The organism is Vibrio mexicanus, assembly GCF_001012815.1.
Taxonomy (GTDB): domain Bacteria; phylum Pseudomonadota; class Gammaproteobacteria; order Enterobacterales; family Vibrionaceae; genus Vibrio; species Vibrio mexicanus.
On record NZ_JYJP01000070.1, the window covers coordinates 1 to 57671 of the forward strand.

General features: G+C 44.7%; 46 protein-coding genes, 5 pseudogenes and 2 riboswitches (1 of these 53 running past the window's edge). Of the genes and pseudogenes, 29 read left to right on the top strand and 22 right to left on the bottom strand.

The genetic code is table 11. From position 1 onward, the window contains the following. Window positions 1-248 precede the first annotated feature (248 nt). A complete protein-coding gene (locus UA76_RS10360) occupies window positions 249-1169 on the bottom strand; it encodes a universal stress protein (RefSeq protein WP_047045677.1) in 921 nt (306 codons plus the stop codon). A 376-nt stretch (window positions 1170-1545) separates the two neighbouring features. Here UA76_RS10360 and UA76_RS10365 point away from each other — a divergent pair. From UA76_RS10365 to UA76_RS10380, 4 genes and pseudogenes are all read left to right on the top strand, one after another. Beyond that, a pseudogene (locus tag UA76_RS10365) lies at window positions 1546-2906 on the top strand (AlkA N-terminal domain-containing protein). After that, complete coding sequence (locus UA76_RS10370; protein WP_047045681.1) at window positions 2903-3376, top strand: methylated-DNA--[protein]-cysteine S-methyltransferase; 474 nt, start codon at window positions 2903-2905, stop codon at window positions 3374-3376. Before UA76_RS10365 ends, UA76_RS10370 begins: the two are co-directional and overlap by 4 nt. 176 nt (window positions 3377-3552) lie before the next feature. Continuing rightward, window positions 3553-3978, top strand: a complete 426-nt coding sequence (locus UA76_RS10375; protein WP_047045684.1) for a septal ring lytic transglycosylase RlpA family protein — start codon at window positions 3553-3555, stop codon at window positions 3976-3978. A gap of 114 nt (window positions 3979-4092) precedes the next feature. Further along, window positions 4093-4869, top strand: coding sequence for an SDR family NAD(P)-dependent oxidoreductase (locus UA76_RS10380; RefSeq protein WP_047045687.1), 777 nt, complete (start codon window positions 4093-4095; stop codon window positions 4867-4869). Here the strand turns inward: UA76_RS10380 and UA76_RS24635 are convergent. From UA76_RS24635 to UA76_RS10395, 5 genes are all read right to left on the bottom strand, one after another. Next, window positions 4866-5108, bottom strand: coding sequence for a MerR family transcriptional regulator (locus UA76_RS24635; RefSeq protein WP_238322251.1), 243 nt, complete (start codon window positions 5106-5108; stop codon window positions 4866-4868). The two genes, UA76_RS10380 and UA76_RS24635, sit on opposite strands and share 4 nt — an antisense overlap. A gap of 50 nt (window positions 5109-5158) precedes the next feature. Next, window positions 5159-5248 (bottom strand): MerR family DNA-binding transcriptional regulator, encoded by a 90-nt coding sequence (locus UA76_RS24640; protein ID WP_238322252.1) that lies wholly within the window; start codon window positions 5246-5248, stop codon window positions 5159-5161. Between the two features lie 679 nt (window positions 5249-5927). Beyond that, window positions 5928-6128 (bottom strand): cold-shock protein, encoded by a 201-nt coding sequence (locus tag UA76_RS10390; protein WP_047045690.1) that lies wholly within the window; start codon window positions 6126-6128, stop codon window positions 5928-5930. Window positions 6129-6412: 284 nt separating this feature from the next. Beyond that, complete coding sequence (locus UA76_RS23670) at window positions 6413-6574, bottom strand: hypothetical protein (RefSeq protein ID WP_157617616.1); 162 nt, start codon at window positions 6572-6574, stop codon at window positions 6413-6415. Between the two features lie 77 nt (window positions 6575-6651). Then, the gene (locus UA76_RS10395; protein ID WP_047045692.1) at window positions 6652-6966 is read right to left on the bottom strand and encodes a hypothetical protein; all 315 of its coding nucleotides are present in this window, start codon (window positions 6964-6966) and stop codon (window positions 6652-6654) included. A gap of 230 nt (window positions 6967-7196) precedes the next feature. Here UA76_RS10395 and UA76_RS10400 point away from each other — a divergent pair, with 230 nt between their 5' ends. After that, on the top strand, window positions 7197-8393 hold the full coding sequence (locus UA76_RS10400; protein ID WP_047045694.1) for a hypothetical protein: 1197 nt from the start codon (window positions 7197-7199) through the stop codon (window positions 8391-8393). A gap of 182 nt (window positions 8394-8575) precedes the next feature. Here UA76_RS10400 and UA76_RS10405 read toward each other — a convergent pair whose 3' ends face one another. Both UA76_RS10405 and UA76_RS10410 read right to left on the bottom strand, forming a co-directional pair. Beyond that, a complete protein-coding gene (locus UA76_RS10405; RefSeq protein ID WP_157617617.1) occupies window positions 8576-8932 on the bottom strand; it encodes a hypothetical protein in 357 nt (118 codons plus the stop codon). Window positions 8933-9146: 214 nt separating this feature from the next. After that, window positions 9147-10568 carry a serine hydrolase domain-containing protein gene (locus tag UA76_RS10410; protein ID WP_047045701.1) on the bottom strand — a complete coding sequence of 474 codons (1422 nt, stop codon included), beginning with the start codon at window positions 10566-10568 and terminating at the stop codon, window positions 9147-9149. A gap of 295 nt (window positions 10569-10863) precedes the next feature. Between UA76_RS10410 and UA76_RS10415 the strand changes: the two genes are divergently transcribed. Then, window positions 10864-11739: an AEC family transporter gene (locus tag UA76_RS10415; RefSeq protein ID WP_047045704.1), complete on the top strand. Its 876-nt coding sequence runs from the start codon at window positions 10864-10866 to the stop codon at window positions 11737-11739. Here UA76_RS10415 and UA76_RS10420 read toward each other — a convergent pair. Genes UA76_RS10420 through UA76_RS10430 form a run of 3 tightly spaced genes read right to left on the bottom strand, consistent with a single transcriptional unit; the run spans window position 11717 to window position 14419 of the window. Continuing rightward, window positions 11717-12709, bottom strand: coding sequence for a hypothetical protein (locus tag UA76_RS10420; protein WP_047045706.1), 993 nt, complete (start codon window positions 12707-12709; stop codon window positions 11717-11719). The genes UA76_RS10415 and UA76_RS10420 overlap by 23 nt on opposite strands. Then, window positions 12706-14073, bottom strand: a complete 1368-nt coding sequence (locus UA76_RS10425) for a cytochrome-c peroxidase (protein WP_084705499.1) — start codon at window positions 14071-14073, stop codon at window positions 12706-12708. Before UA76_RS10425 ends, UA76_RS10420 begins: the two co-directional genes overlap by 4 nt. Further along, window positions 14045-14419: a FixH family protein gene (locus tag UA76_RS10430; RefSeq protein WP_052772008.1), complete on the bottom strand. Its 375-nt coding sequence runs from the start codon at window positions 14417-14419 to the stop codon at window positions 14045-14047. The genes UA76_RS10425 and UA76_RS10430 overlap by 29 nt, the downstream gene beginning before the upstream one ends. A gap of 323 nt (window positions 14420-14742) precedes the next feature. Between UA76_RS10430 and UA76_RS10435 the strand changes: the two genes are divergently transcribed. The 11 genes from UA76_RS10435 to UA76_RS10465 all read left to right on the top strand — a co-directional run bounded on the left by UA76_RS10435 (window position 14743) and on the right by UA76_RS10465 (window position 31396). Continuing rightward, a complete protein-coding gene (locus UA76_RS10435; protein WP_047045709.1) occupies window positions 14743-15297 on the top strand; it encodes a retention module-containing protein in 555 nt (184 codons plus the stop codon). Continuing rightward, window positions 15290-18799 carry a T1SS-143 repeat domain-containing protein gene (locus tag UA76_RS10440; RefSeq protein WP_047045712.1) on the top strand — a complete coding sequence of 1170 codons (3510 nt, stop codon included), beginning with the start codon at window positions 15290-15292 and terminating at the stop codon, window positions 18797-18799. Before UA76_RS10435 ends, UA76_RS10440 begins: the two co-directional genes overlap by 8 nt. A 50-nt stretch (window positions 18800-18849) precedes the next feature. Further along, window positions 18850-20946: a T1SS-143 repeat domain-containing protein gene (locus UA76_RS22455; RefSeq protein ID WP_052772009.1), complete on the top strand. Its 2097-nt coding sequence runs from the start codon at window positions 18850-18852 to the stop codon at window positions 20944-20946. Between the two features lie 95 nt (window positions 20947-21041). Next, window positions 21042-22187 (top strand): hypothetical protein, encoded by a 1146-nt coding sequence (locus tag UA76_RS22460; RefSeq protein ID WP_052772010.1) that lies wholly within the window; start codon window positions 21042-21044, stop codon window positions 22185-22187. Beyond that, a complete protein-coding gene (locus UA76_RS22465; RefSeq protein WP_052772011.1) occupies window positions 22187-23041 on the top strand; it encodes a hypothetical protein in 855 nt (284 codons plus the stop codon). Before UA76_RS22460 ends, UA76_RS22465 begins: the two co-directional genes overlap by 1 nt. A 38-nt stretch (window positions 23042-23079) precedes the next feature. Next, the gene (locus UA76_RS22470) at window positions 23080-26142 is read left to right on the top strand and encodes a hypothetical protein (protein WP_052772012.1); all 3063 of its coding nucleotides are present in this window, start codon (window positions 23080-23082) and stop codon (window positions 26140-26142) included. After that, complete coding sequence (locus UA76_RS25200; protein WP_052772013.1) at window positions 26142-27689, top strand: type I secretion C-terminal target domain-containing protein; 1548 nt, start codon at window positions 26142-26144, stop codon at window positions 27687-27689. Before UA76_RS22470 ends, UA76_RS25200 begins: the two co-directional genes overlap by 1 nt. Before the next feature lie 164 nt (window positions 27690-27853). Then, window positions 27854-28261, top strand: coding sequence for a globin (locus UA76_RS10450; RefSeq protein WP_047045715.1), 408 nt, complete (start codon window positions 27854-27856; stop codon window positions 28259-28261). 404 nt (window positions 28262-28665) lie between these two features. After that, window positions 28666-29361, top strand: coding sequence for a pirin family protein (locus UA76_RS10455; RefSeq protein ID WP_047045784.1), 696 nt, complete (start codon window positions 28666-28668; stop codon window positions 29359-29361). Between the two features lie 288 nt (window positions 29362-29649). After that, on the top strand, window positions 29650-30672 hold the full coding sequence (trpS, locus tag UA76_RS10460; protein WP_047045718.1) for a tryptophan--tRNA ligase: 1023 nt from the start codon (window positions 29650-29652) through the stop codon (window positions 30670-30672). Between the two features lie 253 nt (window positions 30673-30925). Continuing rightward, window positions 30926-31396 carry a Dps family protein gene (locus UA76_RS10465; RefSeq protein ID WP_047045721.1) on the top strand — a complete coding sequence of 157 codons (471 nt, stop codon included), beginning with the start codon at window positions 30926-30928 and terminating at the stop codon, window positions 31394-31396. A 91-nt stretch (window positions 31397-31487) separates the two neighbouring features. Here UA76_RS10465 and UA76_RS10470 read toward each other — a convergent pair whose 3' ends face one another. Beyond that, window positions 31488-32969, bottom strand: a complete 1482-nt coding sequence (locus UA76_RS10470; RefSeq protein WP_047045726.1) for a carboxypeptidase M32 — start codon at window positions 32967-32969, stop codon at window positions 31488-31490. Between the two features lie 203 nt (window positions 32970-33172). Between UA76_RS10470 and UA76_RS10475 the strand changes: the two genes are divergently transcribed. After that, window positions 33173-33817: a LysE family translocator gene (locus UA76_RS10475; protein ID WP_420340916.1), complete on the top strand. Its 645-nt coding sequence runs from the start codon at window positions 33173-33175 to the stop codon at window positions 33815-33817. A 31-nt stretch (window positions 33818-33848) separates the two neighbouring features. Here the strand turns inward: UA76_RS10475 and UA76_RS10480 are convergent, their stop codons facing one another. The 4 genes from UA76_RS10480 to UA76_RS10495 all read right to left on the bottom strand — a co-directional run bounded on the left by UA76_RS10480 (window position 33849) and on the right by UA76_RS10495 (window position 38931). Continuing rightward, entirely contained in the window at window positions 33849-34598 is a 750-nt protein-coding gene (locus UA76_RS10480) for an alpha/beta fold hydrolase (protein WP_047045728.1), read from the bottom strand. Beyond that, window positions 34586-35590, bottom strand: coding sequence for a DUF2817 domain-containing protein (locus tag UA76_RS10485; RefSeq protein ID WP_047045731.1), 1005 nt, complete (start codon window positions 35588-35590; stop codon window positions 34586-34588). The genes UA76_RS10480 and UA76_RS10485 overlap by 13 nt, the downstream gene beginning before the upstream one ends. Window positions 35591-35759: 169 nt before the next feature. Beyond that, the gene (locus UA76_RS10490) at window positions 35760-37295 is read right to left on the bottom strand and encodes a DUF3369 domain-containing protein (RefSeq protein WP_047045733.1); all 1536 of its coding nucleotides are present in this window, start codon (window positions 37293-37295) and stop codon (window positions 35760-35762) included. A gap of 265 nt (window positions 37296-37560) precedes the next feature. After that, a complete protein-coding gene (locus UA76_RS10495) occupies window positions 37561-38931 on the bottom strand; it encodes an alanine/glycine:cation symporter family protein (RefSeq protein WP_047045736.1) in 1371 nt (456 codons plus the stop codon). 111 nt (window positions 38932-39042) lie between these two features. After that, window positions 39043-39152, bottom strand: a riboswitch (glycine riboswitch). A 2-nt stretch (window positions 39153-39154) separates the two neighbouring features. Then, window positions 39155-39257: riboswitch (glycine riboswitch) on the bottom strand. Between the two features lie 303 nt (window positions 39258-39560). Here UA76_RS10495 and UA76_RS24085 point away from each other — a divergent pair. The 3 genes from UA76_RS24085 (at window position 39561) to UA76_RS10510 (ending at window position 42491) form a co-directional block, all read left to right on the top strand. Next, window positions 39561-39719 carry a hypothetical protein gene (locus UA76_RS24085; protein ID WP_047045739.1) on the top strand — a complete coding sequence of 53 codons (159 nt, stop codon included), beginning with the start codon at window positions 39561-39563 and terminating at the stop codon, window positions 39717-39719. Window positions 39720-39744: 25 nt separating this feature from the next. Next, window positions 39745-40482, top strand: coding sequence for a chromosome partitioning protein ParA (locus UA76_RS10505; RefSeq protein WP_047045742.1), 738 nt, complete (start codon window positions 39745-39747; stop codon window positions 40480-40482). Between the two features lie 239 nt (window positions 40483-40721). Further along, on the top strand, window positions 40722-42491 hold the full coding sequence (locus UA76_RS10510) for a putative bifunctional diguanylate cyclase/phosphodiesterase (protein ID WP_238322253.1): 1770 nt from the start codon (window positions 40722-40724) through the stop codon (window positions 42489-42491). An 86-nt stretch (window positions 42492-42577) separates the two neighbouring features. Here UA76_RS10510 and UA76_RS24655 read toward each other — a convergent pair whose 3' ends face one another. Further along, window positions 42578-42994, bottom strand: a complete 417-nt coding sequence (locus UA76_RS24655; protein WP_337588529.1) for a response regulator — start codon at window positions 42992-42994, stop codon at window positions 42578-42580. Beyond that, window positions 42904-44556: an ATP-binding protein gene (locus UA76_RS10515; RefSeq protein ID WP_238322254.1), complete on the bottom strand. Its 1653-nt coding sequence runs from the start codon at window positions 44554-44556 to the stop codon at window positions 42904-42906. The genes UA76_RS24655 and UA76_RS10515 overlap by 91 nt, the downstream gene beginning before the upstream one ends. Before the next feature lie 56 nt (window positions 44557-44612). On the opposite strand from UA76_RS10515, the gene UA76_RS10520 reads away from it, so the two are divergent. Continuing rightward, entirely contained in the window at window positions 44613-45368 is a 756-nt protein-coding gene (locus UA76_RS10520) for a substrate-binding periplasmic protein (protein ID WP_047045745.1), read from the top strand. Between the two features lie 93 nt (window positions 45369-45461). Here UA76_RS10520 and ribA read toward each other — a convergent pair. Next, window positions 45462-46513, bottom strand: a pseudogene (gene ribA / locus UA76_RS23005) (GTP cyclohydrolase II). Window positions 46514-46733: 220 nt separating this feature from the next. Then, window positions 46734-47838 (bottom strand): annotated as a pseudogene (locus UA76_RS10530) (M20/M25/M40 family metallo-hydrolase). Between the two features lie 397 nt (window positions 47839-48235). Here UA76_RS10530 and hppD point away from each other — a divergent pair. The 4 genes and pseudogenes from hppD to maiA all read left to right on the top strand — a co-directional run. Further along, window positions 48236-49324 carry a 4-hydroxyphenylpyruvate dioxygenase gene (gene hppD, locus UA76_RS10535; RefSeq protein WP_047045795.1) on the top strand — a complete coding sequence of 363 codons (1089 nt, stop codon included), beginning with the start codon at window positions 48236-48238 and terminating at the stop codon, window positions 49322-49324. Between the two features lie 9 nt (window positions 49325-49333). Then, the gene (locus UA76_RS10540; RefSeq protein WP_047045747.1) at window positions 49334-50482 is read left to right on the top strand and encodes a homogentisate 1,2-dioxygenase; all 1149 of its coding nucleotides are present in this window, start codon (window positions 49334-49336) and stop codon (window positions 50480-50482) included. Window positions 50483-50534: 52 nt separating this feature from the next. Continuing rightward, a pseudogene (locus tag UA76_RS24090) lies at window positions 50535-51542 on the top strand (fumarylacetoacetate hydrolase family protein); the annotation flags it as partial. Between the two features lie 45 nt (window positions 51543-51587). Next, window positions 51588-52220 (top strand): annotated as a pseudogene (gene maiA / locus UA76_RS24660) (maleylacetoacetate isomerase); the annotation flags it as partial. A 38-nt stretch (window positions 52221-52258) separates the two neighbouring features. Here maiA and UA76_RS10550 read toward each other — a convergent pair. Next, window positions 52259-52981, bottom strand: coding sequence for a glycerophosphodiester phosphodiesterase family protein (locus tag UA76_RS10550; protein ID WP_047045750.1), 723 nt, complete (start codon window positions 52979-52981; stop codon window positions 52259-52261). 191 nt (window positions 52982-53172) lie between these two features. Here UA76_RS10550 and UA76_RS10555 point away from each other — a divergent pair, with 191 nt between their 5' ends. Continuing rightward, window positions 53173-54066 carry a DMT family transporter gene (locus UA76_RS10555; RefSeq protein ID WP_047045752.1) on the top strand — a complete coding sequence of 298 codons (894 nt, stop codon included), beginning with the start codon at window positions 53173-53175 and terminating at the stop codon, window positions 54064-54066. Between the two features lie 133 nt (window positions 54067-54199). Next, window positions 54200-55153, top strand: coding sequence for a lactate/malate family dehydrogenase (locus UA76_RS10560; protein WP_047045755.1), 954 nt, complete (start codon window positions 54200-54202; stop codon window positions 55151-55153). Between the two features lie 74 nt (window positions 55154-55227). Here the strand turns inward: UA76_RS10560 and UA76_RS10565 are convergent, their stop codons facing one another. After that, window positions 55228-55755: a lipocalin family protein gene (locus tag UA76_RS10565; RefSeq protein ID WP_047045757.1), complete on the bottom strand. Its 528-nt coding sequence runs from the start codon at window positions 55753-55755 to the stop codon at window positions 55228-55230. A gap of 658 nt (window positions 55756-56413) precedes the next feature. On the opposite strand from UA76_RS10565, the gene nirB reads away from it, so the two are divergent. Further along, window positions 56414-57671, top strand: partial view of a nitrite reductase large subunit NirB gene (nirB, locus tag UA76_RS10570; RefSeq protein ID WP_047045760.1) — the start only. Its footprint extends 1316 nt past the window's final position; only the first 1258 of its 2574 coding nucleotides appear in the window; it begins with the start codon at window positions 56414-56416; its stop codon lies off the right edge, out of view.

Consider the following 57671-nt stretch of genomic DNA (forward strand, 5'->3'; position numbering starts at 1 on the left):
TTGCCGAAATCGAATGAACTAAATCAAAATTTTACGATCAGATCAGGGACATTCATTTACTGACTTTGATTTCATGCCGAAGCCTCGCTATAAAACCAGCAACCGGCGCAAGTACAACAACGCACAAGTGGGTGAGACTTACGCATGATCAAAGCACTCAACAAGCTAACTGGGCTAGGTATGTCTGAAACTCAGTAAAAAGCAGCGAACTCGCTGCTTTTTACTATTGGATAGTGTCGCTACCTAGGTTAGAAATCACGAGGCTTGAACGCGACGAGCGAGCAGTGAATATGCTGCAGGATATTCTCGGCGGTGTTACCGATCACGACGCCTGATAGGCCGGTTCGCGCACTGGTGCCCATCACAAGTACGTCAATATCAATATTCGCCACACAACGAGGTATTTCATTGTCGGCCTCACCATGTAGGTGATGGATAACATTTTCCCCTTCAATACCAGATTCTTCAATTAAGCGGTTTAACTCGGCCAAGTGCTCGATTCGCGCCAATTCAATATTACGATTGAGTTCCTTTTCTGGCACTTTGATCCAAGCTTGGGTGCTGAGGTAGCTTTCTAGTTGGTATACCCAACAGCCTATGATGTGTAGGCGGCTGTCGCTTGAATCGGCAATCGCTCTTGCATGGCGTAGCAGATCAAGAGCCATGACTTTTTTCTCGTCATCGAATGGGTCGACATCAATGGCAACAGCCACTCGGCGTTTTTCGATTGGCTTGTTGTTGGGTTTATGAAGCCAAACAGGGCATGGGCACTCGCGTAGGAGTTGCATGTCTAGCGCTTTAAAACCGTCTTCACCTTCTGGTATCTCTTCTGTATCTTTGATGATGATATCGAACCCATGCTCGACAACGTGCTTAGAAATGCGTGCCGCAGGTTTGTCGCCAGCGGAAATGTGGATTGGAAACTCGATTGGCGTTTGAATGGCCGGATTGTTACTTACCGTGTCATCGAAGCTGGTTTTAATCGTATTGATAAGTGAGTTTTCGTAGGTTTCGCGGTAGTCCGACATGTGCTCCGGTAGAGGAGGGCATGCAATCAAACCTTCTAAGTTCGCTTGGTTTCGCAGCGTCAGCATGATGGATTGGCCTAATGAATCTTGGTGGGCAGTTAGGCCCTGACTCACGAAAAGGATGTCGTTGAACTGTTTCATAATAACCTCCATGCATCCAGCCAAGTAGTGTGGAAGACTGACTATCTTAGACACTCAAGCATAATTGAACTTCTTGCTTAATCAGCCACTTAGCCCTTGCTAAGTCAATGAATACCCTTTGATATTAATAGATTGTTAACAGCCAAAATCTGACCTTAATCAAAACTCAATCCGGGTTTTACGAATTTGGTGGGTTTTATGATCTGGCTCTACTGCCGGATCTTTGAACCTAGTTAATCGGTTGTGGCGGAGGGCTTTGGGCGATGTATCTTTAGCCTTCTCAATATTAGTTCCGAAAATGGCGTATTGTTTTGTACACTCTCGCTATAGTGAAGGGAAATGATAGACCTCTTATACGGAATTAATGGCGCATTACATGATTGACTCATTCTCAAATCTCACTTTCGAGCAGTGCCAGCAAGCACGCTTGTCAAGAGATCCCCGATTCGACGGCCGGTTCTTTATCGCGGTCAAATCAACAGGGATTTTTTGCCGAACGATTTGCCCTGCGCGAATGTCAAAAGAAGAAAATGTTGAATACTTCGGTGATAAGACGATTGCGCTCGAGGCGGGATACCGCCCATGTTTGCGGTGCCGCCCAGACAGTGCCCCCATTCTTGGGCTTGGAAGGGCGTCGAAACTACGTTCAGTCGAGCCGTCAAGCTGATTGACGAAGGCGCATTGAATAACCAATCCTTGCAAGTGCTGTCAGAGCGTTTAGGGGTGAGCGACCGTTACTTACGAAAGTTATTTAGTCAGTACCTTGGTATGTCCCCCAAACAGTATGCGCTCTATCAGCAACTTCTGTTCGCTAAACAGTTACTGCATACCAGTACATTGAGTATTACCGATATCGGCTTTGCGGTTGGTTTTCAAAGTACAAGACGTTTTAACGACGCATTTCGTAAACAACTGAAAATGAGCCCATCGGATATTCGAAGAAAACGCATGGCAGGCGAACGGACTCAGATCATTCTTAACTATCAAGGCGAGCTGAATTGGTCGCATTTAATGAGCTTCTATGAGTTGAGGGCCATTGAAGGGTTAGAGTCGGTAGAAGAGGGTTGTTACAGTCGCTCAGTTGTTATTCAAGGCAAGCAGGCTTGGTTTAAAGCAAGCCCAAAAGCCAAAGGACAAATTCTACTAGAGCTTGAAGTTGAAGATATTTCTATTCTTAAAGCTTTGATTAGTACCGTGCGTCGTATGCTGGATCTCGATGCCAATGTCGATGTGATAGAGCAACATTTGGAGAGTGTGGCTTCTGGGATCGTTAAATCAAGCGGCATTCGAATTCCTGGCGTATGGAGCGCTTGGGAGGCAGGTGTTAGGGCCATCCTCGGCCAGCAGGTGTCGGTGAAAGCGGCGATTGGTCAACTTAACTTGCTCGTTAAAGAGTTATCGGGCGGTGAGATACGTACTTTCCCAACACCTCAGCAAATAGCGCAGGCGGATTTGAGCTTTCTTCGCATGCCACAAAGCCGAAAGGACACCTTAGCGCGATTTGCCCAGTTCAATATCGAAAACCCAGAAGCGACACCTGATGAGTGGCTATCAATCAAGGGCATTGGGCCTTGGACGGTCAATTACGCGCTATTGCGTGGGCTTTCATTACCGAATCACTACTTAGACTCTGATCTTGTGGTTAAAAAATGGCAGCAGCAGTACCCGAACTTAAACAAAGCGTCCGCTTCACCGTGGGGCAGTTACGCGACTTTTCATTTATGGAATCACGCATGAAATACTACAGCATAATCCCAAGTGAACTGGGAGAGATCACCATTCAAGCCAGTGACAAGGGTGTGACCGGAATATGGTTCGAAACCTTTACCACCAAGCCGGAGGAATTAGGCACGCGAAAGGATGACCATCATGTTCTGGTGGAAGCGTCGAATCAGCTTAATGCCTATTTTGCCAAAGAGCGTCAGAAGTTTGATTTGCCTCTGGATCTGAAGGGTACAGAGTTCCAAAAGCAAGTATGGCAAGCGTTAACCCGCATCCCTTACGGCGAAACGTGGAGTTATAAAGAACTGGCTGAGCTGATCAATCGCCCACAAGCGGTGAGAGCTGTAGGAACAGCAAATGGTAAAAACCCGATTTCTATCGTTGTCCCTTGTCACCGCGTAATCGGTGCAAACGGAAAGTTGACCGGGTATGCAGGTGGTGTTGAGCGCAAAGAAGTGTTGTTGAGGTTGGAGAAGGGTAAGTAAACCAAAGAACTTTGGCAGTATGCAATTTTTACCTAAGTGTACGAATACTAATCATTATCTTGTCGTTGCGATGACTTGATTGGTCTTGGTTCATGGACAATCTTTGGGGTGTGTCGGACAGGCATTAGCTTCGTCTGATGATTAAACCCGATTTATTGAACAGAGTACCAAAATAAATGAGAATTCAAACCCTAGCGATTGCTGTTTGCTGCGCAATGCTTCTTGTTGGCTGTGCTTCTAGCACAGCAATTGATTCTGGAAAAACGAGGGCCTATGCCAGTTCGCATGAACTTGCTGGTCAAGCTTCTTGGTATGGCAGCAAGTATCATGGCAGGCTAACCGCAAGTGGCGAACGTTACAATATGAGAGCCTATACTGCCGCCCATAAAACCCTTCCTTTCGGCACGGTAGTACGTGTTACCAATACTCGAAATAACAAATCGGTCGATGTGAAAATCAACGACCGAGGGCCATTTGTCAAAGGGCGAGTGATTGATTTATCGCGAAAGTCGTTTGACAAGATTGGCGACATTAAAGGCGGCCTAGTACCTGTGAAGATAGACGTTATCGATGATAGCAATACGTTTAGGTATAAACACTAAAGCGTAACGTCGAAAAGGACGACCACTGAAATTTTTTGAAATAAGGGCGTTGACTCTCCTATACGGGAGGGTTTAAGGTAGTACCTCATTCAAGAGTCAATGAGGACAAATATTATGAAAACAGCTTTCATCAGTGGTGCTACATCGGGTATTGGTTATGAGTTTGCTAAACAGTTAGCAGGGCAAGGATATGCGCTCGTTCTTCACGGTCGTAACCAAGATGTACTGGCGCAACTTGAGCAAGATTTACCAAACGTTAAGCAAACCTTACAAGCAGATTTGAGCGACCCAGATCAGCTCGAAACGTTAATTAGCCAACTCGATGACTTGGAAACAAAAATTGATGTTGCGGTGAACAATGCAGGTTTTGGTTTGTATGGCGATCATTTGTCGCTCAGTGAGGTCGATATCAACGCCATGATTCATCTCAACATCGTTGCAACCACGCGCTTGAGTCGTTACTTTGCGCAAAGAATGGTAGAACAAAAATCGGGTCATATTTTAAATGTGGCATCGACTGCCGCCTACCAACCGCCGCCTTATTTGGCCGCTTATGCTGCGAGTAAGGCGTATGTGGCTAACTTTACCGAAGCGCTGAAAATGGAGTTAAAACCCTCTAATGTGTCTGTGACTTGTTTGTCGCCAGGTCGAACTGATACGGGATTCTTTCATTTTGAAGGAGGGGAAGATCAAGCATCCGAAGAGGGCGTATTCTCGAAAAAGTATCGAGCTAGCCCTGCCAAGGTGGCAAACAAAGGACTGAAAGCGCTGTTTAGCGGAAAAAATCGCGAAATTCCATTTCTAGAAAACAAAATGTACGTGTTTCTCAACCGCATATTGTCTCGAACGAGTGTCGTTAACTTCTACTATAAAGCGATGAAAAGCGCTTAGTCTGTAGGCTCTAACGATTCCAGCAAGCAGGCGTTGTAATGGGCAACGCTTTGCTCTAGCTCGGTTAATCCTTTAAGTTTTTCTTTGATGGTCTTTTGCTGCGCGAGCAACACGGTGCGTTTCTTTTCTATTTCTTGGACTAACAGGTCCATCGGCACTACGCCTTTTTCAGTTTTGGCTTTAGCGATGGCTTTGAGTTCAGCGAGGCTAAACCCAAGACGTTTGGCTAGCTGGATCATGTTCAGAACATCGACAAAACTGTTGTCGTAGATCCGGTATTTCTCTTTTCTTAAGGGGGCTTAATCAGCCCAATTTCTTCGTAATGGCGAATGGCTTTCACGCTCACACCCGTTATTTTGGATAGTTCGCCGATGTACATAATTATCTCCAATAAAACAGGACTTTATTGTTAGCCAGAATGAGCGCTAAACATAGTGTCAATTATTGGAATTGGGGCAATTGGGCATGATTAGTAGATAAACTACAGGGAACACTTGGAAAGAAAAATGGAGAGGTGTGGCTATAAATCCCATAGCTTTTTGGTTTCTTGTTCAATCAAGATTTGTTCGATTCGTTTTCTTACCGAATGAATGTTGTTGTTCTTCACATCAGTTTTACAAGGAGCTTGTGACTTTAGGGTATTTGAGTTGTTGCGTATAGATTTTTTCAATGTTTATTATTCTCTATCACTTTAGATAAAAACTACCTAAAATCGCTCCTGTCGAACTAATTATTTTTCCTGAAGCTGTCGACTCACAAAATGAAAAATTAAGAGAAAGGCAGCCAGTGCTTATTTTAGGGAGTATATGACGTTGCAATACGTCTGAATTTAACTGACTAATTTCGGCGGACCAAGAGGTGTTGCTATGTTTGAGGTGGTAATTAATTGAGTACAATTATTGTTTATCTCGCTGTGACTTTTGTTCACGTAAAACATAATACCAGTATGTTTTTCTATTACTTTTTCTATTCATATTGCTCTTTGATTGGTTATAAAAGTTGAGAGCTCGCTATAACTAGGAAGTAGGCAAACTCTCAGAACATTGATTAAGCGACTGTTACATCAGTTGCTTGGGGCCTTTGCCACCTTGCTCAACGTTGAAGGACACTTTCTGGCCATCGGCCAGAGTTTTGAAACCTTCACTCACAATTGATCTGAAATGAACGAACAGGTCAGAGCCGCCATTATCAGGAGTGATAAAGCCAAAGCCTTTCGTTTCGTTGAACCATTTTACTGAGCCAGTTATTTTACTAGACATAGGTATCTCTATATTAGATTGAATTTAAAGAGAGCTACTAAATAAGGAATGAAGAAAAAGGTATCGCAGAGAAAAATGATGTGTCAAATCGAAAAGAAACTGAGAAGGTCTTGAACTAAATAAGTTATCAATAGCTCGCTTGTGGAGCTTTTATTTACTATACACACTAATTTTTAAATAGATACACTTTTATCAGATTATTTTTACTGATATTACTTTAGCTGTAGAAAATAGATCGTTTACAGGCCATTTTAGGGTTACAGAAAAGTTATCAATAGCCCCGCTTACTTTAACGATTTCATGATTTTATCAAGCTCGCTACGCTTCTTAGCGCTAAGGCCAACTTCTTTAGCAAATTGTTCGGCTAACTTATCAGAAAGCTTCGCATAGGCTTTGGCGCGATCTTCTTTTGACATTGCGCGATAGGATTTTATGAATTGCAGCATTTGTAACGACTTCACCGTTTGATTTTTCTAACGATATCATGAAAAAGGATTAAATTGAGCAACGGTTCGTTTTGTTCTCAGTCATCTTTATGCCGAACGGACTTGACGATCATTTTACCGTCGATGTTGGTCACAACGATGGTTTTGTCCTTTAACTGCTCAATGGTAAGCCCTTCGACTCGAATGAAATCACCCAGTTCAACACCTTCACCCACACTAACACTGCCTAATACAACAGGATGCTTGGTCTCATAGCCACCAAACCATTTATTGGCGAATAGTTGATCGAACTCTACCTTTCCCGACTCGCCTTCATTGGGCATAACACTGTCTGAGCAACCAGCAAGAGTCAAAGCTAACAGAGTTGCTAACATTAGCGTTTTTAAATACATCGCTTATTTCCTTTTAGTCGCAGACTTTAAGCATAATTGGCACAAATGAAGGGCTATTATGCCTCAAAATTTGTGACAAAAGACGCTCGGCGGCTATAAGTATGATCTTTGGGATTGATGTGATTGGAAGAAACTCAAGTTTTATTGTTAATTCTATTGTTATAAATAGGTTAAAATATGAAAATAATATAGACTAAATTATCAGTATCAGATAATTAAGGATAATTGTCATGCCTCTCTCCTCACAAAATGTGCTTGAAATCGCAGGCGACCCAGTCGATGACAAGCAGCTTTTTTTCTTAAGGTTTTTTAGCGAAGTCAGCATTGATGACAAAGTGAAAACGCCTGAGCAAATTAGAAAAAACCGAAAGGTGATGAACAAAGTTCGCAAAATCGGTGATGAAATAAAAGATCTTAATAGCTCCCAAGATAACAAAGAAGCGGTCGGTGAAACGTCTAACGGAATCTACGACCAAATGAACAGTGTGGTGAAAGGGGTTCCGGGCATCGAGCTGTTGCCATCCAACGCGCTAACCGACATGAAACCTTTAATATTCGATTTAGTGAGCGACGTGTGGGAAGAGTTCGCGCCTTTTATTAAGGACACGAAAGGTATAGTGAAGGGCGCTTATAAAGGCATTAAAGGCGTTTCACTATACAAAAAGGCGACTAAGGTGATATCCGTCGCTGACAGCGAAGGCCAAAAGACACTGCGTGTGGTTAGACGAAAAATCAAAGCTGCGGCATTGGAAGATGGCCTACTCGAGTTCTCAGTCAACTCTGCAACCTTGGTGGTTAACATTATTTCACTGGGTGCTGCCGCTCCTGCAACGGCGATAGCGAGAGCCGCTAAGTCGATTTGCCAATGGTGTATCAACTATATCTATCGTTTGATTACGATTGCCCGCTATAAGAAGTTCCAGAAAGAGTGTCTTCAAATGTATTTCCGTAAAGGCAGTCTTTCAGGTTATGAAGTAGCGAAATTCTTCAATAAGAATATTCAAGATATCCCTGTTGTGGCGATGATGTGGATTCTTCACCCGCTTGTGAGCTCAAAAGAAGAGGTGCTGGTGGGCGTACTTGATTTACCTGCTTATAAGAAACGTTCATTTATGAAAAAGCATATGCGTAAGGTGAAGTACAAGTTTAAGAAAGAGAACGATAAATTTGCTACGTATGCACCCGGTAGCGAATTGGCGGGTAAGATCTATAAGTCTTATGAGAAGACGCGTAAGTTTGCCAGAAAGTACATTAAGAAGTCATGTATTGAGTTCGTCACCATGGATGTAATTTATAAGGCGTACTTGTCGCAGATCGTCGATGGTGTCAGTTACCTGAATGTGTCGAAAGATGAATTTGATAAAGCCTTAAGCACTAAAGATAAGTTAAAGGTTAAGTTCAAAGAAGCGAAAGAGTACGTTTCCTAATACTGGGTAAACAAGTGTTCAGATTTAAGTCAGTACGAAAATGCCCTAATGGTTGACTGTCCATTAGGGCATTTTATTTCACAGTAAACGCTGTGATGTTAAAGCGCTTAATCTTACGTTAAATCGAACTTATAAGGGCTCTCGGACCGTTTGCATAGCAAACTGGAGGGAGAAGAAGTTTTCTACCAAAACATCAATTTTTGGGTTGTCCCCATGTGGGTTTGTGAATAGGTATCGAGTTGTTGAGTTAACGCGTTGTCGGTGCACTTTTCATAGATTTGAAGTAGCTTACCATTGGTTAAGCAGACCGAAGTCATGTAGAGCAAGGTGGATTCAAGCTCTTCATTGGTCAGCGCATCAAGTTTGGTTTCTAAATTTAAGGTTGGAATTGCAAGTGGGGCAGATTCTTTGAGTGGAATGTATGACAGCTCGTTCATCAGCTTCATTACCACACGTTGCTCGTTGTCAGAGAGTGTTCCTTTCATATCGTTTTGAAACTGGTCTAATACCGCTTCGGTATAGCTCTGTTGTGCGCGCATAGCAAAGCTGCTACTGGCAAATAAGAGACTTATAATAACTAGAACAATTCTCATCCCTTTAATCCTCCTAGATTCGTCCTTTCGGCATCTATCTTTTAGTCTAGAACACCGTGGTTGAGCTTAGTGCCTTGCCTTCGACAAATGTGACAGGCAAGGCTTTATTAGTGGGCGTTTTTTGACCATATCTTACTTGTCGGGCAGATAAAGGTTTTCTTTAGTGAGTCAGTTGGTTCTCATCTTGTCTAAAGTGTTCTTCGCTGTGAGGTGAAGTGAACGCCATAACAATGAGCCTAATGGATTCAAGAATCACTGAGCTGGCTAGAAGTAACGTGAGGTTCGGGGCCATGTTGAAAAGTTCGTGATACCCCATTCCTCGACCTAATATGATGCCAATTATCCACGGCATCGCCAGTAATGAAGCGATCTTAACGGATGTTTGTAGCAGTACCTGTCGCTTTTGTTTTTCCGACAGTTGACCTTTCCCTTGCCGTACTTTAACGATTCCGCGCACGCTAGAGAAAAGATCTGCAACGATGAGAAGAGGTAAAAGTATGGATAGCCATTTGATAATGGGATTAGGTGAATGATCTTCACCAATCACTTCTGCAATCATAGCTTGAGTCAGATCTCGTATGGCAAACAGGCTTTGAGGCAGGTTATAGCTATTGGAAAGTATCACAACGGAAAGATCGGCTTCTGGTATATATACCGCTTTTGCTAGGTATCCATCCACATCACCGTCGTGACCAATTCCCTTCATACCAAAGTAGGTGTCATGCGACCAGCCATAGGAATAGGCTTGAGGGATTGAAGCGGCATCGTGCATCAGCTTAAGTGCAGACATGGAAAGAATGGCCTGGCCATCGTTGCCAAGACCATCACGCTGAAATCTCAAAAAACGGTTATAGTCATCAGCGCTGCTTAACAGGTATCCTGATGGAATATCAGCTTCCGCTGGGTGTGACCTAACCGGTATCGATACTCGCATTAAAGAGATGTGGCCTGTCGTTTCAATTGGAAGGTGCTGCGGCGTGCCGCTTGAGTCCATTCCAAGTGGGGTAAAAAGCGAGTCTTTTAAAAATTGAGCAAATGATTGACCACTTACACGTTCAACTAAAAGCCCTAAGAGATCATAACCTAGATTACTGTAGTACCAGTTTTCATCGGGCTCCGCATACAAGCTAGCTTGGGCCATCAAATCTATTAAAGATTCAAGTGAGTCATTAGGTTGGTATTGATAGCGAAAGTTTTGTGATGAAAGGCCCGAGGTGTGGCTCATTAATCGGCGAATAGTCAGATCATTTTCGCGGCCGTCTGCCAGTTTCAAATCAGGAATATAGGTGGTGATTGGTTGACTAATGTCGATTTTCCCTTGTTGCTCAAGAATTATTACAGCAGTGGCTGTAATGGGTTTTGAAAGCGAAGCAATAAGGGTTGTTGTATCTGGGTTCCAAAGCGGGTCTGACCCCGCCGAGCCTGAGAAGATGACGTCATCGCCATGAGAAATTACGGTCGTAATATTTTCTGCACCATACAATGTAATGTAATCATCAAGAAGTGTATTTATTCGCTCTGAATTAGCGGAAGCGAAGGAGCTAAAGAGTGTGAAAAGGGCTAACCAAGGCAAAAACTTCATCGTGGTCCTCTTGAAGAAAGGCTCTGTAAATTGTGGCTGCATATAAGTGTACGGAATCACTCTAACTGATTGAAAAAATGCCACAATCTACAAATGATCAATGAACCAGCTTTGCGATGCGGGGTAAGGTTTATTGAAACAGATGTTTAAGTCGTCTCAATTTATCAATGAAATGTCTGTTTAAGCTGATCAAGCCCGAAGTAAAGTGCTTACCAGAAAGCCTGAGAGTAAGACTGTTTAATTTTCGTTAAATCAGTTACTTTGGTGACAGGGAATAAATAGTTCTAGGTGGACCATGTTTGAACAAGTCATAGGGATTCTTTTTCCTGTCTTTGCACTGGTTACGGTCGGTTTTTCGGTTGGGCGTTGGTTGAAGCCCGATTTTAAGCCAATCAATCGCATCAACATGGATACTTTTACGCCCGCTTTAGTTTTTTCATCGCTGGTGGCGATGCCGCTTGATACTCAACAAGTCCCGCTTTTGAGTGCATCAGTCGTTGCTGTGTTGGTTCCCGGTTTGGTTATGATCCCTCTGTGCCGTCTTTTCAAGCTGCGCTATAAGGCTTGGGCACCACCCCATATGTTTCGCAACAGTGGAAATCTGGCTATTCCACTATTTACTTATACGTTTGGTGATACGGCCTTAGCGTCCGCAGTGCTTCTTTTTGTTGTTTCTGCATGTATCCATATCAGCTTGGGCCTAGCATTATTGAGTGAAGGAAATCCATTCAAACAGATCATCAAAATGCCGATATTCCTCGCGGCAATGAGCGCCCTCATACTGAACTTATCAGGTATTGGCATGTGGTCGCCACTTTATGAAGCGACAGTGCTTTTGGGCCAAGCGGCGGTGCCCGTTATGCTGCTCTCGCTAGGCGCACAAATGTGTAATATGCGGTTGAGTGGATTGAAAGTCGGCGTATTTTGTACGCTTCAATCGCTCTTTACAGGAGCAATTGCTTTCGCTGTGATCTATTTTTTCATTCCTCTTCCGACTATGCAGCTTCAGATGATGGTGCTGTTTACCATGTTACCTCCCGCAGTTATGAATTATCTGTTCGCAGAACGTTTTCAAATTGAATCCACCAAGGTGGCTTCAATGGTGCTATTTGGTAACTTCTTCAGCCTGCTAACGTTACCACTATTGCTTACTTTCGCGCTCTCCTTATAGTTGGGGTTTCGCTTATAACTCGCGTTTGATCATCGAGGGGATTGCAGCACTCTGAAAATAAAATGAGTGCAATAGCAAAGATTGGCAGATGACCTATCACCTCATGAGCGCCAGAGACCGTTGTAGTGATAGTGAAGACGACGATGAGAAATGTCACGACGATTCGATTGGCGATGCCCACCATAAGCATTCCGCCCAGTAAAATCTCACAAAGCCCAGCGAACCAAACAAAATGTAGATGGGAGAACTGCTCCCAGCCTAACAGTGCAAATACATTGTAATGTGGGTATTGTTCTAGAAAAGCCAGCGAGAGCCCTGGGCTCAGTAGCTTGTTATGGAACCCTAATACCAGTAATTGTAAGCCGAGCATCACTCGCAATATGATGGTGGCGATTTGCCTCAAGTTCAACATGAGCGAAAGTGGGTATAGGTTCTGCTGATCGGCAAGGCTCAGGTTTGGGCCAATCAGTACAAGCGCAATACCGATTCCCAGTAGTTCAAACAGATAGTCGATGGTCAAAGTAAAAGGCAGGATAAAGAGTGTAACGATGGTGAGAACAATGACGAACACACCACTGAGGGATACTGACACAACCATGGCTAAAGCAATGGCGATTTGCAGCACCACGCCCAACATCTGATGTTGCGTATCCAATTGTAAATTGGGCGCAATAAAGATTCCTGTTAATGAGTTAACAATAAAAAAAGCTACGATGGCCACGCAATAGAGGCGCCAGAAAACGAGGGAGCGTTTAAAGAACGGAGCAGATGTTACATGCCTTAACCATCCCGATTGCGTGATCCAATAAGCCAATGCAGCAAAGGCGATACAGACAAAGAATATTGTTATCGCCAGAGCATCGAGAGGCAGGGAAGCTTCCCGATAGTTTTGTCCATCCACAAACCAGCGAACATGGGCTAAACAAGGCACGCAAAACAAAGATAGAGTGATCAGGCTTAATGTTCTCATGGTGTGTTCTCCAGTTTTGATGGTGGGTGAAGCGAGCTGTTTTTACCTTGAGAGTTGTGCCGAATTTGAACTCCACTTTCCAGCGTTTTTAAAAAAGCGACGAGCTGTTTTCTTTGATAAGGAAGTAAAAAAAGATGTTCTAATTCGGTATGTGCGAGCTGATTGGTCGGCGCTCGATTGTAGTAGTCAATTACTGCATCTAATGAGGGAAAAGCGCCATTATGCATGTAGGGTGAAGTCAAAGTGACATTTCGTAACGAAGGGACTTTAAAAGCATGCATTAAACCGTCGCCTTCGCGTTTCATATAGATGAGCTCGTTACAATCACGCTTTATCTTCGTATTGAATTTACCAAGACAATTGAATGGACTGTTCAGTACTTCCTCAATGCCTTTAAGTCGCCCAGCGTCGGTTTGGCTGCTAGGCGCGGCGGTGACGGAAAAATGATGGTTAGTAAACATAGGTCCGTTATGGCAGCGAATACATTGCGACTTCTCGCTTAGGAAAAGCTTCAACCCTTGCTCTTCGGTTTTTGTGAGGATCTGATTGGCTAACGTTAGGTCACCATTCGATAGCGCTTGAACATACTCATCAAAACGAGACGGGGCAGGCATGAGTTGAGATTGATAGGCCGCGATGGCTGTCCCTATCGTCGCGAACAACTGGTTGATTTTAGTTTGTTGGTCAAATGTGAGCGTATTCCAATGCCTATTGGCATTTAAATCAGTCTCTAGATTGGGTGAAGCGCGTTTGGGAAGTGAGCTTTGATTTTCAAGAAACCAAACAGCTAAACGATGAATGCTTGCCCTCGAATCTTCATTGCTTTGACGGGTCAAATCTGAGGGATGAATGCTTTGAAAGAAACGTTCTGTGTGATTTAGCAGCACTAAACGTACAATCTCAAGTCGGGTTAGACCGTGTTCAGCTTTTGTTTCAAAAGGAACAAGTGCCTGAGACCACAGGCTATCAGCTCTCCCATCCCAGAACTGCCACGTTGATGTTGCACTTCCAACGACGGTAGGCGTATTGCGACTGCCATCGGTCTTGTTTCCAGAAGTGAAATAGCGCTTTGGATCGTGACAACTGGCACAAGAAGTACGCTTGTCTTTGCTGAGTGACTGATCGAAAAAGAGGGCTTGGCCAAGCTGAATGGCAGAGTCAATATCTGAAAAAACATTGTCGCTATTGTTCACTAACTGGGCGCGAGATATATGCATAGACGTTAAAAGAGTCAGATCATCGTCGGACCAATGATGGCGAATCATATTGGGTTCGTTACAGCCGGTGAGCCCTAGGCTGATGAGCAATACGCCAAGTAACGTGAATATTTGATGTCTAAATATCGAACGTAATGGTGAAGTCATGCTTATTACGCTCGTTATCCTCACAATTAAGCACAAGCTGCCAAGTGCCAGGCATGTGAAATTTAATGCCCTCTAAAACGTAGCGCCCTTTGTTTGTCGCTGGTGTTATCGCGGGTTCAGTTGGGAGCCCATGATTATGGCTTGGCATCCCGCCATTAATAGTTAGCTGTGCGCAAGGTTGTGTAGCGCCATCTCCGTTGATGAATTCGAACTCCCAGCTGTGAAACTGATTGATCGAAATCTCAACGGGGGAATAGGCGACAGATGTCCAACCCGAGTCATCCGCCGTTACTATTTCTTGGCTTGAGATAATCGTCAGTAATGTGGTTGCAACGACAAGGCTCATTGTCTGCACTCTCTTTGTTTCAGTGATATATCCAAGTATTACTGCTGTTATCTTCGGCGATGAATTAATTGTTTGATGTTATTCGCATAATTGCATATGGGCTATAATTTGGTTATCCAACTGTGGTAGCTGAGCGATGTTTGCTGTGTAAAGAGAGCTTTTTTCAAAACGAGACCCAGTAAAACAGCTGAAATGTAAAACGAGACGTGTTATTGACTTGCGTCAAAAAGGTGACATGCGTCGTATCATTTGTTATTTTTATTGATATAAAAATAATTTGTTACATTTTGAATTTTGCCTTATTTGGGCCGCTTGGGGTGACTATGGAAGTAGAAGTTGTACGCCACAGTGTTGTCGTAGAAGAGGTATCGGGAGACGTTGTTGCTGTCGATACTAAGGGGAATGCGACTTCAGTAAAACAGGGTGATGTGATTCCAGCTGATCACATTTTGATTGTTGCCGATAAAGCAAACGTCATGTTAGTTGATGGTGGTAAACAATTTCAGCTCGAAGATAATTGTGTTGCTTGCCAGCTAGATGAAGGTGGGTGGGGCATTGCTGAGGTGGCTGGCGAGGTTTCAATTGATGAGTCATTGATTGATGAAGCTAGCTTTAGCGAATCAGACCTTGCGGCTATACAAGATGCGATCTTAGAGGGTGCTGACCCGACTGAAATTCTAGAAGCTACTGCCGCTGGAGGCGCAGGTGGCTCCGCAAATGCTGGTTTTGTCACCGTTGAATTTAATAACCCACAAACGGAAGTCGGTACCTTTTTTGAAACTCAAGGCATCTTCCAAACGTTTGATGAGCTGCCCGACGATGAGTTCAGAGCCTTAGAATTGCTGCGGGGGAGAGTCACTCAACGAATCCTTGTCTGAGGGTTCACTGTCATTGGCGAGTTATTCTCAAACAACTACAAACTCAATTACGATAGTTGCCGCCGATTTAGCATTAGACCCTAGCACCTTTACTCCAACCGCCGAGTCATTGAGCTTGTTACTCGCTGAGCTGAATAGCGATATTACATCCTCCGGTGAGGCCGTGAGCTTTAGCTACAGCAGTGAAGATAATGCGATTGTCGGAGTGAATGGTTCAGGTGACGTGTTACGTATCGATATTGTTGCGGCGACTGATGGCGAAAATGTCACCCTCGAACTCACGACAACCGTGCTTCAACCCGTGGATCATGTTCCATCAGTGGGTGGCGGTTTGGTTTCGTACATTGACGATCAAATAAACATCGCATTTGAAATCCAAGGGCAAGATACTGCAGGGAACTTATTGCAAAGCCCTGTTGAAATAGAAGTGGTGCTGCTTGATGGTGCAGACCCAACGATCCTAGAAGCCACGTTTCAGAGTGGTGATGACAATCTTGCATCTGTAGAGGGACAGCTTGTCCAATTAGGCAGTGATAATCTCCAATCGGTTATCTTGAGTGACGGCGTCACATCTCAGTTTGAAGATTTGTTTAGTGACAACCAGTCGCTGAAAGCGACGCTATCCGCTGATCAAACCCAATTAGTCGTTACACAAGCAGAGAGTGGCGAACAGGTCATGACTCTGTCTGTGAATGTGGACGGAAGCTACCAGTTCCAACAGTTTAGATCAGTTGAACAAAATGGAGTGGAAGAGGTGACACTTTCATTCCCCACCATCATTACTGACTATGATTTCGATGTTGTAAACAACACGATTCAAGTGACAATTGAAGATGGTGCCATTCCTATCATCACCCAAGTAGATTCTCTGAATCTTGATGAAACGGGGCTCACAGGCGGCACGGAAGAGGGCGTGGCCGTAGTGAGTGATACCGGCAGTATCACTGCGCAGCAAGGCAGTGACATTATCGACCACTTCGAGTTAGAGCCTAACGAGTTCAACCAAGATGGTACGCTACTATCGAGTGACCAAATCGTCCAGTTAGAGCTGGTTTCAGACACGGGCGGCGTGCTCCGCTATCAAGGTTTTATTGAAGTCGACGGCAGTAAGCAAACGGTGTTTAACGTCGCGTTAGATACACCAACGCTGGGTGAGTATGAGTTTACGTTACTTAAGCCACTTGAACATAAGGGCTTAGAAGATGAGCAGCTTACCATTAGTTTACCTGTATATGCGGTGGATTCAGATGGAGACCGCTCAACCATTACGGGAGAGCAAGATGCGACTGCCGTGCAAATTAATATTGTGGTGCAAGATGATGATCACCAGTTGGCTGGCGAGTCTTTCTCACTGACCGAACCTACCGTGGTAGGCACCGAGACGGTATCCCACAACATTTTCACAAGCCAAGGTGCCGACGGTTCCAACATTACTTCGTTTACTTATGGTGGAGTGAGCTTCACACTAAATACAAATCTGGATGCGGACGCGGCTCAGAGTTTTGAGTTTGATGAGGGCGTGTTAACCATTTCCCGTGATGGGGCATTTGGATTTGATGTCGCGCGCGATATTGACCACAGCGTGAGTGAAACCATCACCAAAGATATCGTGTTCACGGCAGTTGATGGTGATGATGACACAGACACGGTTCAAATCTCATTAGCGATTACCGACGGAGACAGACCAAGCATTACCACCATTACGAGCGTGGAGTTTGATGAGGCGAACTTAGCTAACGGCTCAGACCTGGATCTCACCGTTACGAGTTTAACCAAGTCCATCGTGTACCAAGAAGGCAGCGATGATATTCACTTTTTCGCGGTTGATGTGACTGAATTTAACACCGATGGAACGTTAAAAGCGGATGGTCTCGCCGTTGAAATGCGCGAAGACCCAAGTGACTCCGGTCGTTATGTGGGTTTCACCACAGATGGTGACATTGCCGATAATGACAGCGAAACCACTATCTTCACCTTTGTATTTAATCAATTTGGGGTGGAAGACAGCACAGACAAAGGCAATTACACCTTCACTTTGTTGAAACCGTTTGATCATCCGGAAGGGCTGGAAACGAACGACGTCACCTTTAGTTTGCTGATTTATGCGCAAGATACCGATAGAGATCCAACGCTACTCACTCCCCTTAATGTCACGGTAACCGACGATATCCCAACTATCGGCGACTTGACTGACCAAAGTGATGTCGATGTACAAGAGAGCGATATAGGGATGACTGGCGCAGAAGCCACAGGTGCCTTCGTCACCACCGAAGGTGCAGATGGCGTGGTGAAATATGAGCTCGCCAATGATGACACCGCCACCGATGGTTTCTTAGCTGGCGGGTTCCCAATTACAATTTCGGAAGTGATGAACGTCTCGGGTGCCACTCAATATCAAGGCTTAAGTAATGGCCAAGTGGTGTTCACCTTAACGCTTTCCGACAATGGTCAGTACACCTTTAATTTGAGCCAACCGATTGATCATATTAATGATGTTGATTCGCTCAGTATTCCATTTGAAGTGATTGCGATTGATGCTGACGGCGATCCATCGGATAATTTCGATTTAGCGATTGAGATAGTCGACGACAAACCAACTCTGACAAATTACCAAGGCGACACCTTGGTGGATGAGCATAACCTTGATGGTCAGGGTTCAGAACAGACAGAGGATACCGCTGTTGATGGCACATTCGTCCTAGAAGAAGGTGCGGATGGTGTTGTTCAGTACACCTTAGCCAATGAAGCGACCGTACTGCAAAATCTCAGGAGTGGCGGGGAAACGCTAAGTTGGGGGACACCATCGGTTAATGGCGAGGTTATCACGTATACGGCTCAAACTGCTTCCGGCTCAACTGTGTTTACCCTAACACTCAATGCATCGAACAATACTTACGACTTCACTCTGCTTGGCGTGTTGGATCATCCTGTTGCAAATTCGGGTGCTGACGGCGAAGACGATATTCAAATCAACTTCTCTATTACAGCAACGGATTACGATGGCGACGAAACGCTGCCAATGACTTTGCCAATTAAGGTTCGTGATGATGTTCCAATGTTAACAGAGCGAAATATTTCCCGTGTCGAAGGCGATGGATTCAGCACGCAAATATCGATGTTCGATGTCACCACCGACCAAGGTGCTGATGGAGCAAAAGTCACCCTGATTGAGGGGACAACCGAGGGAAGTTCGACCATTTTGTTTGGTGGTGCTAATGCTACCTATGTAGCAAGTACCGCTATTCAAGAAGGCAGCCAAGACGTTCTTGTTTTCGAAGAAATAGATCTAGGCAATGGAGCGAAAGAGGTTCGGGAACTGGGCACTCTGCGCATTGACAGTAATGGTGACGTACAATTCAACGCCAATGCGAACTTAGCTCATGGTAACAGTGACATCACTTTCGCGATCAATGTGACCGCGACCGATGGCGATCTTGATACCTCGACTAAGCCTTTAAACTTCGCGATTAGCACGGTGCCATTCCTATCATCACCCAAGTAGATTCTCTGAATCTTGATGAGGCAGGGCTCACTGGCGGTACGGAAGATGGCGTGGCTGTAGTGAGTGATACCGGCAGTATTACTGCTCAGCAAGGCAGTGACATCATAGACCACTTTGAGTTAGAGCCTAATGAGTTCAACCAAGATGGTACGCTGCTGTCGAGCGATCAAGTCGTTCAGTTAGAACTGGTATCAGACACAGGAGGCGTGTTCCGCTATCAAGGCTTTATAGAAATCGATGGCGCGAAGCAAACGGTATTTAACGTCGCGTTAGATTCGCCAACGCTGGGTGAGTATGAGTTTACATTGCTTAAACCGTTTGAACATAAAGACGCGGAAGATACCCAATTAACCATTAGCTTACCAGTGTACGCGGTGGATTCAGATGGAGACCGCTCAACCATTACGGGAGAGCGAGATGCGACGGCTGCGCAAATTAATATTGTGGTGCAAGATGATGAACATCAGTTAGCTAGCGAATCGTTCTCACTGACCGAACCAACAGTGGCAGGCACCGAGATGGTATCCCATGATATTTTCACAAGCCAAGGTGCCGACGGTTCCAACATTACTTCGTTTACCTATGGTGGGGTAAGCTTCACATTAAACACGAATCAGGATGCGGATGCGCCTCAAACCTTTGAGTTTGATGAAGGCGTGTTAACCATTTCCCGTGATGGCTCATTTGGATTTGATGTGGCGCGCGATATTGACCACAGCGTGAATGAAACCATTACCAAAGACATCGTGTTCACGGCTGTCGATGGTGATGATGACACAGACACGGTTCAAATCTCATTAGCGATTACCGACGGAGACAGACCAAGCATTACAACCATTCCGAGGGTCGAGTTTGATGAGGCGAACTTGGCCAACGGCTCAGATTTGGACCTTACCGTTACGAGTTTAACCAAGTCCATCGTGTATCAAGAAGGCAGTGATGATATTCACTTTTTCGCGGTTGATGTGGATTCGTTCAATTCTGGTGGGACACTTAAATCCGGTGAATTGGTGGTCGAGATGCGCGAAGACCCCAATAATCCCGGCAGCTACTTGGGTTTCACCACAGATGATGACGACAATGAAACGACCATTTTCACCTTCGTATTCAATCAATTTGGAGTCGAAGAAAGCACAGACAAAGGCAATTACACATTCACTTTGTTGAAACCATTTGATCATCAGGAAGGGCTAGACACCAATAACGTTACCTTTAGTTTACCGATTTATGCGCAAGATACCGATAGAGATCCAACGCCACTCACTCCACTTATTGTCACGTTAACTGATGATGTCCCGACCATCGACGACTTGACTGACCAAAGTGATGTCGATCTACAAGAAGACAATATAGGATCTACTGGCGCAGAAGCAACGGGTGCCTTCGTCACCACCGAAGGTGCGGATGGCGTTGTGAAATATGAGCTCGCCAATGATGATACCGCCACCGATGGTTTCTTGGCTGGCGGGTTCCCAATTACGATTTCTGAAGTGATGAACGTCTCGGGTTCTACTCAATACCAAGGCTTGAGTAATGGCCAAGTGGTGTTCACCTTAACGCTATCTGACAATGGCCAGTACACCTTTAATTTGAGTAAACCGATTGATCATATTAATGACGTTGATTCGCTCAGTATTCCATTTGAAGTGATTGCCATTGATGCTGACGGCGATCCATCGGAGAATTTCGATTTCGCGATTGAGATAGTCGATGACAAACCAACTCTGACAAATTATCAAGGTGACACCTTGGCGGATGAGCACAACCTTGATGGTCAGGGTTCAGAACAGACAGAGGATACCTCTGTTGAAGGCAGATTCGTTCTAGAAGAAGGTGCAGATGGTGTTGTCGAGTACACCTTAGCAAATCAGGACGATGTGTTAGACAACCTAAGAAGTGGCGGGGAAACGCTAAGCTGGGCTACTCCGTCGGTTAATGGCGAGGCTATCACGTATACGGCTCAAACTGCTTCTGGCTCGTCTGTGTTCACTCTAACTCTCAATGCTCTAAACAATACATACGACTTCACTCTGCTTGGTGTGTTGGATCATCCCGTTGCTAATTCGGCACTAACGGCGAAGACGATATTCAAATCAACTTTGCTATTGCAGCAACGGATTACGATGGAGACGAGACGCTACCAATAACTCTGCCAATTACGGTTCGTGATGATGTTCCAACCCTGACTGAACAAAGTTTTGAGCGTTATGAAGGCCAGAACTTCAATAACAGCAAAGTTAATATGTTTGCAACAGATACAGCTGAAGGTGCGGATGGGGCAAGTTTAACGCGAATTGAAGGGACGACGGATGGCAACTCATCGATCGTGTTTGGTGGCCCTCGTGGCACTTATATCGACAGTGTAGATCTTCGCTCCGGCCGACAAAATATTCGAGTCTATGAAGAGATTGATGATGGCAATGGAACGCCTGAGGTTCGTCAGCTTGGTGTGCTTAGAATAAACAGCAATGGCGAGGCTGAGTTCAGAGCCAGTGCTGATTTAGAGCACAACGGGCAAGATATTGAGTTCTCGATTAATGTTACTGCCACTGATGGCGATTTAGATACGTCGACAATGCCATTGAATGTCAGCATCAGTGATAGAGATGCAGCGCCTATATCCCTTAAGGTGGTCACCTTTGAGGATTCCGGTCGTTCCCCGCTGATCAACTATGAAGCGGGAGATGCGCCAGAGTTAGAGAATCAACAAGACAATCAGGATGGTTTGTCTGATTCACCAGCACAAGTCTCACTTCAGGTTAACCTGTTCGACTATGACAACAACGAGTCCATTGGTGGGTTAACTATTAAAGCAGGTAACCATCGTGGCGATTTTTACTATCAAGATGAAAGTGGTATATATCATCGTCTCGAAGCCGATGCCACCAGCAATGAGATTACATTTGAATCACCGTTATTGCAGCAAGATATCTCTGTAGTGGATGGACGCGCGACTGCGACGATAGAGAACCTCTACTTTGTACCTGATAGACATTATTCAACGGGTAATGGCGGCGTCCGGATAAACTACCAGCTGCAGATTCATAATGATGGTAGCCCCGATCATACGGTTGATTCTAGCTTCCGAATTGAAATAGAAAGCGTAGCGGACCAAGCGGTTTGGGATGATAGCCGCAGCACGTACTATTACGAAACCGACGAAGACGGCAGTGATGTTAGGTTACAGCTAAGAGCGACCTCTCAAGACACGAGTTCGCGTGAAACGCTTACCTATGAGTTAACCGTTACAGAAGGCGCGGGATCGTTTGAGATGACAGGCCGAAATGGTCAGGTATTCACACCAGACGCCAATGGTATTTACACGATTCCATCTAATCAAATAAACAGAATTACTATCAACCCCAAAGACAATTATGCAGGCAGATAGTGTTCTCTGCAGTTGCAGTAACTGATGAGCGCAGTAACCATTACGATGATGGTGTGATTAATAAAGATATCATGCGTTCTGACCCTCAGACGATCGTGATTGATGTAACGCCAGATGCAGATTTGGGCAGTTTTAGAGTGTCTCGTGTTCAAATAAACGAAGACAACATCGATAATCCAGATTACTACGGTGATGACCCTAACTACAAAGCGTTGACGTTGGATAAGATTGTCACGATGAATCCATCCGTAGATACCGACGGCTCGGAGTCGCTTTTTGTAAGGATCTCTAACTTGCCTCAAGGCGCGAGTCTAGACTGGATTGGCACTGGTGATGAGGCAATTACTGAACTTGAAATAGAGGGCGTCACTTTTTATGAGATTGCTTACGATGATCTTGTGAAAGTCGATCTTGTGCCTAAGCAAAACAGCAATGAAGACTTCACCATTACCGTTAATGGTGTCATTAAAGACATCGTTACCCTGTCTGGTGGCGAGGTTGTCGATGAAGAAGTTCTCGACACGAAAATTGCTCATGTTGAAGTAACTGGTGTTGCGGATATTCCAACTGGACAGACTTTGGGCTCACACTGGACACCTATTGAAGGTGAAGCCGTTGGTGGTGTAGAAACAACGATAATCGAGAGCCAAGATGGTTCCAGTTCAGCAGTCCTAGATTTTTCGATTATCAGTGGTGAAGCGCTTCCGTATCCCTTAGACGACTCGGAATCCATCACTGTTCTACTATCAGAGATCCCCGAAGGAGTCGTGATAGAAGATAGCGACGGTACGCAAGTTGACTTGAACTTCGTGGGTTACGATGCTCGGGCCAACCGATTTACGAAGCGAACATAACGGGGTTAAACAACCAATCGGGTATCGTCATTCGCCCTGTGGATTCGTCGACACAAAATATCCATATCAAAGCCAACATCATTGTTACGGAAAACGATGGGCATGTTGTTAACTTTGAACAACTGGTTCGAGTGAATGTTGAGCCTGTCATTGAAACGACTGCGGTTTACCAAAACAGTTCGATTGGTAATGAAGACCGTCGAATTAACATCAATTGGCATCCCGACAGTGATGACTATTTCGATGCTGATGAACATTTTACCAAGATTACAATCGAGGATATCCCACTCGATACGCAGATCATTGTGAATAACTCAGATGTCTCCGTGAGCGTCACTGATTCGGCCGATGGCATGAGTCAAGTATTGGTGATTGAACCAAACAGTTTGTCGCATGGGGACTTTACTCAGGCGTCGTTAGTCTCCAACTTTATACAGATGATACCACCCGCGGATTCTAGTAAGGACTTCACGCTAACCACGGTAGTTGAAATAGAAGAACGCGACCATGAATACACTGCGGACAACATTGTTGGTGAAGGAGGTCGTGTAACTGCCACCTTAACGGGCACGGTTAATGTGGTTGTTCGTGCCATTGTAGAAGACGACCTAGACGGCAATAGCCCTGATAACCGTTTGGCCGTGTTTAATGAGGGTGGAACGGCAGAACAAAGCACTATTCTTGCTGACGATAATGGCGTCATTCGATTTACGACCAACAGCAATAATGTCGACACAGACAATGACGGGAATGAGATTTGGGACGGTGAGTATGTCTTGCGGTATCTCGAAACCGATGCGTCGTCAGATGAAGTTATTACTGACCTAATTATTGAGCTTACAGACATCAATGATAATCCACTGCCGGATAATGTGATTAGTCAACTTGTTGTGACAGGTGCGGCCTATGAAGGTGATGGACGTTGGATTATCTTGGATAAAAATGCCTTTAGTGTCAGTGCGCCTGAGGGTTTAGACCTCACGCCACTTGATAACAATGATGCTAACGCGACCAATCAAATCAAAATGCACATGGACACACTGGTCGCTGATGAAGGGGAAGACAACAATGAGCGGTCACCAGAAGCTGAGCGCTTTGGCTCTATCACACTAGAGTTTAAGGAGTTTATCGAAGCGGGTGATGAAGTAGCGGCTGCCATTACAATTACTCCGGATAGCGTTATTAGTGTTGACGAAGATAGTACGTTTGATCTTGGCAAAGAGCTTGATGACATCATTCAGTTTAATCTCGCCGACGATTCTGCTGATGAAGTCACTATTGTACTCAACAGCACTGTGGCGATTGACAACGTTGACTACTCTATTTCACTGACGGGCGGTGAAGTGGACTTCATTAACGACCAATATGTTTTTCAAGCAGGCATATCTGACGCCGGCGTGGTTGATTCGCTCTCTGGCCTATTTGTCACTTTACCGAATGACTACTCTGGTGACTTTAGGCTGCCATTTACTGTGATTACCAAAGACACAACTTCAGGTCATGAACAAACCCGGAATGGCGATGTTGTGATTGAAGTGTCTCCGCTTGTTGATGTGGGTGCCAATACGCCAAATATCACGTTGGACATTGTTGAGTCACTCGATGCCGATTTAAATACGATTGCGCAAGACGGCAGCGATCCCCTTGGTTTCGAAGACACCTTTATCGTGCTTAACCTTGCCTATCAGTTAGGTGACAGGGTGAATGGGGCTGAAGGGGGTGATGAACGACTCAACTCACTGACGCTGACGCTAGATGGTGATGTTGGCGACTTCTATACAAATGAAGGAATTATCATTGGTCCTTCAATTCCCTTCACAGAAGCGGACATCGCCGCAGGGGCATTGGACAGAATACTGTTCAAACCTGATGAAAACTACCCAGATTTCTCGAATCAAAATAGAGTGTCGATGACGATTTCCGGTTCGATAATGGATTCAGCAGAGTTTAATGATCCTATCACCAACCCAACATCTAATGGTTCTGCCAGTGATAGCGCGACGTTTACCAGTTCTACCAGTTTCGCTGTGACCCCCGTGGTCGATGACGTGAGGGTAACGGATGCTGATGGCGACACCTTAACGGTTCTTGAAGTCACTACTGACGAAGATGACGCTGTGCGATTAGGAGAGGCGAGCGGAGCGACGATTTCACTTACGGATCTGGATGGCTCTGAAAGCTTTGTTTCTTTGAAGCTGACGGGAGTCCCGGAAGGCTTCTCCTTCACTGCTGATTCTGGTTATAACATTAAGAACAATGGCGATGGTGTCTGGAGTATTCAACTGCCGCCAAATGCTGGGGCTAACTTAGACTTGAGTGCCATCAGCGTGTTGCCGCCAAAGAACTTCAGTGGTGAAGCAACATTTGGGATGACGGCATTTACACAAGAAGCCTTGCTAGGCGTACCAACTGAAGCCGCAACACTCCCCAATTTTGTGCTAACGGTATTGCCGGTTGGTGACAGTCTCGATATTGATGCGACAGACCAAATAAGCGGTTTAGAAGGTGAAAATATCGATATAGATATCAAGGCTTCGGTTATCGATCGAGTTAATACGGGGATGGGCGCAGGCATTCAATCTGAAAATGGGGCGGAAATTATCCGTGTGAGAGTGGAAGATGTACCTGAAGACGCCCGTATCTATTACCCAGATGGCGTGACGTTGGCTGACTATAACTCAATCACGGGTGTTTGGACACTGACCATTGAAGGACAAGAGTTAGACAAAATTGTTTTCAACTCTGGGCAGCATAATAGTGATGACGACAATGCCAAGGGTATTGATAGTCCACTCAAAATATCGGTGCTATCTGTTGATCGTGACGCTGATGACAATGAGTATCTGGGTCCTGCTATCACTTTCGATGTGGATTTGGTTATTGACCCCGAAAATGACCAACCTACGTTTGTTGATGTAACCGACATTCAAGCAGTAGAAGACATCGCGATTGCCATAGACACGTTTACGATCGCAGATATTGACGCTAGTTTCGATGATCCGGATGCAGATTACACGCTTACACTGAGTGTTGATAAAGTAACACTTCAATACACGGATTACATTGGAGTTGAATTTGCCTTGATGATTCGGGAAATTTGATGATGACTGGCTCTGTGACTGACATTAATGGCGCATTGGTGTCAGGGAATGTCATGTTCCATCCAGATCTCAATAGCAATGATGAAAACTCGGGAGGCGCAGTCACCGTCACTGCTCTAGTGAATGATGGTGGTAATAATGGCGCCGTTGATCCTACGGATACAACAACGTCATCAACCAATCAAACGAGCTTCCAAATTAGTGTTGAGGCGATAAGTGAGTCACCCGTTATTGATGCCGCCGATGTTACAGAAACAGTTTCGGAAGCCACTCAGCAGCTAATCAGCGGTATAAATGTAGATGACCCAGACTACGTCGGCAGTTTTGTTGGCGAGCTTCTAACCGTCACGCTGGCGGTAGATGAAGGGTTATTAAACGTAGCAGCACCATTGGGAACAAACATAGCGGTGTCAGGAAATGGAACGAGCGCAGTTACGGCAACAGGAACACTAAGTGATCTCAATGCGCTGCTTGATACGCCTGCCGATCCAGCGGGTTTGTACCTCGATGCATCGACTGTTTCTAGCAGTATGGTGAGCCTCACCGTCAGTGCGAAAGATAGTGGTAACCCTTCGGGTATTGTAATCGAAACGACGCCAGTTCAGTACGATATTGCAGTTACGCCCGTTGCCGATGCACCAATACTTGAGATTGAGTCAGAGCATAGTTATATCCGCAATATTACCGCAAGCCAAACTGCCAGCTCAAATGGCGTGGTCTTGGTCGGTTTGGTTGCTGCTTTAACTGATGCAAGAGAGACACTATCCTTAGAAGTCACTGGTTTGCCGACGGGCAGCGTCTTAAGTTCAGATGCAGGAACAGTAACTGAAGAGTCAGGTGTCTGGACTGTTTCAAGTGAAGCAATCAGCACGCTAACAGTTGCTAATATGCCAATTGGTGAACATTCGCTTGATGTAGTTGCGGTATCGACGGAATCTAATGGTGACAGTGCTGATTCATTACCAATTACGATCAGCCTCAAAGTCGTTGCTGATTCTAGTGAGACTGAAACTGGTGATTCTTTAGAGCCCCAGTATGTACTTGGTGATGACCAAGGCAATACCTTAAATACGAGTCGCGGAAATGATCGTATAGATGCAGGTGGTGGTGTTGATGAACTTAATGGTGGCGCAGGGAATGACACTCTGGATGGAGGCGAGGGTGATGATGTACTTAATGGCGGCTTAGGCTATGACATTTTGCGCGGTGGAGAAGGCATGGATATCTTCATTTGGCATGAGGTCGATGGCGGCACGACGGATGTAATTACTGATTTCCAAATCAATGAAGGAGACAAAATTGACCTTCGAGATTTATTACCGGAACTGCAATCTGACACCGTTAATATGGCCACTTTACTGCAGCACATAGACGCGAGTGTTGAAGGTCACAATATCGAAATTCATGTTCATCCTGGCGGTAAGGGGACGGCAGAACAAACCATTTTAGTTGAAGACCTTGCTCCGCAACTGACCTTAGTCGGTACCGAGTCATCCGATATTGTTGGTGCATTGATTGATCAGCAAGTGATATTGCATGAGCTGTAATGGTAATTAGTTAATGGTTAAGAAATACGCCATCTGAGTATCTGCTAGATGGCGTTTTTGTTGATGTAGTCAGAGAAAACAGAGAACTTTGAAGTTTGCTCACGCGCATAAATCGCAATAGAGGCTAATATAAACTCTGAGGTAAATTGAATATGGTTTGAGTAATGGAAGACTACCAAGACACCTTTCACGAAAGTTATCGACGAATCGATATAGACCAAGAGTTTCTAGGTTTCTTTTTAGAGGACTTCTGCGCTTCTAATCCACGATTTGCAGAGCGATTTAGTGAAGTCGATAAAGCTAAGCAGAGTAAGATGCTCAAAGCATCCATCATCTTGATTTTTAACTCAGCGGACAATCCTTTTATTCGGAATAACGTCGCCATGTTAGGACAAAATCATAAAAAGTTAGGTCTTAACATTGAACAACATGAGTTGGATGAATGGACTGAGAGCTTGCTACGAACTGTCGGAAAATTTGACCCCTACTTTGACGAAAACGTAGAACAAGCTTGGCGAAAAACACTCGAGAGAGGATTGAATATTATGTCGGATGAGTGTGTGGTTGATTAGAACTAAAGGTTAAACCCTTTTAAAATAGAGGGTTACGTTTCATCGTTTTGAAGCTTGCTTGTAATATTTCTGTCTTGGAATCTCCGTAGTCTTTACTCCGATACAAACGAGATTGTTCGTTTTGCATTATTTGTCCAGTTACTACCCTATATTTAGATGGATTCACGTACTTACATCCAGCTTAGCCGCTCCTACGAGCGGCTTTTTTTTACAGTGAATTGGATGTTTGTGCTCAATGACCAAATCAAGTTCAAATATTTTGAAGAAGAGATTCGATCTAAAGTGGTTTTATCCGTTAGTTATCGCTTTAAGCTAAATGTCATTGAGACAATTCACAGTGAAGCAGGTGCAACTTAGTTGGCTTGCTTCTTGTACATGTTTGGCCAGAAAAAGGACAGCAAATGATGATTTCAGTAAGACATTCTCAAGATCGCGGCCGTGCAAACTTCGGTTGGTTAGACAGCAAACACACATTCTCTTTTGGTAGTTACTACGATCCTGAACAAATGGGCTTCTCAACGCTTCGAGTGATTAACGATGACATTGTTGAGCCGGGCGCTGGTTTTGATACCCACGGTCACCGCGACATGGAAATCATCAGCTTTGTGCTAGAAGGCAAAATTGCGCACAAGGACAGTGAAGGCAATGTCCAAGTTTTACCTGCTGGCGAGTTTCAGTTGATGTCAGCAGGATCGGGCATCTACCACAGTGAATACAATGCATCGGATTCAGATAAACTTCGTTTTCTACAAATTTGGATCCAACCAAACAGCTTTGGTAACAAGCCGGGTTATCAGCAGAAAGATTTCGGCAAAGAAGTGGGGTTAACCACTATTGCCACACCAACTGGCGAGAATGGAACGCTGCATATCAAGCAGGACGCCAAGTTGCATCAGTTGATTCTAGATCCCGGAACATCGCTAGAGCTGGATGTTGAACAAGGCCGAAAAGTGTATGTTCATCAGGTAGAAGGTGAACTATCGGTTAACGATACCGTGTTGGACGGTGGTGATGGTGCCAAAGTTGAAGATGCTGCAAAGGTGATTCTCAAGAATGCTGGAAACACCCAAACCACAGCCTTGGTGTTTGAGTTGCCTTAATCAAACAGCATTTAGTTTCTTGTAAATGAAATGCCAGCCGGTGATGCAGACTGGTATTTTTAAGTTTGTGCGAGGTTGTGTTCGGTATCTATCTGCTTGAGTTTTCAAATGAAGATTGTTACGTTGTTTTTATGAACAGAATTTCCCTGACCACTTCACTTTTATTCTGGTGGCGCTCTATTTAGAGCGGCGCGGAATTCTTACATTCTTTGGCTGCTGGTAGGTAGCTAAGTTTGTAATCTTTTTAGTATCTCCAGTAGCGATCTATTCTAACTAGGAGACACTATCATGAGCACAAAAATTCAATCTGACAAACCAGAAGTAATTCTTACTGGAGACCGAGCCACTGGCCCTTTGCATCTGGGGCATTACGTCGGGTCTCTAAAGCCGCGTGTGGCTTTACAGTCTGTTCACGAGCAAACGATTCTGGTTGCGGATATGCAAGGGCTTACCGACAACGCACACAACCCTTCCAAGGTGTCGTCCAATATTCTCAATGTGGTGGCCGATTATTTGGCTGTCGGCATAGACCCTTCCAAAACGACGATTTGTTTACAGTCGCAGATCCCCACGCTGGCTGAGCTAACCATGTACTACAGTAACCTTGTCACCATCGCACGGTTAGAGCGAAACCCAACCGTGAAAAGTGAGATTCAAAGTAAAGGTTTCGAACGTTCCATTCCTGCAGGTTTTCTGACTTATCCAATCTCTCAAGCCGCAGATATCACGGCATTTAACGCCACCTTAATTCCTGTGGGCGATGACCAATTGCCAATGCTAGAGCAAACCAATGAGATAGTGAGAAAGATAAATTCTCTAGCAGGGGAAACGATCCTAAATGAATGTAAGCCACTGCTGAGTCGAGCTTCTCGCCTTCCTAGCACTGATGGTAAAAACAAGATGTCCAAGACGATGGGGAACACGATAAACCTAGGTGCCACAGAAAAAGAGATACGTGCTGCGGTGAAATCCATGTACACCGATCCTAATCATTTAAGAGTTGAAGACCCAGGTAAGATTGAGGGGAACGTAGTGTTTACCTATCTTGATGCGTTTCATCCAGATGAAGCTTATGTTAGCGATCTAAAAGAACACTATCAGCGTGGCGGCCTTGGCGATGGAACCACCAAAAAGATATTGGAGGAGTGCTTGCAGGAGTTGCTTGCGCCAATACGCAAACAAAGAGCCGAATATCTAAATGACAAGGAACAGCTACTCGATATTTTAAGAAAGGGTAGTGAGGTGTCTCGAGCGAAAGCAGAGCGCGTACTTCATGAGGTGAAAGGGGTGTTTGGTTTGAATCTGTTCTGAAAGAATGACGTACAACTCTATTCGCTTGCATTAGAGAGCCCCACGAACGCCATGAGAAACGAAATTGGTGTCAGTGGGGCTTGCTTGTTGCCGCTCAGTCATGGCCGTTTTTTTAAACCACTCGCGCATCTATACTTTGTAATAGTCAATTCCTATTGAATGAATAGGAAAGGCCCATTTCACGCCGGCATTTGATAGGCATAGACTATCTTTAACGAAACAGACTTGCCTAACAAGATGAAAGGGGCTGGATATGACTAAGAACTTTATCGGACTTGACCAACAACAATCAGAGCAACTTGCGTATGAGTTGAACTCGCTTTTGGCGCACTACCAAGTGCTGTATATGAATGCTCGTGGTTACCACTGGAACATTAAAGGTGAGGCGTTTTTCGAACTACATGTGAAGTTTGAAGAGATCTACACTGATCTACAAACCAAAATTGATGAAATTGCAGAACGTATTCTAACGTTAGGTCATACGCCTGATCATGCGTTTAGCCGCTACCTAGAAGTCAGTGCAATCGCTGAACATCAAAATGCGACTCAAGGAAAAGAGTGTGTTGCTGGGTTGGTGGATGGCTTTAGCCAGTTGCTCGTAAAACAGCGTGGAATTCTAGAACAAGCGGGTGAAGCTGCAGACGAAGGCACGGCGGCGCTGATGGGTGACTACATCCGTGAGCAAGAAAAACTACTTTGGATGCTAAACGCATATCTTCAGTAAAAGCGACTGAGCCGTTAACACCTTAGTGTATATATAAAAAAGAGCTTAAAGCATTGGCTTTAAGCTCTTTAGTTTTTGTTGTGGCAGAAAATTAGAGGTAACGATTCTCTAAGTGTGCTTGGAAGAATTTTGCATTCAGGGTTTCGCCAGTTGCTTGTTCAACCAACTTGTCAGTCGTTAGCAAACAACCTTTCGTCCAAATTTTATCACCCAACCAAGTGAAGATAGGGCTTAAGTCTCCGCTTTGAATGGCGCCATCCACATCGACGGTTTGCTTCATCGCGGCCATAAACTGCGCCCCATACATCGCACCTAGTGTATAGCTTGGGAAGTAACCAAATGCGCCGTCGGTCCAATGAATGTCTTGCATGCAGCCATTTTTGAAGTTGCCTTCAGTAGATAGGCCAAGATACTGCTGCATTTTCTGGTTCCACAACTCAGGCACATCGGTGTGTTTGATCTTGCCGTTCATCAAGTCACGTTCAATTTCATAACGTAAGATGACGTGAGCCGGGTAGGTAAGCTCATCAGCATCAACGCGAATAAAGTCTTTCTTAACTCGCGTGTACAACTTCTGGAAATTGTCTTGCGAGAACAAACGAGCGTCGTGGTCGTTGAAATGTTTACCTGCTAAGCGCGAAAGGTGAGCGATGAATGCATCACTACGGCCCACTTGCATCTCAAAGAACAGAGATTGAGACTCATGAATACCCATAGAGCGAGCTTCACCGGATGCTAATCCAGACAATTCTTTTGGTAATCCTTGTTCATAACGAGCATGGCCAGTTTCGTGCACGATCCCCATAAGCGATTGTACGAACTCGTTTTCATCGTATCGAGTTGTGATTCTCACATCTGTTGGTACGCCGCCACAGAATGGATGCACACTTTCATCGAGCCGCCCGTGGTCGAAGTCGAACTGTAAAAGCTTCATCACTTCCAGACCTAGCGCTTTTTGCTTCTCGGTTGCAAATCTACCACTTGGCTCGATGAACTTTTCTGAGGATTGCTTTTCGATGACTTGGTCAATCAAGCCTGGTAGCCATGTTTTTACGTCGCCAAACAGTTTGTCTAGAGACTCAGAATGTGTACCCGGCTCAAAGATATCTAACATCGCGTCGTAAGGCGATAAGCCAGTGGCTTCCGCTCGGATTTGCGCTTCTTCTTGAGACAGTGACACCACTTCAGCCCAGTTCCTTTCAAAACCTTGCCAGTCATTCTCACCGCGCTGCGTACGCCAAGCATGCTCACATTTAGAGCCTGCTAGTGACTTAGCTTGGACAAGCTTTTCTGGCAGCACATTGGCTTGTTGCCACTGGCGTTTTAACTCGCGAAGCGTTGCTGACTGTTCACCCGACAGAGATTCATTGCTGGCTTTATCAAACCATTCTGCCAATTGTGGCTGAGTCATTAAGTTGTGAATATGGACAGACAGTTCAGCCATGGCTTCTGAACGTGCTTGGCTACCGCCTGAAGGCATCATTGAAGCGGCATCCCACCCGCATATTGCAGAAAGGTGATGATAGTGGGCGATTTTCTTAGAGTGTTGGATTAGTTTTTCGAAGGCGCTCATTGCAAGCCATCCATGACAAATTAAGGTAACGTCATTCTAACAAGCCGCTTTTGATAAACAAGCTGACTTTGGTAAACCTGTTGAGCTAAATCGTGAACGATATGAGTAATTAGGGGAGATTGTTCTATGGGAGTGTTTTGAGTTGGCGTTTTTCACTGGTTGGCGTTATTGTGTCGGTTCATGCAGAGACAAGGAGAGTCGTTGTGATTGATAACTTTGAAGCCTTTTTAATTGCGATAACCGTTCTAACACTAACGCCAGGGCTAGATACGGCAGTTGTGATTCGCAATACCACGCGTTCTGGCGTTAAAGATGGTGCCATCACCAGTTTGGGTATTTGCAGTGGCTTGTTCGTTCACGCAACTTTCTCGGCTATCGGAATCTCCGCACTTCTGGCTCAATCGGCAAGCTTGTTCCAAGGTGTCAAGATGGTAGGTGCAGCTTACTTACTGTGGTTGGGCTACAGTTCGATTAAAGCGAGTTGGAAAACGCAATCAGGCATGAACATCGAAGAGCATTTGGGCCTTGCTCCCCAAGTATCGGTGAAACGTTCTTTGCGTGAAGGTTTCCTGTCTAATGTGCTTAACCCCAAAACCGCCGTATTCTACTTGGCGTTCTTGCCCCAGTTTATTAATCCAGAAAGCTCACCATTTGTTCAGTCTATGTTGATGGCAGCTATTCACTTTGTGATTGCGATGATTTGGCAGTGCGGGCTTGCAAGTGTTGTAGGCTCTGCAAAACGTATACTGTCTAACGCCAAATTTACCCAGTGGATGGAAGGCATGACCGGTGCAGTGTTAGTGGTTTTGGGGGTAAAACTGCTGCTCGAAAAGCCAGTGGCAAATTGATCTATTTATTCGCACTTTGAGTCGTTCTATCTCAGTAGCGACGATTGTCTTCAGTCCAGTGAGACAGATGGTTTGCCAAGTCAAAAGGTTTAGACAATGGTAGGTCGTGAGACTGACTGTTGAACTCTACCAGCTCTACCTTCCAAGCATTGGCGATTGCTCTTCCACATTCACTGCTGACTAGTTGATCGTCGCTGCTCACAATGATCTGCACTTGGGTATTGGGTGCCTCTGCAAAGCCCTTGAATCGAGCTGCCGCCAACAATTGCCTTATAGCGTTACCAAAACTGACTGGATGTTTGGTGGCAAGCGCTACGTGACGATCTAAAGTGGCAGGAGATTTTAGCGCCTTTTGGCAAGTGTAATACAAAATGGTGGCTTCAAAATCTCGTCGACCTTTCAGTTTTGAAGCGAGGATTGCCGTGAGTGCTTTGATGTTAATTCGTTGCCAAAAAGGGCTAAAGCGCGAAAAGCTTGGGTTAATCATCGTAAGTGTCGCTACCTGGTGTGGATGCGCCTTCGCCCACACACTGGCGAGCATTGAGCCCATAGAGATCGCTACCACATGAAACGTTTCATATTCTTCGGGCAATTGTTCTAGGAGCGCGGGGAGCATTTTTTCAATTTGGCTCGGGCTTTGGCGAAAATAGAGAGAGCCGTTTCCTGCCACATTGGGTGTGAGTATGATTTGGTTTGGCATCCTCGCTTGAAGCGCTTCAACCAAGGGTTTCCAGTGGCCGCTTTCTCTTAACAAGCCACGAATGAGGACTATGGGTACCATAGTTTCAGCGCCTTCTCAGTGAGTTCTTTTTCGTTATCTATTTTAGGAAACAAATCATTATCAAGCACTTGAATCAGATAGTTAAGCAGTGGATTGTGACGTCGCTGCACTCTTTTGACTCGATGGGGTTTGGTTGGATGAAAAAGCTCGCTAAAACGCATCAGCTGCCATGGGTTTTTCTTAACCCAAAGCCACGATCCTAGCTCAAGCGTAATGGGGAGAAAATGCGTTGAAGATTGAGCGAAGTGCTGTTGGTACATCCAATCCCAAAAGTCGCCATGGGTTGTGTATTGGTGCCATTGGGGTTCAAACTGATACAGCTCGTATTGCGGGTAGCTTTTTCTGAATAAACGGTAGAGTAAATAGTATTCGTGAAGATTATCTGGCGGTTGTGATGAGTGGGCAAATGGAAACCAAAGCCGATCTCGTGAACCAAATCCACTGTGCAAATCCAAAACAATTGAGCTGCGAGCGTTCTTTGAACGTTCTAATATAAAGTTGGACACGGCTATCAACTCGTCTTCCATTTGGTTTGGATTGCCTCTAAACCATGGCAGTTTGTTGCTAAAGGCGTGTCCTGCATAAAGTTGATATTTTGGATTGTTTGCTTGGATAGGGGCGTTTCTCATCAGGTCCACGCCATTACCATTTGATCGCGTTTTTAAATGCACACCCCACGGATTAATGACAGGAATACTGACGATGTTCATACGGCTTAGCCTGTCGTTAAGATAGACATCCCAAGCGGTTCGCTTTAATAGATTCTCTAAGAAAGCCAATATAATTTGGCTGCCGATACGCTCGACACCATGAATGCTGCCTGTCAAAAAGAGCGTAGGGGCATTAGGGTCTTGAGTACCCACGTGTAATGCATATACCGGAAATGATTGGGATTTATGTTTGATATTAGCGAGTGTGGTCAATTCGATATCTGCGTAACGATTTGCCAGATGTTCGATGTGTTCTAGTTCTCTTATGATATGCTTTGTCATAAAAAACCTCATGTTTTTTTTATGATAAAGCGTTCAGGAGGCACGTGGGTTAAGTTTATGTTTCAGTGCATAGGTATCTAGTTATACCTAGTCGTGTGATAGAAAAAAAGCCTGGTACCGAATAGAAAAGGGCACCAAGCTCTTTAATTTCACTGTCTATGATAGGCCCTTAGTGGGTAGAGCCTGCTTGAAAGTTTTCATTTATTGCGAGCGCAACATCTAGATTATCGAGCAGCGTATCCACAACGCGTTCGTCTAAATGGGTACCTTTGGAGCTTTTCAAAACTTCAATGACATCTTCAATTGGCCAGGCGGGTTTGTAACATCGTTCATGGGTAAGAGCATCGAACACGTCGGCCACAGCAATAATTCTGGCTTCAATGCTGATTTCATCCCCTTTAAGACCTTGAGGGTAGCCATTACCATCCACTCGCTCATGATGTTCATGGGCAATGGTCGCCGCGGTTTGCAATATACTGCGCTTCGAGCCCGCCAAAATATTATGACCAATTTCAGAGTGAGTCTTCATCACTTCCCATTCTTCTGCGTCCAGTTTGCCCGGTTTAAGCAGTACGCTATCGGGAATTGCGATCTTGCCAATATCATGCATTGGGGCGGCGAGTCTTAGTAGAGTTGCTTTGTCTTCTGGGTAGCCCATGAGTTTACAGAGTTGATAACTCAGTTCCGAGAGTCTTCTTACGTGAAAGCCAGCTTCTTCAGAACGAGACTCAACCACATCGCCCAGTCGATAAATTAGCTCTCCTTGCGTGTCTATGATCTCTTGGCTGAGGTATAAATTTTCAAACGCTAGGCTAACGCTGTGGGAGAAAATGGTGAGAAGCTGCGATTCTAACTCGGTAATTTTTCGAGCGCCTTTTAAATACAGTAAGCTAACGGCACCAGAACTGGTGGCAAAGTAGCCGACGAATATATCGCCTTCAATGATGCTTTTCTTGGCGTCGATGGCTTTTTGCAATGACGCTTTAGCTTCAGGGTCGATTTCATCCCGTGCGTCGCTTTGCCCGATTTGCGCGAGTACTTGGTAGTCGCTGTGGGGCTCACAAATGGTGGCAAGTCCTCGAATACTCACCAGCATACTTTGCTCGTTCATGCCTAATAAAGAGAGCACCTGTTGAAGAATTCCATCGGAGAAAGCTTGCAGTGTGTTCTTTTGAAAAATAACGGAAGTAGACTGAATGACACGCTCTAAACCTTGTCGATAGTTGGTTTCACGTTCGCGTACCTGTTCAATCTTCATAATATCGCGATAAGAGCGAATGGAGCTGTAAAGAGTTGTGAAGAGCTTGGCGCTGCTCAGTTCCGTTTTTTCTTTGTAATCGTTAATGTCGTAGTTAATGATCACATCTTGTTCTGGCGCTTGGCCAGGTTGACCAGTCCTTAAAATGATTCGAGTGAGATGATTACACAGTTCTTCCCGTGTCCACTTTGCGACGATTAAACCTGCGTCGTCAGTTTCCATTACGACATCAAGTAAGATTACGGCAATGTCATCAATAGTGGACAGCTTTTCCTTTGCCTCTGCGCCGGAATAGGCGTCAATGAATTCAAGTCGTCTCCCATCGAGTTCAAAACGTCGTAGAGCGAGCTTTGTGACCTGATGTACATCGGGCTCATCGTCGACAATAAGAACTTTCCATGGCGGTAGAGTTGGTTCGTCTAGCTCTCTTAAAAGCTGCAATGGCATAGTCTCTCCAAAACATGTCATTCATAAACACTGTGCCCCCAATGAGAAGGGGCGATAAAACTTGCTTCTTAAACATGAACAATAAAATTATTTATTAATATTTTTATAGGTAATAGATGACGGTTTAACAAGTTTTTAAGCAAACTCTAATCTACAAATTTTGAAGTCAAGTACAGCTAAAAAGTCGCGGGGACATTTAGCGACACTGAGGCGTTTTGGCAGGAAGCCAGAGTAGAAAAAGGCGCTCGATTGAGCGCCTTTAATGCTAAGCCGTTGCTGGCTTTGATGATTTAGTCATTGAAGAGAAATACAGTTTGGTCTCTTCAACCACAACATGCCTTAATGCAATCAAACCAATTAAGTTTGGAATTGCCATGAGTCCGTTAACAATGTCGGCGATTACCCAGATCATGTCGAGGTGCAAGAAGGCGCCTGAAGCCACTAAGCCAATGAAGATGACTTTGTATGGCAATACGGCTTTTGTACCCAGTAAGAAAACAACGCAGCGTTCACCGTAATAGTTCCAGCCCAAAATCGTGGTGAACGCGAAGAAGATCAGGCCAACCGAAACTAGAAGTGGACCAATCGTGTCTGAACTCAAGCCAATCGCGAAGGCTTGAGTTGTCATTGCAGCGCCTGCGTAGTCGCTTTGCCAAACACCTGTGAGGATGAGTGCAAGACCAGTCATCGTACAGATGATAATGGTATCAAAGAACGTACCTGTCATTGAGATCAGGCCTTGCTTAACGCACGAGTCCGTTTTGGCTGCAGCAGCGGCGATAGGCGCGCTACCTAAACCGGCTTCGTTAGAGAACACACCACGAGCAATACCAGATTGGATGGCTAACATGATGCTGGCACCCAAGAAACCACCAGTAGCTGCCGTTGGAGTAAACGCAGACACAAGTACAAGCTCAATAGCAGCCAACAGTTGATCGGCATTCATGATAATCACGCTTAAACATGCGGTGATGTATAGAATGGCCATGAAAGGAACAACTTTTCCAGCGACTTTCGCTATAGACTGAATACCACCCAACGTGACAAACGCAACGAGTAAAGTTAGTACAGCGGCTGCGATTTCACGCGATACACCAAATGAAATTTCGCTCGCGTCTAGAATCGCGTTTACTTGTGGGAAAGTACCAATACCGAAGCAAGCAACGCCGAGTGCAAAGATAGCAAAGACAATAGCCAGTGCTTTTGAGCCTACACCGTATTGCAGGTAGTACATTGGTCCGCCGACCATCTGACCTTTATCGTCAACTTGGCGGTATTTCACAGCCAGTAAACATTCAGCATACTTGGTTGCCATGCCAAACAGAGCTGCTAGCCACATCCAAAATAGCGCTCCTGGGCCGCCGAGCTTAATCGCAGTGGCAACACCCACGATGTTACCTGTGCCAATCGTCGCTGACAGTGCAGTACACAGAGCAGCAAAGCTTGAAACATCGCCCTTAGCATTTGAAGAGCCACTGCGGCTGAACACTAAACGAAGCGCAGTAGGTAAGTGTCGGAACTGTAGAAGCCCAAGCTTAAAAGTAAAGTAGATGCCTGTACCAACAAGCAGAATAAGAAGTGGTGGTCCCCAAACAAAGCTATTGGCTGTTTGAAGTAGAGTTTGGATATCGTTCATGAATTCCCCTTAAATAAACAACTATAAGGAGAAGAGAGAAAGGTGGGGCGATCAGAGATCATCCCAAAATGGGCAGGCGTAAGACTGCTTTCAATGTGGTTGCTTTTCTCTCCTCTGTCCTTTTGCCTGAGAGTTTCACCTACCTAGTAGGCTTGCTCCTTCGGCGGCCGATTGCTACTACATTGCTTTTTGCGACACAGCAGTACGGCTCTCTCCAGAGGTTCCTCCAACAACAGTCCTTTTGCCTGAAATAATTAAATCTTCGGCGGGTAATAGTAACTGATTAAAAAATACCAGTTAGATTACCTCTCTCCTGCAGTCTTCATCGGAACAATCATCCATATTGGATGATTTGAGCGGCGATAATATCGGAAAGAAAATGTGATGTCACTAGCAAGAATTGAGTTTGCACAAACAATGAACAATTAGAAACAAAATCTACGGATTTCTGACCTAAATAGAGGGGAGAAGTGGTATAAGATATAAAGATCACTGAACCAAACAACTTGATGTTATTTAGATATAGAATCAAGGCGTTAAATTTACATGGCTCAACGTTTACTTTGAACAGAAAGCCTTGAACAAAAAGTTCAAAGTAAAAAATACGTTGTTAGAACATGGAGTAGACTATGACACGATTGATTGCGATAGCTTTTTTAGTTGTGCTTGCGTTTTTATTGATTCGATATCGTTCGAACGAAAAAGTGCAGAAAGTGGTCGTTGTTGCAGGGATCGGTGGCTTTTTGATTTACGCGGCAACGTTAATGGTAACGGAACTGATTCGTTAGATGATATTTATTGGGAGCAATTTAGGTGAATAACAAAACCAATGCAAATGAACAAGATGACGATGTAGTAGTGATAGAGCAGCGTGACTCCAAAGCTGTCATTTATATCACCCTCGCTGCTGCATTGGGTCTCGCATTAGGTGCCTTAGTTGGCTCGTCAGTGACCGCCAGTAAATGGGAAAAAACCTACCATCAACTGGAAAAGAAATACGCAACTATTCAACAAGATAAAACAGCACTTGTTGAACAGGTCGAGATAAAGGTGGCGACGGTTGAAGATCAGGTCGAAGAAAAGCTCGCCGCTGCCATTGAAGAACACAAACAAGAACAGAAGCAGCAGTTAGATGCTCTTGAAGAGCAGGTTTCAGAGCTTGAGAAAGTGAACATGTCACTTGAAGCGCAATTGGCAGAGCGCAAAGAGAAGCTTGAAGAAGCCGATTCGCAAAACAATCAATTAGTTCGTCAAGCGGACATGCAAGCGCTGATGTTTGAACGCTCGCGAGAGCTTTTCCAACGTGAGTTGCTTGTTAAGCAAGAACTCGCGAAGTTAGAGGAAGAGCGTGAAAAACTCTATCCGACACTTGCACCGTTGAAAGAAGCGTGTGACCTCTATTTAGCTGGTACGTCTTGGGATGTGAAGTCTGACTCCTGTGACCGTCAAGATGCGGCAAACTCACGCATCAGTGAAATAGACCAGATGATTCAGGTTCACAAACTGGATTTGCGCCAGATCCAAGAGCTTGCTGACGGAGTTGGTCTCTAAGCAACGGTCTTTTAGCGTTACTCTCTAAGCGTTGGCCTCTTAGCTCTGCTTTATTAACAGCAAAAGTAATCTCACTTTTAATAAAAGCCTCTACAACAGAGGCTTTTTTTGTGGTCTCTCTCTAGGATTAGTGAGTAAGTTCTTAGTAGTAACCGTACGAAATGTAGTAATGTCTATAATTATTGACTTAGCATCTATTCGAAAATGTTGTATCTATTCAGAAAAAGAGAGGTCGCTTAGTGCAAATAACGGTTGGCAAGGTAGCTAAAACTCTCAATATCAAATCTCTCATCTACATCATGTATGTGCTTGGTGTGCTCATCGTTTCGGACACGCTAATATCAGAACACCAGCAAGCGGCATTTATTTATTTTATCTACCCAGTTTTGATGCTGTTTGCGTTGTTCACAACTTCTCACAAGCTTAAGCGTATTACTTCAATTGCTGCCATGACGCTTATTGTGGTTGGAGGAGTAGTTGAGCCTCTAGAGCTGGATGCGATCGAAGAAAGTTTTATCGTGATTCCACTGCTTTATATTATTCTTTTCCCCGGATCTTTATGGCCTATTTCTACCGCAGTTATTCTGGTATTGAGTTACCTTCACAATCTACCCGCCGAGGACTTTGACGAGTTCGTCGAAGACGCGATTGAAGTCCTAGCGATATCCGCGTTTGCTTCCGTGATGGCTTATTACCAAACTCAATCCCGAAATCAAATGCGAATGTACCAGGACCTCAGTAATACAGACGCAATTACAGAGATACCTAATCGACGCGCATTTTTTAATCGCTTGGAAAAAGTAAAAAAGAACAAAACGGACAAGTTTGCTCTGCTGCAGATGGATTTAACTCGGTTTAAGTATGTGAACGACAGTTTGGGCCACCAATATGGCGATTCACTTCTTCGAGCCTTTTCAAATCGAGTGTTAGGCTTGCTCTCGAACGAAGAGCTATTCTATCGAATTGGTGGCAACGAGTTTGCCATAATCGTTCAAGCAGGGGACGATCTAGGCGATCGAATCAGTGAGCTGGAATACAAGCTAAAGCATACCTACCAGCCTCTGTTTCACTTGGAAGAATCTTCATACAGCTTACAGTTTAGTACCGGCATTGCGTTGTTAGATGACGCGATGGGTGATGTGGAGTTGTGGTGTAAAAATTGTGACTTGGCCACCAATAAGGCCAAGCGCAAGGGGAATGATTCCATCCAATGGTATGACGATGAGCTATTAGAAGAAACGATTCGCTCTCACCAGATCCAACATGAGCTGAAGCTTGCGATTGAACAATCGCAGTTTGATCTCGCGTACCAACCTAAAGTGGACATTAAAACGGGTGAGCTCCAAGGAGCGGAAGGGTTAATTCGTTGGATACATCCTGAATTGGGCTTTATCTCTCCCGCAGAATTTATCGCAATTGCAGAGAGGACGACTCAGATTATCCCAATCGGTCGTTGGGTTGTGGATGAAGCTTGCGCCCAGATTAAACATTGGCGAGATAAAGGGTGGGAGCTGAGTATTTCTGTGAATGTATCCACCGTTCAGTTTATGCATGACGATATCTTCAAAGTGGTGAAAGAGAGTATTGAAAAGCACGGTATTCCGGCTGAACTACTGGAGTTAGAAGTCACGGAAACCACTTTAATGTCAGATCCTGAAAGCGTGGCTTTAACGTGCGAAAAGTTACGTAAACTCGGTTTAACTATTTCCATTGATGACTTTGGTGTTGCTTACTCTTCGCTTAACTACTTGAAACAATTGCCAATCGATGTATTGAAGATCGACAAGTCTTTTGTCGACGATTGTGTCACCAACCACAATGACCATATGCTGATTCGTACTATCATTCAAATGGGTCAAAACATGGGTAAGAAAGTGGTTGCTGAAGGGGTCGAAACCAGTGGCCAACTTGCCTTATTGAAGGGGGAGGGCTGCGATCTCTATCAGGGGTATTATTTCTCTAAGCCGCTATTTTCTGAAGAGTTCGAACAAAAATTCAAACCCGTATAGGTTCGGCATCTTGCTTGCGTAGATTCTGTAAGTTGAAAGCATAGTTGAAGACAGATTACATAACTACAGTTTGGCGCTAACACCCACTAGGCGTTAGAGTCTTTGTTTTTTAAGACTGGCTCCTCATCTTCAGTAGAGTCTGATTTAATTAAGTTAGGCAGATACTGACTTAATGTTTGGTGCAGTTGGTTTGGTGTGACAGGCTTTGAAAGGAATTCGGTCATACCGACATCAAAACAGCGCTGCTTGTCTTCACTCACCACGTTGGCCGTAAGAGCAATAATTGGCGTTTGTTTTGCCCAAGTGTATAGGGCGCGTATTGATCGAGTCGCTTCATAACCGTCCATTTTAGGCATGTGACAATCCATCAAAATTAGGTCATATTCGTTCTTGCTGCAAAGCTCTACGGCTTCTAAGCATGATTGGCAATATCCACTTGCAAGCCCAGCTTGGTTAGCATGATGCGAACGACTTTCTGGTTCACTAGGGTATCTTCGACCAATAACACATGATAAAGCGTCTCTTCGGCTGAAAGTTTCTCTTCTGAGTTAATAAAAACATCGGAACTAGGCTTTTCAAACTGAATAAGGTTAACGGGTTCTTCAACGGGTTGTGGAACGGCCGGTGTTTCTGCATGTTGAAGCTCTAGAGTGAAGTAGAAGTTACTGCCCAATCGCTCGCGACTCACAACTTGAAGGTTACCGCCCATTAAACTAACTATCTGTTTTGAAATCGCTAACCCTAAACCCGTGCCACCGAACTGCCTTGTTGTGCTGCCGTCAGCTTGTGAAAACTTATCGAAAATGGTTTCTAGCTTATCGCTTGGTATGCCGATGCCGGTATCTTTGATCGAGAACGTGACTGTACTTTGTTGTTCATTTGCTTCAATTAGGGTCACATCAAGTTTAATTGAACCCGTCTTGGTAAACTTAATCGCGTTACCCAACAGATTGTTGAGAACCTGTTTTAGTCGAACGGAATCACCTGTAAATGCAGTGGTTATATCTGGGTCCATGTTGCATTCAAAAATCAGGTTTTTGTCTTTAGCACGTAAGTTGAATACGTTGGATTGGCTTTGGATTAATTGGCGAAGATCAAAAGGGGCCGACTCGAGATCAAAACGTCCAGCTTCAATTTTAGAAAAGTCGAGGATATCGTTAATGATGTCTAGCAAGTTATGAGAAGAGGTTGTTAGTACGTCGATGTACTCTTTTTGCTGAGGCGTAGCATCCAAATCTTCAAGCAGCGCGGCTATACCGATGATGCCATTCATTGGTGTGCGAATCTCATGGCTCATATTAGCCAAAAATTCACTTTTCTTTTTCGTCGCGATTTCAGCTTTTTCCTTTGCCGTGACAAGCTCATCGTAATTTGCCGTCAATTTATCGATGGCACGATTGTAGCGGCCATTAAGTTGAGATATTTCGTCATGGAAAAGCCTCGGCTGTGGTTCTACCTTACTTGGTACCGAGTGACCATGAAAATCATCCATGGAATTTGAAATTCGAGTGATTGGGTGAATAATAAGTTTTAGAGTGATGTAAAGTAAGGTCGCGACGATGAAGAAAATCTCGACCATCTTAACTCCGAACTCGACTAAGAATGCCTCCCATAAGTTACTAAATACTTGAGAGAGATCAGTTTGAATGGTGAGTTGAGCTAAGCTAAAGGTTTTGGACCCAAGCGAGTGTTTTAAACTCCATGTATGTTCAAGGTTGTTAACAGGGACATATGCGCCTTTCTCTAAGATAGTTTCACTGTTGTCGGCCAGTCTTAAGTAGCTGACTTGAGGGGATTGAAGCATGCTGTCGGCAATAATGTTGAGTTGAGTTCTATCTTCAACCCACAAGGCTTCCGTCATGCTTGATTTGAAGCTGGTTTCTAGTTGGGCGATTTCGATATTGAGTTCTTCTTGCTTGTTTTTGTATTCGAGGTAGAAACCCAAGGCAGAGCTGATAAGCGTAAACACCAAACTGATGACAGCTGTGATGAGGACAAGCTGTTTGTCGATACCTAATTTGCGATGGCTGTAATAATTTATTGTCATATGCAAGCGGTTTTTCATGTAGGTGCTACCTTTAAAGATAGTCGCTTTAAGCGTTTAGTAAATATGGAGCCGCTATGAAAAAAGGAATTTTGGCAATTTCATCGCTGATGGCAGCGTCGTTATCCGCAAGCAGTTGGGCTGAAGAGATCAATTACTATGTGATTGGACAGCAAGCACAACCTTTTCAGATAGAGGAGAACGGGGCAAACCATTCGGGCATTGTTACCGACATCGTGGAAGAAATATTCACGGGCAGCAGCTATGAGCTTGTGTATCACACGTTTCCTTTTAACCGAATGATCTCGCAACTTGAAGCGGGCGGTGAAAAAAACTGGGTTACTTATGGCAGCCCTAATTGGGGAGGCGTCCAAGCGGATAATCTATCTTCCGAGCCCATCTATATGGTGGAGCACGTTTTGGTTACAGGTGCGAATGGTGAGTTTGAGTACACGGACATAGACTCATTAAAAGGCAAGGGCGTGATATTGCTTCATGGCTTTGATTACCCAGAGCTAGAACCCTATATCGAAAGTGGCGATATTGAAGAAATCAGAGTCAAAGATTACCAAGCAGCTTTTCGAGTCGCTTCAAGAATGGCTGGAGAGGCCGCATTCGTTGAAATGGCTTCGCGTATTAACTACAACCTCGATAAGTTAGGCTTAGATAAGTCTAAATTTGAAATTCTGTCTTTTAGCAATGTCATTGCAGAATATCCTATCCATCTTGCGCTACAACCAGACATGCCAACAGAAATTCAGGACTACATTAATAACCGCTTAGCGGATATTAAGGCCAATGGTAAACTCGCTCAAATCGTAGAACAGTATTAGTAGTTGCCTTCTTCTAGTCGATAAAGAACCGTAAAAACAAGCCCTCTTACATTACTAAGAGGGCTTCTTCTTTTTAACGGGATTAAGAAAACTCTATTTAATGAAAGCAGGGTCCAGCATATGCCAAGTTTGGACGCCTTGGTTTTTAGGTAATTTTCGTTATGAGGATTCTTACCTTCTTGCAGGGATACTCTGTCGATAACGTTAATGCCTGCTTTTTCAAGCGCCTTTACTTTTCTTGGGTTGTTCGTCATCAAGCGCACTTGTTTGACACCCAAGTAGCCTAACATCCCCTGGCAGAACTCGTATCGACGCATATCTGCAGGAAAACCTAGGCGCTCGTTAGCCTGAACCGTGTCTGCACCGTCGTCTTGAAGGTGATAGGCTCGAACTTTGTTTAGCAGACCAATCCCTCGACCTTCTTGTCTGAGATAGAGCAGAATACCTGCGCCTTCATTGACGATGTTTTGCAGTGCCCGTGCCAATTGATATCCACAGTCGCAGCGGTCGCTAAACAGAGCATCGCCAGTCAAGCATTCGGAATGCAGGCGAATCAGAGGCGTATCAACCTGACTAATATCGCCGTAGACAAGGGCCAGATGTTCTTTGTCGTGTTCAAGTTCGACGAAAGCGTTCATTTGAAACTCACCCCATTGAGTGGGAAGTTTAGCGACATCGACAAATCGGGTTAGGTTGTATGGGGAAGTCGTGCATAGCTCAGCCCGAATTGTCATGAGGATTCTGCCTAAGTGATTTTCACCCGTGCCGTCTCCGCCGTCTCCCCAATACGAATCCTTGTGGGAATGTTCTTTGATTTCCTCACTACCAGTATTGACGAGCCAAAACGCAAGTTGCGAATTCTGGGAAAACTTCTCTCGAACGATAAAGTCCATGGTTTGCCACTTGATCTCCTCCCAATTGGCGCGCACTTCGTCTTGATACGTTCGGCTTAGCTCAAAGGCTTTTTCTGGTGTTGGAGCTGAATAGATTGCATTGATAATTTGTGGAGAGGTGAACTTTTTGGCTTGGTAATAATGCTCACTCGTGGGCCATACTTTGCTTTCTAAGAGAATATTTGAAGGGTAGAAGTTGGAAAGAAAACCGTGTTCGTCGAAGGGTTCATAAAATAAGATTGGGTCTGCCATCATAATGCTCCATTGTGCATGGTTTGTTGTGCAGTGTTGCAATGCAACCGGATGCTTTGGTCGAACAACTTAAATTTAGTTCTTATCAATAAAATCGTCAATTAATGAGCAGAAGATCTCGTAACATCGAGAAAGGGCTATAGTGGGCAGCATAAAAAAGTCCTCTTAACTGGAGAACAGTTAAGAGGGCTTAATTTAAACTCAGCGGATTCAGGCTAATTTAGTGTGTTAGGTAGTGCTTAACAAATTCTGTCACTTTAACAATGTCATCAACAGTGATGAACTCTTCAGTCGTATGAACTTTCGCCATACCAGTAGAGATGTTGACTGTCGTTAGGCCTTTCTCGTTAAAGTTGTTTGCATCGCTACCGCCGCCAGTACCTTTTGTGAAAGGTTCTGCACCGATCGCTTCGAACGACGCTTTTACTGATGCGATGTGCGGATGATCGTCAGCAATAACAAATGCATTGTATGCACGTGTTGAATTGATTTCTAGCTCAGCACCGTGTTTGTCTGCAGCCGCTTGGAATGTGCTTACCATATGGTCAACTTGTGCTGCCAACTTGTCAGCGTTTAAAGAGCGCGCTTCCGCAACGATCTTGATTTCTGGCATTACGATGTTAGTCGCTTGACCACCTTCAACAACACCAATGTTTGCTGTGGTTTCTTCGTCAATACGAAGTAGGTTCATTTGAGAGATCGCATCTGCAGCAACACCAATCGCACTGATACCTTCTTCAGGGCAAGACCTGCGTGTGCAGGGCGGCCTTTGATGATGGCTGTCATAGACTGTTGGCCTGGCGCCGCGTTAACGATAGTGCCAATTGGGCCGCCTGTGTCTAGAACCACACATTTTTCAGATTGAATTTCAGACATGTCGAAGTGAAGTGAACCTTGTAGGCCGCCTTCTTCATGAACAGTGAATGCAATTTCGATTGTCTTGTGGTCTAGGTTTTCTGCTTGGATGCAGCGAACGGCTTCCATGATTGCTGCGATGCCAGATTTGTCATCGCCACCAAGAATAGTGTCGCCTTTAGAACGGATGACGCCATCTTCCAGAATAGGCTCGATGCTGTTACCAGGGGCTACGGTATCCATGTGGCAGCTTAATACAACGCTGTCTTCGATCTTGCCTTCTAGCGAGCATAAATGTTGTGGCCGTTAGATACTTCTGCAGGAACTGGTAGCTTCTTTACTGTAAAGCCCATGTCACCAAGCTGTTCAGCAATCGCTTCAGAAATCGCTTTCTCGTTGCCAGACTCGCTGTCAATTTTGATTAAGTCAAAGAAATGGTTAATCAGACGTTCTTGGTTGATAGTTGTCATTGTTTTACCTCTTGGGGGAACAGAAGCACGAGTTTACCAACATTTTTCTCTGTAGATCTGAGCTAGGTCAATGGAAGTACCTGTAAATGGGTGTGAATGATGAAACTAAATTCGATAATTTAACCTTGGTATAGATAAGGTTATAAGGGGGAATACATCGTAGGTTTACAAAATGATCTAGATTGTAATTCACTGATGGACTCTATTTGGTCCAAAAATCAATCAATTAAGTAGCAATCTTTTATTGTTGTGCTTTTGTAAATAAAAAGTTACAACAAATGCGATGTAACGGATTTTGGTTCACATCTTCCCAAATATCGCTCCTTACTTCACCTTTATATGAGTGCAATGAAATGTTTAACAGGAGTGAACAATGTCTACAGCTGTATCGAAACCTATGCAAGCATTTAACTCGGTGAACCCTCTAGGTACCGACGGTTTTGAGTTTGTTGAATATACCGCCGCTGACGCAAAGGGTATTAATGATCTCAAAGCACTCTTCTCCTCACTTGGATTTGCAGAAATCGCCAAGCACCGTTCTAAGGAGGCGTGGTTATATCGACAAGGTGACATCAATTTTATTGTGAATGCGCAGCCGCATAGTCAAGCTGAAAGGTTCGCTAAGGAACATGGCCCGTCTGTTTGTGGTATGGCTTTTAGAGTCGAGGATGCCAGTGTTGCCCTTAACCATGCATTAAGTGAAGGCTCGACGGAGTACAAAACCGAAATTGGCCCAATGGAGCTAAGCATTCCAGCGATTTATGGGATTGGCGAAAGCTTGCTTTACTTTGTTGATCGTTATGGTAGTCAAAGCATCTACGATGTGGATTTTAAATTCTATGATGACTTTGAGCAGCGTTTATCGCGCAAAGATGTTGGTTTGTACGAGATTGACCATCTCACGCATAACGTCAGACAGGGTCAAATGGATGTATGGTCGGGTTTTTATGAAAGGCTCGGCAACTTCAGAGAGATTCGCTACTTCGACATCGAAGGAAAGCTCACGGGGCTGGTCAGTCGTGCAATGACTGCGCCGTGCGGAAAAATTCGTATCCCAATCAATGAATCTTCTGACGATAAATCGCAAATCGAAGAGTTTATTCGCGAATACAACGGTGAAGGCATCCAGCACATCGCACTGACGACAGATGATATCTACACTACAGTGAGAACGCTGCGTGAACGAGGCATGGATTTCATGCCTACACCAGATACCTATTATGAAAAAGTCGATCAAAGGGTAGAAGGCCACGGTGAAGATGTCAGCGAGTTAAAAGAACTGGAGATCTTGATAGATGGAGCGCCAATGAAAGATGGCATATTGCTCCAAATCTTTACCCAAACAGTCATAGGGCCGGTGTTCTTTGAGATCATTCAGCGCAAAGGCAATGAAGGCTTTGGTGAAGGTAACTTCAAAGCACTGTTCGAGTCGATTGAAGAGGATCAGATTCGACGCGGTGTTCTTGATGCAGGAACAAAGGGATAGGAGCATTAAATGAGTCGTAAATGGATAAGTTTTCCTCACAAAGAAGGGACATGCTCAAAGCAAGCCCATGCAGACTTCCCGAAAGACGCGCTTTATGAGCGAGAAGCGGGCCGCGAGGGATTCTTCGGTCCGGCGAGTCACTTTCACCATCGACATGCGCCTACCGGTTGGCGTGAATGGCAAGGCGAGCATAGGCCAAGAGCGTTTAATTTCAATCATGTTGAGGGCACGACGCAAGATTCACCTTGGGATGTCCCTTCGTTGCTACACAATAAAGAGTGTTCGGTTCGAATCTGGAAGTTGGCTGAGCCGATGCCTAATCTAGTTCGCAATGCTGATGGTGATGATCTGCTCTTCATACATCGAGGCAGCGCTGAGTTCTATTGCGATTATGGCCATATGAGCGTAAAGGAGGGGGATTATGTGATGATCCCACGTTCTACCAATTGGCGTCTTGAACCCAAACAGCCGATGTTTGTATTGCTGATTGAAAACAGTGGCTCTTCGTACGCATTGCCTGAGCGGGGCAGCGTTGGTAATCATGCGGTCTTTGACCCAGCTGTGCTTGATGTGCCGAAAATCAATGACGAGTTCAAAGCACAGTATTCTGAGAACGAAACGCGAGTCTTGATGAAGCGGCATGATAGCGTGAACACCATTACTTATCCTTTTAATCCGTTAGATGCCATTGGTTGGCATGGGGATTTGTCTGTGGTGAGACTGAACTGGCGCGATATCCGTCCGCTTATGTCTCATCGCTATCATCTGCCACCCTCGGCACATACCACATTTGTGGGCGCAGGTTTTGTGGTGTGTACGTTTGTACCAAGACCGATTGAAAGTGACCCAGATGCGTTGAAAGTGCCTTTCTATCACAACAATGACGATTATGACGAAGTACTTTTCTACCATGCAGGAGACTTTTTTAGTCGAGACAATATTGAAGCAGGCATGGTGACATTCCACCCTGCAGGGTTTACTCATGGCCCACACCCCAAAGCCTTTCAAGCAGGGTTGGAGTACAAGAAGAAGTTTACTGATGAAGTCGCAGTCATGATTGATACCAGAAATCCTCTGGAATTTAGCGATCAGGCGACTCAAGTCGAAAACTCTGAGTATGTATACAGCTGGAAAAACCAACCAGAGAGCAGTGATTAGGGTCTGTTGATCTTTCATCAGTGATGAATGAGCATGTGAATAAGGAGTCAATATGAAGTTAGCGACGCTCAAAAATGGGACTAGAGATGGTGCTTTGGTGGTTGTGAGTAAGGATTTATCGCAGTGCATCGTCGTTGACGACGTTGCACCAACCATGCAGTACGCGTTAGATAATTGGTCGCGTGTGAGTCCACTCCTTGAAGAAATCTACCTTGGGTTAAATCAAGGCATCTTGCTCCAAGCTCACACATTTGTTCAAAACCAATGTGAATCGCCATTACCCAGAGCTTATCAATGGGCCGATGGCTCGGCGTATGTCAATCACGTGGAGTTGGTTAGAAAAGCACGTGGCGCGGAGATGCCCGATAGTTTTTGGACTGATCCTTTAATGTATCAAGGTGGCTCTGACTCGTTTATTGGCCCTCGCGATCCCATTGCAATGGAAAGTGAAGAGTGGGGTATCGACTTCGAGGGGGAAGTCGCTGTAGTTACAGGTGACGTGCCTATGGGTTGCAGCTTAAAACAGGCGCAGGAAAGCATTAGGTTACTCATGCTGGTGAATGATGTCTCACTCAGAGGCCTTATTCCCGATGAGTTGGCTAAAGGGTTTGGCTTTTTCCAATCCAAACCCTCTTCAGCATTCTCGCCGGTTGCGGTTACGCCCGATGAGCTAGGTGATGACTGGCAAGGCAGTAAGGTGAAGTTGCCATTACGCTCAACCTTCAATCATAAGCCGTTTGGTCACCCCAACGCTGGAACGGACATGACCTTTAACTTTTCAGAGTTGATTCGACATGCGGCAAAGAGCCGCCCTCTATCTGCGGGCGCAATCATCGGCTCTGGTACCGTATCCAATAAGCAAGGGACCGACTTTGGCACATCCGTTGCTGAAGGTGGCGTGGGTTATTCTTGTATCGCCGAGGTTCGTATGATCGAAACCATACGCGATGGCCAGCCAAGCACTTCGTTTATGCGATTTGGCGACACAATCAAAATGGAAATGCTCGATCATCAAGGTAACTCGATTTTCGGCTATATTGAACAGGAAGTGATTCAATATGTCCACCAAGACAGCAATGATGGTTTAGGCCACCCGATTCAACTTTTTGGGTATTGGCGCTCATCTGCGACGTATCGAGTACGCATCGCGTTAGCACTAAAAGGTATCGAGTATGAGCTAGTGCCAGTGCACATGCTAAAAAATGGGGGAGAGCAGCATTCGGATAGCTTTCATCAGCTCAATCCGAATGAGCTAGTTCCGGTGCTAAAGCAGGGAAGTGTCGAGATTAATCAGTCTTTGGTTATCATAGATTATTTAGATGACCACTTTTCTTCGCCACGTCTTACGCCCGAGAAGGGACAAAAGAAATACCTGATTCAGTCTTTGGCACAAGACATTGCCATTGATATCCATCCTATCAACAATCTACGAGTGGGTGAGTATCTTGTGTCGAGTTACGGCGTCACTGGAGAGCAAAAGGTTCAGTGGATGCAGAACTGGATAGAGCGAGGTTTTAATGCTCTGGAAGAACGCATTGTAAAATGCCGAGGCCGGTTCTGTGTAGGTGACTCCGTGTCGCTGGTGGATGTTTGCTTGGTTCCACAAGTCTACAACGCGAAGCGGTTCGGTGTTGATATGACTCAGTTTCCGAATCTGAATGAGATTGACCTTTACTGCAATACTCTAGACGCCTTTGTTGATGCTCATCCAAGCAACCAACCTGATGCTGAACCCTAGTGTGAGTATCCGGTAGGTCTACTATTAGTGACTGGTTGCTAAAGAAACCGCTCTGGTGCATCAGAGAACACGCCGTTTAGATTTTTCAGGTGTCGTAGCTTGTTTGGATTATTGACGGTGTAACACCATACTTGATAGCCATGTTGATGTAGCGTGTCGACAGTCTTCTTTGAGGTAAGTTCAATATTGAGGTTACAGCCTGTCGCTTCAACTTCTGCGAGCAGTGGTAATAGGCGAGGGGAAAAGCGTTCGCTTAAAACTGAACGTTTAAAAGACGGCAACTCACGATGCAGTAATCGCATCACATGGTGGTTAAAACTCGAAAAGTGGATTCGATCAGAGGGAAATGTACCCAACGGGGCTGTTGCCGACTCTAACGTAGTTTTAAGCAGTGCAACAACGTTAGCAACGTCGTGGCGATCCACTTTCACTTCTAGATTTACGCTCAGATCATGAGGTTCGATAAGCGTGAGCAATTCTTCCAAGGTCATTAGCTTTTCGCCGACAAACTGACTATCGAACCAACCGCCAAAGTCCAGCTTCTTCAATTGGTCTAAAGTGCATTCATCTAGTCGCCCTGAGCCATTACTACATCTGTCGAGGGTATGGTCGTGACATACGACCAATACACCATCTCGGGTTGGTTGAATATCGACTTCAATCCATTTTAGGCCAAGATCGATGGCTGCCAATATGCTCGAGCGAGTGTTTTCTGGATAGTGGAGGGCAACGCCTCGATGGCCAATTACAGTGAGCGTCATATTACTTAGTGTCTTTCTTTTTTGATGGGTGTTAGTTTATCACTAAGTCAGCAAAGCAGAAGGTTAAACGAAAGGGAGAACAGTGGGATTTTACACAGCTCTGTCTTTTAGTTGATGAAACCCTGTCACAATCATGCTGTTGAGGTCAACAGGCCCTAGTCTTCTAACAAAATCTACTATAAGAGCTAACTGTGAATTCTGATCGCAAAGCCACCATCATACTTGTCATCGCGACATTACTTGCTGCATTAGGTTGGGTGTTTTCAAAAGAGTCGATTCAAGGCCTTCCACCATTCGGGTTTATTGGCTCGCGCTTTTTGATTGCGTCGATATGCCTACTTCCATTTTGTTACTCGTCACTTAAAAAGGCGAAATGGAAAGATCTCGCCTCATCGTCGTTGGTCGGCGTGTTATTAGCTGGTGCGATTCTGAACTGGATCTATGCGATTTCCATCAGTGAAACACTAGGTGAAGGGGCGTTCATTGTAAGCCTCTCTATGCTTATTGTGCCGTTGGTGGGGTGGGCGCTGTATCGAGTACGACCAACTCGCGCCTTTTGGATCTCTCTACCTTTTGCGGTAATAGGCTTGGCGCTATTGTCGCTGTCTGGTGGTTGGCAAGTGTCCGTCAGCCAATTAGCATTCTTAGGCTGTGCAACCATGCTCGCGATTCATTTCAACGTAAACAGTCTCTACTCACAGAAGCTACCAACCTTGCTATTAACCTGTGTTCAGCTTTTTACTGTCGGCTGCATCGCGTTACTTGTCTCTTGGCTGTTTGAAGAAGTGCCTTCGCAAATTGATTCATCGATTTGGGTTTGGTTTGCAATGAGTGTGCTTTTAGCTACAACCTTGCGCTACGTTATGCAGACCCTTGGACAAAAATACACATCATCAGCTAATGCAGCACTTGTGATGATATTAGAGCCCGTTTGGACAGTGGTTTTGAGTGTCCTTTGGTATGGTGAGCAACTTTCGACATTGAAAATGGTGGGGTGCGTACTGATATTGTTTTCACTGGTGGTGTATCGAACTCAAGGACGTTTCAAGCTATTCAATAATGGGCGTACAAATAATCACCAGTAACAAGTTTTATGTCCTAATAAAGTCTATTTTCGTGGTTTCATTTCCTGTTTTTGGTTTTAAAGGCGATATTAAATTTGTCGATTTAACGCCTTGTGCTTAAACTATCCCTAAAGCTACAAATCAGGGATTGTATATGAAAATTGGTGTAATCGGCGCAGGTGCAGTCGGCGTAGGTATCTGTAATTACTTGCTAACCATTGGCAGTATTAGCGAACTTGTTCTGCTTGACCAGAATCTTGAGAGAGCAGAAGGCGAAGTGTTCGATTTTCGCCACACTTCGGCATTAACGTTCTCCAAGAACACGCACATTGTTCCCACAGATGATTATCTATCTTTAATTGGCGCCGACATTGTTGTCATCACAGCGGGTGCTCAAATTAAGCAAGGCCAAACACGAATGGACCTAGCTGAGATTAATGCCAAGATCGGCTTAGATATCGCGAAAAATGTTGAGCGTGTGGCACCAAAAGCGACATTGATTGTCGTGACCAATCCTTGCGATTTGGTTGCGCACTTTATTGTAAAAAATACCGACTTTCCGGCTTCTCGAGTGATCAGTAGTGGGTGTGTAATTGATACTGCGCGTCTGATGACCATTGTGGCTAACCGAGTGAATCTCGATCCGAAAAACGTGTTTGGGTATGTGCTTGGTGAACACGGCGCGAACTGTTTCACGCCAAAGAGTTTGATAAGCATTGCAGGGCAGCCAGCAGACTACTTCTGCGATACCCATAACCTAGACCGTATTGATGCTGATGAACTATTGGAATCAGTGAAACAAGCAGGTTATGAGATCTTTAAGCGCAAGCAAAATACCACTCATGGTATTGCCGCCAGTGTCTTCCGTATCATTCAGGCCATCATGATTGATGAGCGCTCAGTATTGCCCGTTGCAACAATGATGGAAGGTCAGTATGGGTTTAATAATGTCATGTTGAGCATGCCAACAATCGTTGGTAAGAATGGCGCAGAGTCTGTACTGATTCACCCATTCACAGAAGCCGAGCTAGGTGAACTGAATCAGATTGTCGAAAAGATTGCTGAGGATGTTAAAGCTGTGGCTCAGGCGACAGGTTTGAAGGCTTAACGAAGCCAGTGCATCTGATAAATGAAAGAGGGCTCTTATGAGCCTCTTGACGTATTTTATATGGGTAAACTCGGTTATTTATCTTGATAAGGGAAAATCAGTTCGTCAGTGTTGATGCCAGCTTGCTTAGCAATGCGTAAGTACTTTTTCATTTTATAATCGGGTAGGGTTTGAGCACGAGACAAGATCCAGAAATAGTCAGTGTTGTAACCGGTAACCAGTGCCGCTGAGTAATCTTCTTCTAGGTAGAACACAACATAACTGCTGTAGAACGGCCCCCAGAACGAGACTTTTAAGTGGCCAATGTCAGTTTGCTCAACAAACTTAGCGTTGCCGACGGCTTCTTGCCATGCTTGCTCTTCTTCATCCCAACCTCGGTTAATAACCTGAACACTGCCATCATCCAGCTCTGAATATTCTGCAGTAACGTGAGTTAAACCACGTTCAAAACTATGGTCTAAACGAGCCACTTCATACCACTTGCCAAGGTAAGCGGGGAGATAAAAGTCGTCTACAGGACGGACGGTTTCCGGTGTGCCTATACAGCCAGAAAGAGCAACTAGGGCTAGTAAGCAAATAAATAAGCGCTGAACTTTTCTCATAGTATTGATACCGCTTCACTTGATGAGTTGTTAATTGATACCTAGCACTAAGCATAGCTGAAAGTTAGATATCTAGTTGGATTCTAAAAGAAAATATTCGACATTGTCGACAGTTCTATTAATAACCTATTGTAGGTCTTATTAAACGTTTTTGGTTTCTCGGTGAGGTTTATGACAATATGTGAAAAAATACTCGCAAGAACATAGGCTTCAAGATGGCCGAAATCTTATTTGTCACACAAATAATTTGCAAAGCTAATTAACATGCAAACGTTTGTATCGGTAAATTTGAATGTTCTTCCCTTAGATATGGCCTCGTAGATAGTCAGTTCTGAACTGTCTGAATTTTTCATCCTTCATCACTCTTGAACCAATATTTCAAAGAAATCCGTTACTAATATTCACCAAAAAGTTTCAAATGTAATTAATTTACGAAATAATGCAGTTCTTGTTGCACGACAAAGGCGTAACTTTTGTGTGGATAATTGTTAAAGCTAAGTTGTGTAATATCGCATCAAACACGCTACCCCTTTAGGGTTAATCTGGGGGTGTAATTGACTTACATCATATTTTCATTTTCTTACACAATCGACAATGCGCTCAGTTCAGTAGCGTTTTTAAAACGACTACTAAAAAAATAACCTTATCAGGAAGTCTTATGAGCAAGTTGAAACTCGTTGTCATTGGTAATGGCATGGTTGGTCACCGCTACATCGAAGATCTGGTTGAAAAAACCGATGTGTCGAAGATGGACGTCACCGTATTCTGTGAAGAGCCACGCGTCGCTTACGACCGCGTTCACCTATCTTCTTACTTTTCACACCATACCGCCGACGAGCTATCGCTTGTAAAAGAAGGCTTCTACGAAAAACACGGCATCAACATTTTGGTTGGTGAGCGCGCGATTAACATTAACCGTGAAAAGCAAACCGTTTACTCAAGCACTGGCCGTGAAATCCAATACGACAAGTTGATCCTTGCGACAGGTTCATACCCATTTGTACCACCAATCAAGGGTAACGAGAGCAAAGACTGTTTTGTTTACCGTACTATCGAAGATCTAAAAGCCATCGAAGCAACAGCGAAGAAAAGTAAAAGCGGCGTGGTAATCGGTGGTGGTCTGTTAGGCCTTGAAGCAGCTGGCGCATTGAAAGCATTGGGCGTGACAACACACGTTGTTGAGTTTGCACCGAAACTGATGGCAGAACAGCTAGACCAAGCAGGTGGTGATCAACTTCGCCAGAAGATTGAGCGCATGGGTGTGCATGTTCACACTAGCAAGAACACACTTGAGATCGCGCCAGAAGGTACTGAAGCTCGTAACGTTATGCGTTTTGCAGACGGCACCGAGCTTGAAACAGACTTCATCGTATTCTCAGCAGGTATTCGCCCACAAGACAAACTTGCTCGTCAAATGGGCTTAGGTATTGCGCCTCGTGGTGGTATCGAAATCAACAACCACTGCCAAACGTCTGACAAGAACATCTACGCGATTGGCGAATGTGCATCTTGGAATCAAACCTTCTATGGCTTGGTTGCACCAGGTTACAAAATGGCAACGGTTGCAGTAGACCACCTTGTTGGCAACGAAAGCCAATTTGAAGGTGCAGACATGAGCGCAAAGCTAAAATTGCTTGGCGTGAAAGTAGGCTCAATTGGTGATGCAAATGGTCGCACTCCAGGTTGTAAGAGCTATGTATACCAAAACGAAGAGCAAGAAGTTTATAAGCGTCTAATCGTTTCTGAAGACAACAAGAAGCTGCTTGGCGCTGTAATGGTGGGCGATACATCGGATTACGGTGACTTACTGCAATTGATGCTTAACGAAATCGACCTGCCAGAGCATCCAGACACATTGATTCTTCCAGCACACGCTGGCGCAGAAAAGCCAACACTAGGCGCAGACGCATTACCAG

Coding starts and splice junctions, on each gene's coding strand:
- UA76_RS10485 (WP_047045731.1), bottom strand. CDS start 35,590: ATGACAAAGCATATCATAAGAGAACTAGAACACATCGAACATCTGGCA.
- UA76_RS10430 (WP_052772008.1), bottom strand. CDS start 14,419: ATGAGCCTTGTCGTTGCAACCACATTACTGACGATTATCTCAAGCCAA.
- UA76_RS10375 (WP_047045684.1), top strand. CDS start 3,553: ATGAGAATTCAAACCCTAGCGATTGCTGTTTGCTGCGCAATGCTTCTT.
- UA76_RS10490 (WP_047045733.1), bottom strand. CDS start 37,295: ATGCCATTGCAGCTTTTAAGAGAGCTAGACGAACCAACTCTACCGCCA.
- UA76_RS10470 (WP_047045726.1), bottom strand. CDS start 32,969: ATGAGCGCCTTCGAAAAACTAATCCAACACTCTAAGAAAATCGCCCAC.
- hppD (WP_047045795.1), top strand. CDS start 48,236: ATGCAAGCATTTAACTCGGTGAACCCTCTAGGTACCGACGGTTTTGAG.
- UA76_RS10370 (WP_047045681.1), top strand. CDS start 2,903: ATGAAATACTACAGCATAATCCCAAGTGAACTGGGAGAGATCACCATT.
- UA76_RS24635 (WP_238322251.1), bottom strand. CDS start 5,108: ATGATCCAGCTAGCCAAACGTCTTGGGTTTAGCCTCGCTGAACTCAAA.
- UA76_RS10515 (WP_238322254.1), bottom strand. CDS start 44,556: ATGAAAAACCGCTTGCATATGACAATAAATTATTACAGCCATCGCAAA.
- UA76_RS10455 (WP_047045784.1), top strand. CDS start 28,666: ATGATTTCAGTAAGACATTCTCAAGATCGCGGCCGTGCAAACTTCGGT.
- UA76_RS10550 (WP_047045750.1), bottom strand. CDS start 52,981: ATGACGCTCACTGTAATTGGCCATCGAGGCGTTGCCCTCCACTATCCA.
- UA76_RS23670 (WP_157617616.1), bottom strand. CDS start 6,574: ATGCTGCAATTCATAAAATCCTATCGCGCAATGTCAAAAGAAGATCGC.
- UA76_RS24640 (WP_238322252.1), bottom strand. CDS start 5,248: ATGTACATCGGCGAACTATCCAAAATAACGGGTGTGAGCGTGAAAGCC.
- UA76_RS10435 (WP_047045709.1), top strand. CDS start 14,743: ATGGAAGTAGAAGTTGTACGCCACAGTGTTGTCGTAGAAGAGGTATCG.
- UA76_RS10540 (WP_047045747.1), top strand. CDS start 49,334: ATGAGTCGTAAATGGATAAGTTTTCCTCACAAAGAAGGGACATGCTCA.
- UA76_RS10380 (WP_047045687.1), top strand. CDS start 4,093: ATGAAAACAGCTTTCATCAGTGGTGCTACATCGGGTATTGGTTATGAG.
- UA76_RS10495 (WP_047045736.1), bottom strand. CDS start 38,931: ATGAACGATATCCAAACTCTACTTCAAACAGCCAATAGCTTTGTTTGG.
- UA76_RS10400 (WP_047045694.1), top strand. CDS start 7,197: ATGCCTCTCTCCTCACAAAATGTGCTTGAAATCGCAGGCGACCCAGTC.
- UA76_RS10520 (WP_047045745.1), top strand. CDS start 44,613: ATGAAAAAAGGAATTTTGGCAATTTCATCGCTGATGGCAGCGTCGTTA.
- trpS (WP_047045718.1), top strand. CDS start 29,650: ATGAGCACAAAAATTCAATCTGACAAACCAGAAGTAATTCTTACTGGA.
- UA76_RS10405 (WP_157617617.1), bottom strand. CDS start 8,932: ATGCGCGCACAACAGAGCTATACCGAAGCGGTATTAGACCAGTTTCAA.
- UA76_RS10560 (WP_047045755.1), top strand. CDS start 54,200: ATGAAAATTGGTGTAATCGGCGCAGGTGCAGTCGGCGTAGGTATCTGT.
- UA76_RS10420 (WP_047045706.1), bottom strand. CDS start 12,709: ATGAGAACATTAAGCCTGATCACTCTATCTTTGTTTTGCGTGCCTTGT.
- UA76_RS10360 (WP_047045677.1), bottom strand. CDS start 1,169: ATGAAACAGTTCAACGACATCCTTTTCGTGAGTCAGGGCCTAACTGCC.
- UA76_RS10465 (WP_047045721.1), top strand. CDS start 30,926: ATGACTAAGAACTTTATCGGACTTGACCAACAACAATCAGAGCAACTT.
- UA76_RS25200 (WP_052772013.1), top strand. CDS start 26,142: ATGATGACTGGCTCTGTGACTGACATTAATGGCGCATTGGTGTCAGGG.
- UA76_RS10425 (WP_084705499.1), bottom strand. CDS start 14,073: ATGACTTCACCATTACGTTCGATATTTAGACATCAAATATTCACGTTA.
- UA76_RS24085 (WP_047045739.1), top strand. CDS start 39,561: ATGACACGATTGATTGCGATAGCTTTTTTAGTTGTGCTTGCGTTTTTA.
- UA76_RS10395 (WP_047045692.1), bottom strand. CDS start 6,966: ATGTATTTAAAAACGCTAATGTTAGCAACTCTGTTAGCTTTGACTCTT.
- UA76_RS22460 (WP_052772010.1), top strand. CDS start 21,042: ATGTTTGCAACAGATACAGCTGAAGGTGCGGATGGGGCAAGTTTAACG.
- UA76_RS10450 (WP_047045715.1), top strand. CDS start 27,854: ATGGAAGACTACCAAGACACCTTTCACGAAAGTTATCGACGAATCGAT.
- UA76_RS10415 (WP_047045704.1), top strand. CDS start 10,864: ATGTTTGAACAAGTCATAGGGATTCTTTTTCCTGTCTTTGCACTGGTT.
- UA76_RS10480 (WP_047045728.1), bottom strand. CDS start 34,598: ATGGTACCCATAGTCCTCATTCGTGGCTTGTTAAGAGAAAGCGGCCAC.
- UA76_RS10565 (WP_047045757.1), bottom strand. CDS start 55,755: ATGAGAAAAGTTCAGCGCTTATTTATTTGCTTACTAGCCCTAGTTGCT.
- UA76_RS10390 (WP_047045690.1), bottom strand. CDS start 6,128: ATGTCTAGTAAAATAACTGGCTCAGTAAAATGGTTCAACGAAACGAAA.
- UA76_RS10410 (WP_047045701.1), bottom strand. CDS start 10,568: ATGAAGTTTTTGCCTTGGTTAGCCCTTTTCACACTCTTTAGCTCCTTC.